Source organism: Mesorhizobium sp. M0189 (assembly GCF_040322135.1).
Lineage (GTDB): Bacteria > Pseudomonadota > Alphaproteobacteria > Rhizobiales > Rhizobiaceae > Mesorhizobium.
Window position 1 is genome coordinate 1 of record NZ_JAMYSW010000018.1, and the last position, 57,671, is coordinate 57,671.

The following is a 57,671-nucleotide window of genomic DNA, read 5'->3' on the forward strand; positions in this document are numbered from 1 at the left end:
GCGAATGGTTCGAGGCCAAGACCCAGTTCGCCGTCGTCTTCGGCGAAAGGTTCGTCAGCCAATGACGAAACCGGCCTCGCGCACAGAATTCCTGACAGTTCCGGGTTACAAGGCGCTGGCCGAACGCAACGCCGTGAGCTTGGCCTTTTGCTGGTCGCACGTGCGTCGCCGCTTCTATGAGCTCGCGCAGTCCGGCCCCGCGCCGATCGCGACGGAGGCGCTCGCCCGCATCGCCCAACTCTACCACGTTGAGAGCGATATCCGCGGTCGTTCCGCCGACGAACGCCGCGCCGTCCGGCAGGAGAGAAGCCGTCCCGTAATCAATGCCCTTGAGCCGTGGCTTAGGCAGCAACTCACCCTTATCAGCCAGAAGACCAAGCTGGCGGAAGCCATCCGCTACGCGCTCTCGCGCTGGCAAGGTCTGACAAGATTCCTCGACAACGGTACGATCGAGATCGACTCCAACGTCGTCGAGCGCGCCATCCGTCCCATTGCGCTGAACCGCAAGAATGCGCTCTTCGCCGGCTCCGACGGCGGCGCCGAGCATTGGGCAACGATCGCTTCGCTGATCGAGACATGCAAGCTCAACGGCGTCGAGCCTCACACCTACCTCGCTGACGTGATCGCCCGGATCGTCGCCGGCCATCCACAAAGCCAGATCGACGATCTGCTGCCTTGGGCCTACAGACCTATGCCGCTCAAGGCCGTGGCCTGAGAACAGCGGTTACGCTCGACGGCGACCTCAAGTGCCACCTACCTTCCGAACGTCGTCGAGACGAGCCGATATCGGCCACATGGCCAAGCGCCTTGCTTCGGGAATTGATCGCGAGGCCCGCCAACCCACCGTCGGCGGCGGCAAGAGTGGATGTCCAGGACGAAAACGCAATTCGTAGCCCGCACGCCCGCGCCTAGCTGACTCTCATCTGGCCATTCGAGCGATGCTGCCGTAAGTGACCAGACTCGTAGGACGACGCTTCGACAGGGACAAACAGTTTGGCACCATTGTGCTCGATCTCAATCGTCTCACTCTTAGGGCTCAAACGTTCAGCAAATCCTTTGTGAAAGATGATTGCATTCAGATAGGCAAAGGTCATCGCCAGTGCCTCGGTTCGCAGGGGATAGTCGACCATCGAATGAATGAGAAGAAAAGATAACGAGAGGAATGCTGCTTTCTGGAGCGGGTCTCGGCGAATCTTAGCCAATGTAGCGAAAAGCAATACAAAATAACCTGCCACAAGCAGGATCGCAGGAACTCCGCCCTCGAAGGCTATTTCAAGGTAGTCATTGTGGGCATGGTTTACGTATTGCGCGAAAATCATGCTCTCCCGCTCGTATATCTGATAGGCCTTTTGAAAATTCCCGAATCCAACACCCGTCGCCCAATTGTCCTTGATCCCCTCGATGGTGGTTCGGGTAAATTCTCCTCGCCCGAAGGCCGGATCGAGCACCTGTGTATCTATCTTGGTCCAGGCGCCTATCGTGTAAATCGAGAGCCCAACAAAAGCCAGGAGCACGCTAAATCCACTCGCCCTTGAGCGGGCTGAAAGGAAGATGACGGACAACACCGTGATCGCCAGTCCGATCAGAGCACCGGCTCGAGAACCGGCTGCCAAAAGCAGCAGCAAAAGCGCGACAAGGCCGGTGGATCCGGACACAAGATGCCCGCGGAACAGGCCGTAGTAGACGACGAAGGGAATCGAAACAAAAAGCAAAGCAGAAAAGTGATTCGCGTTGGCAAAAAGCCCAGCGTTAATCGTAAAGGGCAAGAGTCCGACAATGGCGATGTCGTTGGAAAGCGAATATTGAATCGCTCCTGCCAGGCCATTGCAGATAACACCCATGAAGAAAAAGGGAAGAAGCGCGCCGACCTGCTCGGCACGCAAACGCAATACGGCTAAAAAAAATGCCGCTGCGGCGACAAGATAAAGCAGACATTCGACTGTGCGGCCGACCCCAACGCTAACGAAGCGAAAACGACTTTCTCCAATCCAAGGATTTCCAAGCAGCAGTTCCGGCCGCAACCCGTTGAATGCGGCCGCCGGCAGTGGCACGATTTGCAAAACGATCAACGCCACCGCGAAGATCAACAGCCACAAAGCAGACTGGGAGATTCTTTGGCCGGAGGTCTGGGTGAAAACGGCCGCTGCCGAGACAACCGCGGCGACTTCGATCAAGGTGTCCGTATAAAGGCCGCTCGCGGTACCGCCGCCGATCAGCAGCGATACAGCCAAGACCAACCCCAGGAGATACTTATCCCATTCCGATGATCGGTCGCTCAAGATGGAAGTCTCTCGATGCTCAATTTGTGCATTACCAACGTACCCACATATCGAAACCGCCAGCTCTCGGCAATGGCGGCAGTCTGTAGCCTTAGCAACTGCAGAGGACATGCAGTCGGCCCAACTGAAACTTCCTGGCTAAGAGTCTGACGATTATAGGTGCCTTCCGGGATGTTGAATCGTGCTATTTCTCCCGCTGGATCAACACATCTGATCGACCAGAACAAATCCTTTGGAAGCTTCAAGTTTCGTGCAGAGGCAATCAGGGAAATCTTGTACGAGCCTGGAGGGAGAGCAATATATTGCTGGAGAGCCGTGTTCTTGACCGGTGTGTTCAAGAACCGGACAGTCGCGCCGCCCTCGCCCTCCACCGCATCATGGGATGTTGCGAAAGTGACTTCCAAGCCTGATTGATCCTGTAACTGCCAATCGAAGGGCTTGCCACCGGACGTAGGTTCGAAGGTGCTGTTGAAAATGTACCCACCCAACTTTCGTTCTTCGTCGGTAAGGCTAAAAAGAAACAGCCGATATGCCGGCTCGTATTCTTTCTGACGGATATAGCCGGCAATCACAGCAGCCAGTTCGCTCGACGTCGGTGGTGCGCTTGATCCAGTCAAATCTAGAAGCAGCCGATTTGCTAAGTCGAGCCCTTCGGGAGTCTTGTTAAGAGAGAGAAATAGACTGCCTCTCCAGGGCGCCTCTGCTGCAATGGCCGCCCGCACGGCCTGGTATCCCTCGGGATTTGAGAGAATCGCTGGTATGCCATCAGTAATCGCGGAAAATTGGTCCGGCCATCGCCGCAGCAATATGTCCATTTCAGAAACGGCCTTCGACAACTCACCAGCTTCTATCTTGCGGCCAATCGACCGCTGCAGCGCATGGATCTCTGTCTTGGACAATTTTCGGGCTTGATCGAAAAGCTGGTAGGCCTCGTTTTTTTCGCCTTGCCTGTATTTGATCTCGCCGATCAGGCTATAGAGGCGTGCGTCGGCTAAATCGAAGGTGAGCGCGCGCTTGGCCTTGTCGAGCAAGGCATCAAGATCGGTAGCATTATTCGTGTCGTTCAGGTCACTGCTGATTTCAGCTATCAATGCGTCGATGTTGAGCGGATCCAGCGCAAGAGAAACAGCCGGTGTTTCTGTTTCAAGAAATCGACTTAGCCCGATCGAGGAAGCCACCAACACTAGAACGGACGCGACGAACCAAACGACTGAATGTCGGAGACTTTGCATAAGCGGGCTGGCTTGCTCCATCATCAACTTTGCCCTCAATCTTCGGAGTACTGGTGTCCGTTCCGTAGTTGTAATACTGATAGTTCATGTATTTGTAGGCGTAATTATAGTCGAACTTGTTCACCGCAAACTTTGACATCGCCGCTCCGACCACGTTCGCGCCGGCAGACCGCAGGCGCTTCAACGCGGTCTTGGCCGACTTGCGCGTCACCTGATTGGTCGAGATGACCATTAATGTGCCCTCAGCGAGCCGGCTGAGAATAGGAGCATCTGAAAGGCCAACGATCGGCGGCGCATCGATAATGACAAGATCGAAGCGCTTGCCGAGATTGGTTATGATCAAAGCCATCTTCGGTGAGGAGAGCAGATCCGCAGGATTTGGAGGGATCGTTCCAGAAGTTAGAACGGTCACGTTGGGATATTTGGTTGCCCTGAAGATGCTCGCCAGATCTTCCTTGCGAACGGTGTTTGTCAGCAGATTGCTTAGCCCGATCGTGTTGTCGAGACCAAACAGGCGATGAAGGTTCGGTTTGCGGAGATCGCCGTCGACAATGAGAACCCTTGCGCCGAGTGCTGCAAAATCCTGACCGAGTTTGAACGATGTGGTCGACTTGCCTTCCGAAGGCTCCGAACTCGTGACGACCAGCGATCGGGGCGCCCCCTCCGCACCTGAGAATTGTAGCGATGTGCGAAGCGAACGGTAGGCCTCCGACAGCCCTGACTTCTGATCGGTGATGCTGGCTGCGAGTTCCCGGTCGTCCACATACGGCAAGATGCCGAGCATTGCCAACCCCAACTCTCTCTCAATCTGCTCGGGACTGGTGAAGGTGTTGTTCAACAACTCGATGACATAAATAACCGTAGCACATAATGCCATAAACAGAGCAAAAGCTATTGCAAGGTTTAAACTGAGACGCGGAGAATAAGGCCGCTCAGGAAGCGCTGCAAAATCAACAATTGCAGCGCTCTGTGTCTTAAGCTCAGAACTCACCCCAACTTCGTTCAGTTTAGCGATGAGACTGTCATATTGCGATCGGTTGGAATCGACTTCGCGTTTTAGAATGGTATATTTGATATTCTTGTCATTGAAGATAGCCTGCTGCTTCTCCATTTCCGCAAGCTTGCTCTTGAGGTCCGCCTCCTTGCTTTGTGCCTCTTGGTACTTTAAGCGCAGCGAATCGGTGATCGCCAAGACACCATTGTTGTAGAGTCTTTGCAATTCCTTGATCTGCGACTGAAGCTGCTGCATTTCGGGGAAACCAGGCTTCAGAATGCCCAACTTCTGCTGGTATTGGCTGGTCAGATCCGCCAACTTTTCGCTGAGCTTCTGCAGACCTTCGCTTTCCAGGACGGGGGCGAGGCTTGATCCGCGCCCTTTATCGATCTGGTCCACGATTCGCCCGGCATCGAGACGGTCCTGAATCGCAGTCGCGAGAGCAGTGTTCAGGGCCTCGATATTCGAGCCTATCAATGACTTGTCGTCACCGGTTACGGTAATGCCAGCATCCTTCGCATAGGCGACCAGCTCCTCTTCCGATTTCTGAAGCCTTTGCTTCACTTGCAAGACCTGTTCCTGGATGAACTGCCGGGCCAGGTCAGAGGTTTCGCCGGTCTGATCGAGACGCTGATCGATGAAGCTTTGCGCAACCTGATTGGCCACATCGCTTGCGTACTTCGGTTTCTGATCGATGAAGGTAAGGGACAATAGACTGGTGTTAGGGACCAGGTTGACTGTGAGGCCATTAAGAACGCGATCAATCGCAATCGCCTCACGTTGTTCTGGCGTCTTCCCCTCCATGGAAGGCGCCTTGGAAATTCCGAAGGCGCGGTAGAAGATGTTAACGGGCGAGAAATCGGGTGTCGGAAATAAGAAGTCTGGTTTTTCACTAAGGCCCAATTGAAACACAACGCGCTGGGCCAACGCACGGCTTCTCAGCTTTTCTCGGGCCGTGAGAAAGGCGCGCACGTCGCTGTTTTCGGAAACCACCTCGATGTCCTGGAACACCTTGGCCGAAGGCACCAGCACCTCCAATTGCGTTGTTGCCTGATACTTTGGCGTCTGCATCATGGTAATAATGACGCCGGCGACAAGCCCAGCTACCGCCATGATGACGATCAGCCAGCGATACTGGACAGCGTAAAAGAGCAGCTTTAGCGGGCTGAAACGCTGATCGGACTCCAAGGAATCACGGCCGTACGGGCTATAGTTTTGCGCACCGTCGTAATAGAGGTCTGCCGACAACGCCTGGCTATGTCCTGGGCCTGCAATTTGATGCTGTCTGTTACGATCGAGCATGGTGCGAGGTTATCCTAGGTTTGTCTGTATTCTTATTCGACCGCCGCGACTTATAGCCCCGGGATCACCGCTATTCGGGCCGCACTTGAGGCGACACCGAGGGCGTCCTTGAGATTGTTCATCGCAATTTTCGATTTTGAGGGGAAGACCACGATCTTGTCGCCACCATAAATGCGTGGGTTGCGGGTTTTGCCACCACGGATTTCCTCCACGTTGTAGTTGGCAACCAACGTATTTGGGCCGATATTGCGATAGACAAACACCTTTTTTGCATCCCCAACGACATTGAACCCTCCAGCAAGGGCAATCGCATCGATGAGAGAAGAATTGCTGGATACCGGATAAATACCAGCCTTGTTGACTTCGCCATCGACGGTTATTCGCTGTCCGATGGACTCCTTGACGAAAATCGAAACATCAGGGGACTGCAGGTATTTGGCGCCGTAAGCGGTCTCTATCTCCTGCTCCAACTCACGAACGGTTTTCCCCGCCGCGGCAATGGTTCCGATAAGCGGAAGCGAAATCTGGCCACTAGAATCGACTTGAACCGTTCTGTTCAAATTGTCGACCTGAAACACATTCACCTCGAGCACATCGTTTGGTGACAAAGGTTGCTCACTGCCATTCTGCGTGTTTTGCGGCGCAGGCAGTTCCTTTACCACCTTTAGAGCCCCGCCGCCCGAAAGCGGGGTCGATGACGATGATGATGTCAGTTGCAGCGCATCGACCGAACTCGACGAAGACGTCGTCCCCGAGGAGGTACTCGTGCAGGCCGACGCCGCGAGCGATGCAAGCACTACGAACACCGCGCCTACCGGTCTTTCTGCCAAACGAAAAATGCCCATCATACTGTCCCACCCTTGAACAAGCGGCCGAACCCTCCAAAGCGGCTGCCATTGCCGGTGCTTGGCCTTTTAGTACTTACTTTTCCAACCGGCTCGATAGGTCGGTTCGCCAATATTTCGCCTGGGCGTTTCAACACCATATTGCGGGCCTCGTCTTCGCCACATCGCTTGGCGGCAGCAGCAACAGCCTGCGAAAGCCCAGGACGTCGGCGCGTAGCGCTATGAGTGTCCGATGCGATAATATCCACCCTGCCCTCGTCAATCAGCTTTTCCGAATAATAGAGCGCCGTGCGTCCGAAAGCACCAACAATCGAATCTGCCGTAAGCTGAATAAGGCAGCCCACCGCATTCAGTCTCTCGACAACGTCGTAATTCGTTTTGATCCAGGTCAAGCGCTCAGGATGAGTAAGAATAGGAATAAAACCGGCGTTTGTGAGGCGCACTGCAAGCTCCTCCATCCGCGGAGGTAATACATGATGTGGTGGCTCAAACAAAAAATACCGAGATCCGTTTAAGGTCGGCACACTGCCGGCTGCCAATCGGTCCGGAAGATCCGGCGCTATGTGGACATCGGCACCGACGTAAAGAGCAAGCGGTATGCCGGCGCGGCGCAGCGCCTGGTCCAAGCCTTGAACGGCTCGAACAATATTTGACGTTCCGTTTTCATATATGCCCGGTGTGACGTGCGGCGTGCACGCCATGTGGGTCGTTCCGTCGGCTACCGCCAGTCGAGCCATTTCCAACGATTCGGCAAGACTGGGTGAGCCATCGTCGAGGCCAGGCAAAATATGGGAATGCAGATCGATCATGGGCGCTTGTGATCGCAACGAAACAGCGTAGCGACGTCATCCCCAAAAAACACAAATGCGCGAATGACGGGTTTGTTGGGTTCATGCAATACGATGAATGCCAGGTCGCAGCTAATGGCTGACGGCATCGTCATCATGCAGGCCGATGACCAGCGCCGCACCCCCGACAACGGCGCCATCCAACCGAATTGGCGCGAGGCCAACTGGTGTGTCCAGAATCTCGAAATCGCTACTCACACCCACACGCAGCGAAGCCGAAGATTGCCATCCGGTCATGATACGAGCGCCGGGACGGACAGGCGCTCCGCTCTTCACCCCGATATACCGGCCAGCCTCAGACATCCGCGCGTCGCCTTAGGCTTGAGCGATCCAACCGAAATACCGGTCATAACATCAGATATAGACCAAAGAATTCCGTCCCCAACAACAGGCACGCAACAGGAGCGCCACGCGCCTCTGCTGCCGAACCTTGTTACGGCCAACTTAGTCGCTAACGCCGTGGTGCTCATCCGCCGTTGCGGCCAAAATACCAGCCCCAAGAGCCATGCCGCCAAAAATGAAGAGCGGCGTGTTGTTGTTGCTACCGTTGGCATTGCCCGTCTGGGCGGTCTTCTCAGAACCTAGGACGTTGAGGCAAATCTTATTCTCGACGCGGGAGATATCGAGCGTCGAATTCGCGGGGACGCTCAGGTTACAACCGCCGACCCGAACCGAAGCCGAGCCCTTGCCGCCAACCACGACACGGCTACCGAAATCCAGCGCGCCGCCCGCTTGCGCCGGACCGTAGCCAGCCACCTGCGAGACCATTACGTCGCCATTGACCTTGCCGATCGATCCAATCGGATTGGCACCCTGATAGGCAGTTGCACAGGTGCACGACGCATCCTGCGCGAAAGACGACACCGGGGCGAAGCCGGCCAACACAACGAGTCCGGCCAACGCGCTTCTAAACATTTGGTACATCCGCATCTATCCTTCTGTCCTACGTTACCTGAGGCCCACCCAACCACCAAGCTATCGGGTCAGCGCGTAACAGCTTTTCGCGCCAATTCCAACTCATATCGCAAATGCGAGATAATTTTTGGTTTCGGTGTGGTCGATTGGGCACACCATGGGAAGGTTTAAATGTACCATTTTCCGCGTCGACTGCAAGGACCGACCATCTCTGAACAGTAGTCGGCGGTCTCTTTCCATGCGATCCGGCACCGCAGGGGACTCTGGGTCACCGACGATGACCACGCAGGCTACGATGCTGGCGGACAACGTTTGTAGGTTGCGCCCGCTTGGGCCATCTGTCCGCACATAACGCCGCTCTCAACCAGTTTCGCGGCCAGGTCCGAGCCATCCGGCGTGAAACATTGCACAACCAATGCATCGCCAAACTTGGGCGCAGCATTGCCATCGCAAGGCGTTCCCGTGCCGACGGGCTTACAGGTCACAGCGAGCCCCTGATAGTCCCGGCGCGCCGCATCCGTTACCATTCCGCGCATGGATGGGGGTCTGCTGAATGCGACGCCGCACAGCAATATCTTATGGCCTCCGACACGGAGATCATCAATCGTCTGAATGAAAAGTGTGCCTTCAAGCCGCTCAGGTGTTATTGACGGCTTAGGCAGCGCTCTCGAGCTATCTCTCTGAACCGTCACGAGGCCAAGAAAGCCGGCAGCGAACACCAGCGTGATCAGACCAAGCAGCCCTACCTTTTTGATCGACACAGCTTCCTCCGATCACTTTTTTGATTCTACCCACTCGATCCCGCGCTGTCCTTAGTGGGAAACAAGTAAGGGTGGCTGTCAACGTGCCGCTTCTAGCTTATGAACAAGAGCACCGCCAATCCTTGCGCACCAGGTCGACCAACGGGTTCGGCCGATCTCGCACGGCCCTGTGGGTCCGTTCACCCGTTTACAGCAGCGCTGCAATTTCGCTAGAAGCTAGTGATTCTTCTCGGAATAGAAATCAACCTTGGACCACGGTTGACGACAGCTGAATGGCTTCTGGGCATCTCAGGCAACCGTCCAACAAAAGTCGATTTTTGCTCTGATTGGACCGGTCGAAAGCGGTCCCGGGGATTCAATATGGCAAATGATGCATTGGCGATTCAGCTAGAGCTCGACATGGCGCTTGGAGGCGTTTCCTTGCCAGCTGGGGTTTACCAAATGGTCCCTGGATCTGATTCGCCGTTTACGCTCAGCAATCTTCCAAACCGGATCTACAGAGCGGTCGCGTTAACCCAGAGCAATTTTACGATTTCCGGCAACGGAGTGGTTTTCCACGGCGTCAACAGGCCCGAAGTAGCAGTCTCCGATGTTCAGCCAGTTTTCGCTACGGACAAGAACTTGAAAGTTGGAACAATCAAGAATGTGACTTTCAAAGACATCGCGTTCGACTCGGCAAACACCGCTTCCCCAGCTAATTCAAACCAACGCTTCCTATATGGCGTTGGCATCGACGGTTTGCGGTTTTTGGACACGATCGGACATTCTAGCGGGAATCGGAGCGGGTATTTCGCTCATATTCAGAACAGCCGGAACATTCAGGTAACTGGTCATCGCCATGACAGAATGACAGGAGGGTTCAACCTTCGGTACTGCGAAAACATCGTAATCACGGACTTCGTATTTAACGATTTTTCCGAAGCTATTGACTTGGATGGAACTTCAAAACGGGCAGTCATTCGCAATGGCGTCTTTCAAGGAACAAAGCGCAAGCAGCAGTGTATAGACGTGAACGATCAGGTTGACGCATCGATTGGCGATTTTTCGGTTAACAACGTCGGCAACATCATTACCATCAACTATAAGACGACGACACCAGATACATACAGTGAATATCTCGCTAATTCGCCGGTACGAAATTTTCAGATTGGAAAGCGCATAGTTGTGAGCAACATCACGGGAAGCCAGATCGGTGATGGAGTTAACAGCCCTTCTATATACATCGGATGGGATTGGGCGGCCGGAAACCATGCGGGGTCTGATCCGGTCAGCGATATAACTCTTGAGAATATCTACTTGGAAGATACTGGGTTTGTCTTCGTTCGCGAAGGATCAGGTCTCGTTTTCAAGAACATCACTTTACGATCAGTAATTTCCGCACCTGGATTTTCAGCCGTCGACATGCGCTCAGCTGGGGCCAGCGCAGATCAGATTGGCTTTTCCGACCTCGATGTCCAAATTGACAAAATGAGGATCGAAAGTGCCCAACGGGGAGCCCTGAAGATATCGGCCCCGTCTCGTGCTGTCGTGGACGGCCTCATCACTGGCGGCAACAACACGCTGGGCGGCACCGATCCCGATTTGATTCTCACATCTCTGCACACGCGAGCAGCCCACTGTAGCATAGACAATTGCGACATCGAAGGGGACGTATTGATCGCCGGCGACAGTACGAGCGTTGCACCTTGGAAGGCGCAGACCTTGTACAAAAGGAACTCTCTAGTCATCAATGATGGTCGATTCTATCGTTCGACCGTCGACGGTATGTCGGGATGGTCTGGCGGTCCGTCTGGGATAGGCACAGCCATTCCTGATGATGGCAGCGAATCCATTCCTGCATGGGGCGGCGGCGGCAAATACTTGGTCGACGACCTCTGCAGGAATCAGGATCGTTGTTACGTCTGCATGACAGCTGGCGTTTCGGGATTCTCCGGCGGCCCCACTGGAACCGACGAAAGAATCCTCGACGGGACCGCTGTGTGGCGACCAATCAACGGGTCTGTAGTATGGCGTTATCTCGACAGCCCCTACTCTGTCCTGTGGGGTAAAACAAACAGAGTTGGAGGAACCGTCATCCTGGAGGGCGACACCCAAAACTACATCCATGGTGAGCACGCAGACGCCGAGGTCGGCGATGTGTCCGCCAAAGGTACTGTGAGAAAGGGCGTGTTCGTCGCGCGGCGTCGGACGTTGATCACTCGCGGCAGATTTTTGGTTTCGTTGGACGCGGCACCCGATGAAACGAATTATCGAAGTATCTCGCTAAAGCGGTATCGGAATGGAGCATCAATTAACATCGCCACGACTGACACGGCTACAGAAGGATTTAATGCGTTCGTTTGTCGCGATGCTGGTGTCCGAGCAAACCAGGCGGGCTGCTATTTGGATCCAGGTGACATAGTAACCATGGATTCAAACCATAAAGGTGCAGGTCTGATGCTCGAAGGTCTCAGGGTTATACTGGACTTCATCGAATATTGAAGCTTGATCAAAGACGAAGGTCGGCGAGAATTTGGCAACCGCTGTTCCAAGGCCGCGGCCTTGAGGTCTAGCTGTGCAGTGAGCCCATGGCAGGAATCCTCGTCGATCCGGCTGGCTGTGGGACGACCGTCAACGATCCAGGTGAGGATGTTCGATACCATTGCGCTTGCAAGTTTTGACTCGATCACGGCTGAGTGCATGGAGCCTGTGCCGCGGCACTGCACTGAAGCCGTTGCATGCGCAGATCGAGGATCGAGGCGCATGTGCTCGCGCTGCTCGCCTGCATGGTGATGAGACCACCGTTCTTGGCGAAGGGCAAAACCGCTACGGGCCGCATTTGGACCTACGTCAGGGGAAGACCGACCATTCGGCGGGCAATCGCCGCCGGCGGCACTCTATTTTGCCTCGCGCGATTGGCGACAGGACATCCCTGGTTGGCGGCATCTGAAGACCTTTAGCGGCGTTCTGCACGCCGACGCCTAGGTCGGCTACAGTCCGCGGTTCAAGGTGGATCGCGATCCCGGTCCGCTGACCCAAGCTCTGTGCTAGGCGCATGCGCGTCGTAAATTCTTCGTGCTTGCCGACAGCGCCACCAATGCCAAGCGGCAAGAACACCGCGCCGATCTCGCCGATCGCGTTCGAGGCGGTCAAACGCATCGACGCGAGTCGGGTGCGACATCAACGGACGAACGTCTGCAACGACGCCGGTAGGAGAGCCGTCTTCTCGTCACCGAACTTGAGGCCTGGATGGGGACCGAATGGAGCAAGATATTCCGCAGTTCTCCGGTTGTCGAGCCTATCGACTATATGCTGAAGCGTTGGGACGGGTTCACGTCCTTTCTCAGTGACGGAAGGATTTGTCCAATTCGTTCACTCGGCGCAATGCACGATGACAACAGTTGGACCGCAGCCTGGTCGAAGGAATCCCTGCTCGAGGCCGGCCGGCCGGTAGTGGAGGCTCGAGCATTAGGCGCCCCTGGCAGCCAACCGCGAAACTCTTGGCGCCATAAGCTCTGAAAGTTATGACCTAGCGTAGAACTGCTGGCCGAGTAAATTGCGTCGCGGCCGGGGCAGCCCCAATTCTTTGGATCGACGCCCCACATGTTCCATGGCATAGGGTGTCGCGAGATTCCGCGTTCAGGAGCAGCTTCCTACAATGTTTGCAGATACAAGTCCCATCCTAAGTTTCTGTATCGCGACGTTCAATCGACGCGAGATGGCAACCGCCTTGGTCCGTGATATTTTGGCGAGCGACCAACCGATCGAAGTTTGCATCCATGTGGACGGATCAACCGATGGAACTTTGGAGGAACTGCTTTCGATCAAAGATTCTCGTTTGACTGTTACTTCAGGTATGAATTCCGGAAGTGCGGGGTCAAGGCGAGCAGCCGTTGCCCGAGCTAAAGGCAAATTCATCGCAATCTATGATGACGACGATCAGATCATCGTCCAAAATATTCCCACCATAATTAACCATTTGATGGGCTGCACGGACAATGGCCTGTGCGGGATTGTCGTTCATTACCAGGAGCCGGACGGGCGCCTCCATGGAAGCCAGTTTGTAAGAAAACGGACCAACTTCCTTCAAATGAGGTTCGACGACCACGTACAAGGCGATAAACGTGAAATAATACGTTCGGAAATTCTAAAGTCAGTGGTCGATAAATACTACAGGGGTGCCCGGCGGGTACCCACTTCGCTCCTCTGGTATAGATTGGCGCTTAATTATGACGTCATGTGTGTCGATGAGGCGATTGGTGTTAAGTGCTACTTCCCAGGGGGACTCACGTCGGTCATCAGCAATGTAAAAAGGGGTAGCCCCAGGCCAATGTTAAAGCACAAAATAACGATCGTCCGAGGGTTTCTTTTTGGTCGACATAGATCGGTCACAGCCGCGGCACGGTCTCTATTGTCCAGTGCGTACTATTCCGTTTTCATACTCCGGCAGGCCTTGACGGGAAGACAATAGTGCAAGTATCTCTCACCTTCCTTCAGACTCGGACCGAGCTTCAAGCTTATTAGCCGAGCGCACCGCCATCGTTTACGAGTCCGAGAGTTCGGCGGCGTTGTGCGGTCCTGGGTCACTGCTGGGTAAGCGCTATTCTCAGGCCGCGGCCTTAAGCTCGGGGATCCGGGTGTAGACCCAAGGCAGCAGGTCGTCGATGCGGCTGTTGGGCGGCCGTTGACGATCCTGTTGAAAGACCCGCAAGATAGCCCAGTTGCTCGACACCGTTGAGTTTGCAGGTTCGATCAGTGAGGCGATGACGGCCCAGTGTTCAGCACCGCCGCCGGTGTCTGCAAAGAGGACGTTCTTGCGGTAGAGCGCGATCGGACGGATTGAGCGCTCGACCACTTTGCTGTCGATCTCTATGCGCCGTCGCGAGAAAGCGCGAGAGGCCTTCCCAGCGCGAGAGCGTGTAGCGGATCGCCTCTGCGAGCTTGGTCTTTCTGACTGATCAGGCCGAGCTTTTCACGCAGCCATGGGTCGAGTGCCGCGATGATTGGAGTACTCTTTTCCTGGCGAATGCCGAGGCGTTCATCAGCCGATCGGCCACGGATGGCGTCTCCATCTTGTAGAGCTCGGCGATCCTTCTCACCGCCTCGCTGGCAACCGGCGCGGAACCGGCTGCCGGCCAGGTCATAGAAGCGCTGGCGCACATGTGCCCAGCAGGAGGCGAGCGTTACGCCGCTTTTGTCGCCAGCACGCGATAGCCGCCATAACCGTCGACCTGCAAGATTCCGCCAAAGCCCGCGAGACTGGCGATCGGACGCTCGGCCTTCCGGTCCGGCGCATAGTGCACCAGAAGTCAGCTCTACAGTTGATTTAGACCCTACATAGGGCCTTGTGCCGGTCCGATGGCTCAGCGCACCGGTCCGCAACCTTTCGGAGCGACTGCCGAAGCGCCCCCGCTCCAGCATCTTTACCATCGCCGTCAGGAGTGCGATCCGCTCATCGGCGCTCTTGTTGACCAGCTCGAGATGGAGGTTGCGCCCTCCAGAAGGGCGGCCTTTCGGCCATGGCAATAACCATCGCCTTGAGCGCGTCAACGTCGTCCGGGAGCGCGAGTTCGGATGCCGACATGGCCAAAATCGGAGCATATTCGGGGCAATTTTCCCGCGTTTTCAGATCCCTGATTCATCATGCCGCAAGGTTTACCAACCGATTGCGGCCGCCTGACGGTCTCCGTCCGAACCCGTTTCCAGTCCATTCCGTCAACCAGAGCCATCAGCTGAGCATGATTGAGTTGGACCCGGTGGTGGCCGATCCGCGGCCAGCAGAACTTCGCGTCGTCCAATCGCTTGGCATAAAGACACACGCCGCTGCCGTCCCACCAGACGATCTTGATCCTGTCCGCTCTTGTGGCGCGGAGATACCCTCCGGCGAAGGCCGCCTTGCGAGAAGATGGCACGGTAGCGAGGCTGCGCTCTTAAGGTCGTCCTTACGAGCGTAGTTAGCAGCACAGCATGAGCCATGTGACGTTATTGACCGGGCCGGAGCGGCGGCGGCATTGGAGTGAAGCGGATCAGTGCCGGATACTGGCCGCGACATTCGCGCCCGGGGCCACAGTGGCGGCGGTGGCGCGTCAGTACGATGTCGCGACCAGCCTGATCTACAAGTAGCGCCGCACGATTTGCCGAAGTTGTCGTGGCTCCCGATGAGCCTGTCGCCGTTTCGCGGCCGGCGGCGCCACCAGCGGTGATCGAGCTGGAGGTCGCCGGCAAGGTGCGGCTGCGGATTCCGCTGACCACCCCGCCAACACCGGCGGCGGCGATGGTGAAGGCGCTGGGTGTTTCATGATCCCGGTTCCGAGCCAGGTGCGGATCTGGTTGGCGGTCGGCCGGACCGATATGCGTCGCGGAATGCATAAGCGCGGACATAGAAATTGACACTGCAAGCTCCTCGGCTGCGTCGTCATTTCATACGGCCCTTATGCTTCCATCTCGAACGCGTGCTAAAATCACGTCGGCACTCCTGGAGAGCATCGATGTAGCGACGAACCACAATTTTCTCGTCAAACTGCTGCTCTACTTTCGACCGACCCGCCGCTCCCATGGCCATTCTCTGGTCATCGCCGAGAGCAATAAACCTCATGAGTTGCTCTGCCAGGTGCGCATGATCCTTAACTTTGCAGAGATACCCATTTATACCATCGTCCACCACGTCCCGACATCCTACCCAATCCGTGGTGATTATAGGTCTGCTGAGGGCGGCAGCCTCAAGCAAACTCCGGGGTGTTCCTTCTCTGTAAAATGACGGGAGCACAACACAATCTGCGTTTTGAATGAACGGCCTAACGTCATCAGAAGATCCGAGGTATTCAACAATCCCCTCATCTTGCCAGGCTGCCAGCTCCAATTCTGTTATTGCGTTGCTGCCCTCTGCGATAAATCCCAGTATCTGAAACTGCGAAGCCGGTCGCAAGCTCTTCACAACCCGCGCAGCCTCGACAAATTCTAAGACCCCTTTCTCGCGAAGCAGCCTCCCAACGAAAATGAATGTCAATCCCTCGGCTGAGCTGTCATTGGTCAGCCTCCCCGAGCCTTGAAAATGCGAAAGATCTATTCCGGAGCCTGGAACAACCAGCGTCTTCGATGGCTCCACCAATCGCCTTTCCGAAAAGAGCTCGCGGTCCTGATCGTTCTGAAATATGACCTTAAACGCTCTGCGGAAGGATATTCGATATAGCCCCTCCACTACAAACTTGATCAACCTCTTACCTGAGAAGGCGGCGCCAAGTCCTGGAACGTTGTTAATGACCGGAATAGACAACCAGTTAGCAGCCAAACTACCAAATATGTTCGGCTTTATGGTGAAGCTTAGTATTGCATCCGGCCGCTTCACCGCGAATATCTTATAGTATCGAAACATCAGCTTGATGTCTTCCAACGGCGATGTTCCATGTTCCGCCATTTTCACCGGTATGAAATCACAACCTAGTTCGACGACCCGATTCTCATAACCATCGGCAACAGCGACGACGGTGACCTTATATCCCGCCGCGATCAGCGTACGAACTAACCCCGCACGGAAATTAACGATGTTCCAAGCCAAGTTTACAATAATGATCAGGTGTTGGCCTTTCATTCGGCCCACCCCTTCTTACATCTCAATAGGTCTCTCTTAAACGCAAGGAACGCGCCGCAGCCCTTCAGAAGCGCCGAGTTCAAATTCGTTGCGCCCATGCATAAGCACGGCTATCAGAAATCACTAGGCGTTTGACACTGTACAGCCCAGAGTTCTCAATTCTATCAACTGCCCTAACGACGCCAGGAAATAGCTTGCTGGTCACGTCGTCAAAAACGATCATGTCGCCTTTCTTCTGGCGCGCCGAAACCAGCTCAAATTCTTGCATAACGCTGCTTTCGATATGCTGGGCATCAAGGAACGCAAAATTAATGCGATCCAAGCCCACTTTGGGCAAGAGGTCCAAAGTGTCCCCCTGTAAAAACAGAACGTTTCGAGTCAAGTCCGCCCACGGCTGCAGGATCTCGGCGCGAGATTTGGGTCCGTCATGGTCGTCAATGCAATTCCAGATCTGCCGTTTCAGGTGAGGCAAGACGTCCAGCGTAACGATCCGGCCAGCAACCCCTTGGTCCGCCATCGCCTTGCTCATGCAAAGTGCCGAAAATCCCCGAGCTGTACCTGTCTCGAGCACCGTTGTGAAATCTAGACCCGAATTGCTGAGCATATTGCGCATCAAAGTGTACAGCAGCCTCCCGTGAGGATAGGCTAGGTCGGATTTCTTTTTTACGATTTGCGTATGAAGCGCAAGCTCATCAAGCCATTGCCGATCAATCGTGTAACCCAAGTCCTTCTCGAGCCGATCAATCTCATCGTACTCGTGCTTTTGTGCTTGCCGGTGCCACCCAAGGTATTGCTCCCTAGTGGCATGTGGCGCGGTTCCGAAAGGGGCGTTGTTCCACCGTGCGTCAACCGCTCTGTTCACTCTAGCGCGAATTCCGAGCACAGCCTCTTGTATGTACGGCGCGAGCTTCATCCACAAATCCTTCCTGTTGCCCAGCTCTGGTTTCTAACCAGGAGCAAGGTCATTAGAGTTGATGCGCAGTATGCGAACAAGTATGACAATTCAAAAGCCAGAGAAATTCCAGAGCCGGTCAAACCCGCGCAAGACGCAATCATTACGGGGATCCCAAGCAAATATCCGAGGGCTATAACGAGGGGACGTCTGTTGTTTATGGCAATTGGATCGACTGCCATTTTCTTAGTCCGGTTTAACATGATTGCTATTGACACTATAATGAAGGAGAGAGGGCGAAAAAGTTCGTTAGAAAGGGCGGAAAAATATCCAGTTTCATAAGAAGCCATAATTCCAGCAAGAGTGACAAAAGAGCACAAGGCGGCTAACGCCGCTCCTCCCATTAACGTTCGTCGAAACTCTGAAGTATCTCCTGTCGACGCGTGCTTAAACGCGTTCGGGACCGTTATAAAGGACGACGCATTTATTATGAACCCCACAACCCTCTGTGCCAGGTCAACCGAAAACGAAAACACTCCAAGGTGCTGCGGAGTACCAAACCACAATAGAAGATAGCGCATGCCTAAATATAGGCATTGTTCTGTTATAGTGCTCAACGTGTAAGTTCCTCCGACTCTTAGCGTCTCCCTGACAACAGAGAATCTCGGCAGTAATAAGATCGTCGGCCGGGAAAGCAAAAGAGAAATTCCCGCTGCAACTGCGTAGCTTGCTGAAAAGGCGATAAGAGCCATTGATGGCGTCGGATTTGGTCTGACGATCACCCAAGCCAGTAGGATGTAAGCTATAGACTGAGCGAGAGATGCTGTACCATAAAGCCAAAGAGAGAGGCGCGCGTGTAATATTTCCTGAACGGTTGTATAGAATCCAAACGCTACGAATGGCGCTATAAACGCCCACGGCACCAATCCAAAATATGCCGGCACAGATACAACTACAGCCAGAACTAGAGAGACAAGTGCACTTAGTGAAACAAGCGACGACTCGTATTCCTTGATCTTACCTTCGGCGGCGATCTTGGCATGCTGAGAGACTATGGCGAACGCGAATGGACCGAACGCCACGCTGGATACCAGGCCCGAGGTGGCGACTACGGTACTATAAGCTCCATAGTCCGCGGCCGGCATCCATTTACCTATCAGCAAGAGCGTGATCAGGTTAAGTACGCCGGGAGCAGATCTTATCACAATTGCCTCGACAAGTCGAAGCATCGTTTTCAACACTTACTTCTCCAATTCTACAATGAAGTGAAATTGCTTGGCTTTGTCGGAGGATTTAGCTTGGAACCGCTTCGCTAATTTGTTTCACCACTGGGCTTTCGCCTTGGACTACATATGAAAGATATAGCTTCACGGAGCGCTTTGATATCGCCGCGTGATAGCCCTCCAATGTTTTCAGTGCGTCGTGGTCCTCAAGGAGAGCTTTTGCAAGAGATTCCTTGGAGGATTCCGCGACCACTACTCCGGCCAACGTGTCAAGATCTCCAGAACAAGGGGTGGTTACGATTCGTTTTACCCCACATGCCATCATTTCGATTAGAACGTTGGGAAACCCCTCGTGCGAAGAGGTCAGCAGGCCGTAACGGGCGCCCTTCATTATAGGAAACGGGTTCTGAAGCTGCCCAGCAAAGATCACCTGATCCGAGAGCTCTAGTGAAGCGGCGTACCCTTCAGCCTCGGCCTGGAGAGGACCAGATCCAATCATTACGAGCACTACTTTTTTTCCGGTCGTTCTTACGATCTCGTGCAGCGTATCTATTGCTAAAAGCGGCCTCTTTACTTCGACCATCCTTCCACACCATACTATGTAGGGCGTGTTGGCAGTTCTTTCTTCAAAATCCGTGGCGATCGCCTGCTCGGCCATCGAAGCCACTTCTACAGCGTCAATCGGATTCCCAAGCACGCTGACACGATCAAATGCTCTGCAAGGCGTCACGTTCTCTAGCGCCGCCTTCATTTCCCCAGTCTGGGCGATGATCAAATCTTGACTGCCGTAGACAGAGTAGAGAGCTCGATATGCCATCAATCTAAGACCTCCGTACCGTTTGGCGAAGATTGTGGATTCTCGCGTGACAAACCGTTTACAGCGAAGCCAACCAACCCGGTGGCAGGCCGCCAAAAACGCATTCATCCGTATGTGTGACGAAAACACCAGGTCGTAGCGAGATCTACGGAGCCTCGCGAGCAGCCGCCACTCACTCCCAAGATGACCTCCCCCTACACCATAGCTCACCCGCGCTGTTCCAACGCGCCCTCCAAAGAACGACGGCGTTGGTCCAGCCAAAACCGCAATCTCCACGTCCCAATCTTCCGCCAAGGACAGTTCTTTTGCCAGTAGCGAAATAACCCTCTCCGCGCCACCCGCTCGATCGATAGGGACGACGAACAGGGCCCTTCGCATCACCCAATTCTCTCTGGCACTAAATCCAAGTATCCTAAACCGACCCTTGCCGCGCACCAGCTCCACCGCCCAGATTTCTCCTCAGAACATAAGCAAACGTCTCACCGGCATCCTTGCCGAGCAGCGCAAATGCAACCAGCTGCCATCCCCTCCACAGTATGTAAAATGGCACGAAAAAGCTGAAATACGAACTAATCCAGAAGACCTTACGCTCCTCGACACTCAGGCCATTCTGCAACGCTAATTTTTCTATAAGGCTGGGGACGCATTTATCATAGTAAGCCCTGAACCCATCGTGCCCTTCTCCTTTTTTGGGGAAAATTGCAAAGAGTATCCTCTTCTTTATCGACTCCGGAAGAACTAAATTAATTCTGGCAAAGAGCGCGTTCCGACAGGGTGCAAAGATAAACACTCTGCCTCCTGGCCTGACGACACTTGCAATACCTCTAATGGCCTTCGCGGTGTCGTACACGTGTTCGAGTGTGGCCTGACAAACAACCGAGTCGGCATCTCCTCTCCCAGTGTATTGGCATAAGTCGGCGGCTATCGTTTCATCGTATATTCCGCTTGGAGCCGCGGCTAGTTCGTCAGCACTTATATCGATGCCCACAATTTTCAAATTCATCCGCATCTTATCTTCCAAACGGATGCACGGTTCAGAGCCGCCCCCAAGGTCATAGATCAGCGAACCGTCTGAAAATGCTCCCGGCAAAACCTGGGAAAGGAAATACTCGTTTCCATCGCGCCGCAACGCAATAGGTAAGAACCCGTCTATCCATCGGCAGATTTTGACGTTGAAGTTTATGAACCGCCTAGCAATTCCCATTCGTCTCCCTCTCCAGCCAAGTATTACGTGTCAAAGGGACTCGTTCATTATATGGAGTAGTATTCTCTATACCACGCGACAAACATTGCTACGCCATCCTTCACGCTAGTCGTTGGTTTGTAGCCAAGCGTTCTAGTTATCTCTGAGACATCGGCGAAAGTGTCCGGAACGTCACCAGGCTGCAACGGATGGAGTTCTGTAATCGCCCTAATTTGTAAGGCATCTTCCAACGCGCGAACATACTCAGACAGCGGCACGGGTGTGCTGTTTCCGATATTAAGAATCCGCCAGGGTGCACTGCTGGTTGCAGCGTCCGGATCAGCTGAGTTCCAGTCCGGATTCGGAGCTGCAGGCTGGTCGCTTGCACGAATAACGCCCTCAGCAATGTCCTCGACGTAAGTGAAGTCGCGTGTATGGTTGCCGTTGTTAAACAATTTGATGGGCTCCCCGGCCAGGATACTTTTGGTGAACAGGAAAAGCGCCATATCCGGGCGGCCCCAAGGACCATAGACGGTGAAGAAGCGAAGCCCGGTGGTGGGCAAGTCGAACAGGTGGCTATAGCTGTGCGCCATCAGTTCGTTCGCACGCTTTGTCGCCGCATAGAACTGCAGCGGATGGTCGGCAGGGCGATGCTCGGAAAAAGGCATGTTGGTATTCGCCCCATAGACGCTTGAGGTACTTGCATATGTCAGATGGGCCACACGACTGGCGCGGCACGCCTCAAGTATGTTGGTGTAGGCGATGATGTTGCTTTCCACGTAGGCATGTGGGTTTTCCAGGCTGTAGCGCACTCCAGCCTGGGCGGCGAGATGGATCACGCGATCAAATGCATGAGCAGCAAAGCAGGCATCCACCACGCCCTTTTCAGCCAGATTGCCGCGGATAAAATGAAAGCCAGAATTACTTCTGCGGTTCGCTTCGTCCAGCAAGCGCAGTCTCGCTTCTTTAATTTCGGGATCGTAGTAGCTGTTGACGTTGTCTATTCCGACCACCTCATCACCGCGCTCCAGCAAACGCTTCGATACGTGATAGCCAATAAACCCAGCAGCGCCGGTCACCAAAATTTTCATCAGAAACGTCCATCCGTAATTTCCTTGGGAAACAGGCCCTTGATGTCGTAAATGACACCTGGGGTCTTGCGAAGCGCTTGAAGACCTGCACCCCCCAGCGCATGAAATTGCCTGTGCCCCACCGCCACTATCACACCGTCATAGGCCCCCGCGGGATTGTCCTTCACACTAAGCACGCCGAGTTCTCGAGCACATTCCTGCGGATCGACCCAGGGGTCCCAGAGGTCAACATGGGCATTATATTCCTTCAATTGTGCGACCAGGTCGGCGACCTTGGAATTTCGCAAATCCGGGCAATTTTCCTTGAAGGCTGCGCCCATCACAAGAACTCGGCTGCCAACGACGGATATTCCTTTGCGCATCATCAGGCGGGCTGTCTGGTCCGCTGCATGTTTTCCCATGCCGTCGTTGATTCGACGCCCTGCGAGTATGACTTCCGGATGGTAGCCGAGTTCTTGCGCCTTGTGGGTGAGATAGTAGGGATCTACGCCGATGCAGTGACCGCCAACAAGGCCCGGGGTGAACCTTAAGAAGTTCCACTTGGTGGCTGCGGCATCCAACACCTCCAAGGTATCAATTCCGAGCTTGCCGAAAATCAACGAAAGCTCATTCATCAACGCAATGTTCAAGTCGCGTTGCGTGTTCTCGATCACTTTGGCAGCTTCAGCCACGGCAATGCTGCTTACAAGATGCGTTCCTGCTGGTACGATTGAGGCGTACAACTCATCAATGGCCTTTCCTGCTTCAGGAGTGGACCCACTAGTCACCTTGACAATCGTCTGTAGCCGGTGCTCTCGGTCGCCTGGATTAATTCGTTCAGGGCTGTATCCCATGAAGAAGTCCCGGTTGAATCGGAGACCCGATGCATGTTCGATCAATGGGGCGCAAACCTCTTCGGTGCAACCCGGATAGACGGTCGACTCAAAAATGACAACAGCTCCAGGCGATAGCGCCTCTCCAACGGTCTTTGAAGCCAAAATCAATGGCTTCAAGTCAGGCCTGTTGGCCTTATCAATCGGCGTAGGGACAGTGACAATGAATATGCCACAGCTCTTAAGATCGGCCACAGAAGTGGTGAACGTCAAGCCGGAGGCAAGTCTAATTTCCTCCTTATCTGCCTCCAATGTGGCGTCCTCGCCTCTCTTCAACGAAGCAACTCTAGCTTCGTTGATGTCAAAGCCGACGACCTCGCGGGTCCTCCCGAATGCAACAGCGAGTGGCAATCCGACGTAGCCCAATCCTATAATAGCTATTTTCTTCGAATCTAGATTCAACGGAAACACTCTTTCTTGGGGTTTCTATTCCACACGGGGTTAATGGTTAGAACACCCTCGCTCAACGCGCACCAAATCCTGTCAGCATGGTTCGGACGGTACGAAACACAATCAGCACGTCGAGCCAAGGGGAGAAATTCTTGATGTAGTAGAAGTCGTAGTGAAGTTTTTCCAGCACATCATCGACGGCCGCAACGTGGCCCTGGTTGACTTGCGCCCATCCGGTAATGCCCGGACGAACGATGTGCCGGTATCGATAGAACGGCAGCTCCGCTTCGTACCACTGCGACAGTACGAGTGCTTCCGGCCGCGGTCCGATCCAGCTCATCTCACCGCGCAGGATGTTGAAGGCCTGCGGCAACTCGTCGATCCTGGATTTTCTCAAGAACCGCCCCATGCGGGTGATGCGTGAATCGCCGGCCTTCGTGATGGCCGCTTCCTTCTCGTCGACAACTGTGTCGCTGAGCTTCATCGTTCGAAATTTGTAGACTTCGTACGAATGGCCCCTATAGCCCATTCGCTTTTGTCTAAATAGTGCCGGTCCAGGCGAATCGATCTTTACGGCAATCGCCACGAACAACAGCAATGGCGAGAAAACGACAAGCACAAACAATGCAGAAGCCAAGTCTATTGCCTGCTTTACCTTTAGGTAAGCCTGGTTTGGATTCAAGGATCCCAATGTGTTTTCAGACAGATGCTCGATCTCTACCCTGCCCGTGAGAGACTCACTGATTTGCTTGACGTGATAGACTGGTATTCCCGAAAGCGCCCGGTCGGCAATATACCGCTCCCATTCACCTGAAAGGTCCGCTCGAAGATCGGCCACCACGCCGGTCGCGTGCTCGACGACCGTGTCAGGCGAATGAATCCTGTGCCAGTAAACGCCCGGTATGCTCTCCAGCCTGTTGACGTCTCCGCCAGGAATTATCGCCAATCGGTGTGCATCGAGCCGCCGGGTGGCCAAGCTCAAACCAAAATACCAAAGCGTCGATTGAATGAAGCTCGCCGCGGCCTGGAACCGGCTGTAGTCGAATCTAAAGAAGAAAATCGTCGCGAACACCAGGCCGTAGGTCAGCGCGAAGGTTGGCAGGATGTAGCCAGCCGCTGCCACGCCCGGGAAATTGCCGATGCGTTTATAAAGGAAATAACCTGTCGTATGCGCGACAAACGCTGCAAAGATCGTAACCTGCAGGTTCGGTGACCGGATTACCTCGTGATCGAACGACAAGCGGATCAGCGCCGGCAGCAGAATCGCGAATGTCAATCCGCCGAGCAGCTGAATGCGCATCCGAAGCAGGAGATGCCGTTTGTTGGGTAGATGGATGGTGGTGGCGATCAATTTGAATCCTGCGAATCGGTTCCCATGAAAACCTTGACGTTCACCTGACAGGATGCCGCTCTCGGCCAATACTGGAATAGGCTATGCCTTCCTTCATGACGTCCTCGCCGCGGTAGACGTTTCGCAGGTCGACCATCACCGGCGTCGCCATGAGCGCACGGAGCCGCTTGAGGTCCAGCGACCGAAACGCGTTCCACTCGGTGACGATGACGATAGCATGCGCGCCGTCAGCTACCGCGTAGGCGCTTTCCCCGAATTCAATGCCCTCGATCATCTTGCGCGCCTGCTCCATGCCCACTGGATCATAGGCCTTGATCGAAGCGCCTGCGTCCTGGAGTGCCTGAATGATGGCCAACGATGGGGCATCGCGCATGTCGTCGGTGTTCGGCTTGAACGTAAGGCCGAGAATACCGATGGTCTTGCCGCGAACCGAACCGCCGCAGGCCTCGACCACCTTGCGCGCCATCGCCCGTTTGCGCTGGTCATTTATCGAGACTGTCGTTTCAATAAGCCGTACGGGGCTTGCCGCGTCCTGCGCGGTCTTGACCAGCGCCAGCGTATCTTTCGGGAAACAGGAACCGCCATAGCCCGGCCCGGCATGAAGAAACTTGGCGCCGATGCGATTGTCCATGCCGATGCCGCGTGCGACGTCCTGAACATCGGCTCCCAACCGCTCGCAGAGATCGGCAATTTCGTTGATGAAGGTGATCTTCATGGCCAGGAACGCGTTGCCAGCATATTTGGTAAGCTCCGCCGTACGCCGGCTCGTATAGAATATCGGCGCGACATTCAGCGACAGCGGCCGGTAGATCTCGCCCATGACGGCTTTGGCCCGTTCGGCATCGGTCCCAACTATGATGCGGTCGGGCCGCTTGAAGTCCTCGATCGCAGATCCTTCGCGAAGAAATTCCGGATTAGAAACCACCGCAAAATCGGCGGCCGGATTTTGCTCGCGAATGATGCGTTCCACCTCATCGCCGGTACCGACAGGGACGGTCGATTTCGTCACCACGACCGTAAATCCTTTGAGCGCGCGGCCGACTTCGGCGGCCGCGTCGTAGACGAAAGACAGATCGGCATGACCGTCGCCACGCCGCGATGGCGTGCCTACGGCAATGAAGACGACATCCGACTGGGAAACGGCATCCGCCAGATCGTCGTCGAAACGCAAGCGGCCTTGCGCAGTGTTGGTGGTTACGAGGTCGTCGAGTCCTGGCTCGTAGATCGGTATCTTGCCGAGTTTTAGCATGGCAAGCTTTTCCGCATCGCGGTCGACGCAGCAGACCTGATGGCCAAAGTCGGCGAAACAGGCACCCGAGACGAGCCCCACATAGCCGGCACCAATCATTGTTACTTGCATCGTGTACTCTCAATCTGCGCCGACGAGACGATCTCGTCGGACAGCCATATTCCTACCAAACAATAGCTACCGCACTCCCGGGTGAAAACCTGGGAGTCGATCCAACACCAATTTACATCGCATCGCCGCGCTTGACGCTAGGCGATGGCTACGAGATCCCTGGCATCCAATTCGACAGGGATCTCGCCATTCATGATGGCCACTAGAACCCGCGCTCTTCCAGCCGGATCGAGCCGGTCAAGGCGGCCGATCATTTCCGCGAAAGGGCCGGAAAGGATCCGAACCGAAGCACCGGCTGCGAGGCTGCCGCTGAAATCGAGCAGGCCGTGCCTGCCGGTTAACGCAATGAAGCGCTCTACCAGACCCGAGGGGACCGGCAAAGGGCGGTCGCCTTGCATGACGAGGGAACGCACACCGAACGTTCCGTTGACGGAGCGCCAACGTTGCAGCGCAAGATCAAGGGCGATGAACATATAACCCGGAAAATAAGCTGCGGACCGTGTCTCGAGCCGCCGGGCATGACGCACGGTTTTCTCGTAGCGAGGCACAAACGGCTGGAATCCCTGGATCCGGAGATGCCGCTCGGCGACATGTTCCTTTCCTGGAAAGACGCTGGCCGCGTACCAGCGGATTGCCGGCGCGGCGGTCCGCTTCGCCAACAGCGTGTTCACCTCGTTCGTGGTTTTTTCCGCGCTAGTCACGTATCTCTCTCTCAGGGTCGGCGGGCATGTCGGCGCCAAGGGTTACGACAGTGTGCCGATGCCAGCAAGCAACTATGCCGCGAGAATGGGAACGGTTCATCAAAATTGCTCGCGAATTGTTCATTAAATTAGCCGTGCCTAAATAAGCATCGGCCCGCTTTCTTTTTCAGCCGTCTGACAGGCGATATCGGGCAATTCGCTGTGACGCGTAGCACGGCGATCCCGGTTGTTCTGGTGCTTAGTCGACCGACTTGAAGCTAATGTGACGGGTCGTCAGCATGTCGTTGCGCCCGAGAGCAAGATACCTGCAGAGCCATCCCGGTTTGCGATAAAAAGCTGTTTCGACAGGCCGTCACTGAGATACAACTGCCAGTAAGCCGTGAGACCGAGGTCATGGCACAGCGATGCCGATTCTGATCGGCCTCACGAACGCTTCAGCAATGACCAGATAGCCGGCACCAGGCTGGCGGCCAGCGCAACCTTGATCAGATCACCGACGATAAAGGGCAACACGCCGAACTGCCAGGACTTTTCCGGGCCGATCAACAGCGCCAGCCAGGCAAATCCCATCGCCATCATGACGATCTCGGCCACCAGCATGGCATTGAACAGCTTGATGGGATGGCGATCCCAGCCACGGTCGGCAGCCCAGCCAACGATCGCTGCCATGACGACGAAGCCGGCTAGATAGCCGCCGGTCGAACCGAGCATGTAGGCGATGCCGATGCCCTTTTCCGGCGTGCTCTGGAAGACAGGCAAGCCCATCGCGCCTTCAGCCATGTAGAGAAGCAGCGTCGCGACGCCAAGGCGCATGCCGAAGGCAGCGGCAATCAGCAAGACGGCAAGCGTCTGCATCGAGATATCGACCGGTCCGAGCATAACCTTCGTCTTGGCCGACAAGATCAGCAGCAGCGTTCCGGCGATCGCTAGCAAAAGCTGTCCCGCCAGCCGGGCCGCGCCCTTTTCAGGTAGAGCGAGAGAAATAAGCGGACGCATCGTCGTTGCAATTGCCATGGTCTTCCCCGTTCCGGATTGCCGCCGAACGCGGCCTTGCGTTTTCCTATATTGGCTTCCGTGCTATGCGGCAATCGGTTTTGCCCTCCCCCCAAAAAAGGTCGCGACGTTCGCCATGGCGCTGAGATTCGATACCAGCTTCGACCCGGCCTACGGCCAGGGCGTGGCCGTTGCGGCAGACGTGCTTCGGATCACGGCCCCGAATCCAGGCCCGTTCACCTTTCACGGAACCAACAGTTATATCGTCGGACGCGAGACGCTCGCGGTTATCGATCCGGGTCCGGATGACGAGGCGCATCTTCGAACGCTGCTCGAAGCGATCGGGACCAGGCCGGTCAGCCATATCTTCGTCAGCCACACGCATCGCGACCATTCGCCGCTGGCGGCGCGGCTGAAGCAGCATACCGGTGCGGTGGTTCTGGCGGAAGGCCGGCATCGCCCAGCGCGGCCGCTGCGCACCGGCGAGGTCAATCCGCTCGATGCCAGTGCCGATATCGAGTTCGTTCCAGACATCGCGCTGCTGGACGATATGGTGATCGACGGTGACGGCTGGGCGATCCGGACGGTGCTGACGCCCGGCCATACCGCCAATCACGCGGCCTTCGCGCTGGAGGGGACCGGCATTCTTTTCTCGGCCGATCACGTCATGGCGTGGTCAACGACGGTCGTCGCGCCGCCGGACGGCGCCATGGCCGACTACATGACATCGCTCGATCGGCTGATCGAGCGCGACGACCGGCTGCTGCTGCCCGGTCATGGCGGGCCGGTGACTGAGCCGCGCAACTTCATGCGCGGATTGAAAACGCATCGCAAGATGCGCGAACGGGCGATTCTGAAGCGGATCAACAGCGGCGACCGCACGATCAGGACGATGGTGGAGGCGATCTATCGCGATACCGATCCGCGCCTGCAGGGCGCCGCCGGCCTGTCGGTGCTTGCCCATCTGGAAGATCTGGTGGCGCGCGGCCTAGTCCACACCGATGGCGCGCCGGTTATCGACGGCGTTTTTGCGCCGGCAAAGTAACACGATCAAATATCATTCCGCCGGCGCCACACCCACCTGGCCGGCGACTTCCTGGTCGAGTTCGGCAAGGAAATCGGTGATGCGCGCTGCATTGTCGCCAAGGTCATAGCGGCCGTAACGCGAGGCCGAGCGCATATCGACGATGACCGCGTCGCCATCGTCGGTCACGCGGATGGCGACATCGGCGGGAAGGCCAAGCAGGAAGCTCTTGGCCAGCGCATTGACCGTCACGTCGCTTTGCCCTGCTGCGTCTGGAAACGGCGCCGTGAGCTGCCAGCCGCGCCGATCGAGCACAGTTTTGACCGCCTCCAGAACGCGATCGAAAGGCAAGGTGTAGCTGCGTCCGGTAACAAGCGGATAAGCTTCGGTTTGCAGGCGCTGCTCGCCGGGCGTCAGCGGCAAAAGCTCGTTCATATCCATTGTCCGGGTAGAAATATCGAGCGCCGGCGGGTCGTCGAAATCCGTCGAGATGTCGCGCAGCGGCGGATAGGTCGCTGCCCAATAGGCCGCGACAGCGTAAGGGATGAGCACCAGAAGCGCCAGCAAGGCGCCGGCGGTCAGGTCGTGGCCGCCGCGATCACCGAAATTCCACAATCGCGCAAAGGCAAACCCGGCGAACAGAAGCGCAAACGCCGCCAGCAACGCGACAATGCCGAGCACCCACAGGAATGTCGGCGTCTCGACGAGGTCATATCGGTAGCCGATGAGCACCGTCAGCAGCAGGACCGCCGAAAAAGCGCCGGTGCGCCGCGACCAACCGGCAGCCCTCGATGTCTGTCGCTCGGCAATTACCGTCATTGCTTTCCGCGCTGCCCCAACCCGAACAAAGGCATAGTGCCTTTCAGCGGCGGCTTGAAGGCACAAAGACGCCGCATCTCCAGTCAATCCGTCGGCAGATGATAATCCCGGAACTGCTGACGCAAGGTAATCTTCTGGATCTTGCCGGCAGCGGTGTGTGGGATTTCGCCGACAAAGGCGACGTCGTCCGGCATCCACCACTTCGCCACCTTGCCGTCCATGAAGGCGAGGATGTCCGTCTTGGTCGGCTCCCTGCCCGGCTTGCGGACGACCACGAGCAAAGGCCGCTCGCCCCATTTGGAATGCGGAATGCCGATGGCGGCGGCCTCCGCGACGTCCGGATGGCCGACCGCGAGGTTCTCGATCTCGATGGTCGAGATCCATTCGCCGCCAGACTTGATCACGTCCTTGGCGCGATCGGTGATCTGCATGTAGCCGCCGGGGTCGATATGCGCGATATCACCGGTATCAAACCAGCCTTGTTCATCGAACTGTTCGGATCCGATGCCGCCATAATAGGCGCGCGCGACGGTCGGCCCGCGGACCTTGAGTCGGCCGAAGGTCTTGCCGTCCCATGGCAGTTCGTTATCGTCGTCGTCCGTTACCTTCATTTCGATGCCGAACGGCGTAAAGCCCTGCTTCTGCTGGACGGCGAGGCGGGCGTCACCCTTCAGCCCGGCATAGTCCGGCTTCAGGGTGCACAGCGTGCCGACCGGCGACATCTCGGTCATGCCCCAGGCGTGGACGACCTGGACATCGTAATTGTCCTGGAACTTCGTCGTGATCGCGCGTGGACAGGACGCGCCGCCGATGACGACTTTCTGCAGATAAGGTAGTTTCTTGCCGGTCTCTTCCAGATGCTGGAGAAGCATCATCCACACCGTCGGCACGGCGGCGCTGAAGGTCACCTTCTCGGTGTCGAGCAGCTCGTAGATCGAAGCGCCATCCATCTTGCAGCCGGGCATGACCAGCTTGGCGCCAATCATCGGCGCGCTCTGGGCAAGGCCCCAGGCATTGGCGTGAAACATCGGCACGACCGGCAATATGGTATCGCGCGACGACAGGCCCATGGCGTCGGGCATGGCTTGGATCATGGCGTGCAGCACGTTCGAACGATGGCTGTAGAGCACGCCCTTCGGGTCGCCCGTCGTGCCCGAGGTGTAGCACATGCCGGCGGCGGTGTTTTCATCGACTGTCTTCCAGGCGAAGTTGCCGTCGGCTTGAGCAAGCCATTCTTCATAGGCAACGACATTGGGCAGCGCAGTCTCGGGCAAATGCACCTTGTCGGTCAGCACGATAACCTGCTTCAGCGACTTGACCGCGCCGGCGATCTTTTCAAGCAGCGGCAGGAAGGTCAGGTCGACGAAGATCGCCTTATCCTCGGCATTGCTCATGATCCAGGTGATCTGCTCGGGAAAGAGCCGCGGGTTGAGCGTGTGATAGATCGCGCCGACACCCATGATGCCGTACCACGCCTCGATGTGGCGCGCGGTGTTCCAGGCCAGGGTCGCGATGCGGTCGTCAAGCCCGAAACCGTCACGCTCTAGCCGCTCGGCGACCTTCAGGGCACGATCATGGATTTCGGCGTATGTGCTGCGCACGATCGGCCCCTCGATCGAACGCGACACGATCTCGCGTCGGCCGTGCTGCCTCTCGGCGTTGTCGATCAGCTTGTGGCAAAGCAGCGGCCATTCCTGCATCAGCCCGAGCATCTTGTTCCTCCCGTTGTTTTTTGCGCCCCCGTTATTTTTGCTTCATTGTGGGACGAACCGGCGGATTGTCCAGCCAGAACCGGGCTGAAGCGGTGCATAGAGCCAAACGAGGCCGAATTCGCCACAATCCGGCCATGCTCGGCGTTAACGTTAATTAACAGGCGGGGCGCGATTGGCGAATGAAAGAGGTTCGCATGGACGCGCAGCTCGACGACAAAGCCCTCGAAAATACGCTTGCCGAAAGTCTGACCGATCTGGTGGCGGCCGATGGCGCGCAGGCCGATCTGGTGCCCGACGCCAAAACCATTTCCGAAGATGAATTCGTCGAGGTCGTCGGTGGCGCTCTCGAAGCGGTCGGCGGCACGCTCTTGTTCAAGATGTGCGTCGAGAACGAGGGCGAAAGCCAGCACGTCGCTGCCGCCTGCGTCGGCGATGGCGGCAATCGCCAGTTCCTGCTGCTCACCTTGCCTGCCAGCGGTGGTGCGCTGAAGGTCGAGACCACCTCGAAAAGCACCAATCCGGTGGCCGGCATTGCCGCCGCCTATGCCGGGCTGATGGACGCATTCCAGGCTGCCGCCTGAGTTTTCGGCGAAGCGGAAGAAAGAGGTGAGACTTGCCCCAGCGGTCGACGCTTTGGCGTCGCGGCAGGCAGGTCTTGCACAACGCGCTTGCCAGACACATTTGGGGTTGAGGCACGGAGATCCGACATGGACCAGATCGCAAACCCGTCACCCGGCTTTCAGCGCAATCCGGGCAAGATTATGCCCGTCGAGCCTTACAAGGGCACAGTGACGGTGCGCGCCGGCGATGTCGTCATCGCCTCGTCCAGAATGGTCAAGGTGCTGACCGAATCGCCCTATCCCCCCGTTTTCTACATTCCGTTCGACGACATCGACTTCAACAAGCTTGGCAAGACCGAGCACTCGACCCATTGCCCCTACAAGGGCGATGCCAGCTATTGGAGCGTGCTGCCCGCCGGCGATGCAGGCAAGGATGCGATGTGGGCCTATGAGCAGCCTTTCGACGAGATGGCGGATATCCGCGATCACGGCGCGTTCTATCCAAGCAAGGTGACCATCGAGGCCACGCCCGACTGATCAGTCGGTGGTGCCCTCATCGCCGACACCGTCGGCATCGTCGAGCCGCACGAAGGTGAGGCCCTTGTCCTTCAGCTCCAGAAGCCCCTGCACTACGCCTTCGCCGGCCGCATGGGTCGGCTGGTTGATGTGAGCGATGATGACGTCGCCGTCCTTTGCCGCGGCGATGCGCCTGGCGGTTTCCTTTGCGCCAAGTAATGAGCCGCCGTCGCCGTTGACCGAGAATCCGGCGATCTTGAAGCCAAGCTTGCGTATCATCGCGATTGCCGACGGGCTGTATTCGGCGGTTGCGCCGCGAAACCATTTCGGCACCGGCTCGCCGGTCACGGCAAGAGCGGCGGCGCCGGATTCGACCTCGGCCAGCACGGCCTCCGGGCTGCCGGCACTGCGAATGCCGTAGATCTTTTGCGGCGTGTCGACGGCCGGGATGTGGCGGCCGCCATGGTTTTCCAATTCAAACAGTTCGGGATGCGCCCGCATGATCTCGATGGCGGCGGCGTTGTGCTTCAGCCAGATGCCGGTGACGAAAATGGTGGCGGGAATCTCGTTTTCCACCAGCGCCGAGAGAATCCGTGTGTCGGTCTTTCCGCCGCAGGCATCGAGCGTCAGCGCGACGCGGCCGCTACCTGCCTCGGACTTGATGTGCAGCGTCGGTTCGACGAGCAACTGGGCGTTGCCAGGCGAGATAGCCGACAGCGATATCGCAACCACGCAAAAATGCTTTTGGAACAGGCGCATTGATTGTTTCCGGGTCGGCCAGATCAAGAGTGAAGCGGCGACCCCAGGACCCGCATCAAGGCGGAAATCGGGACGATGCCCCTGCAAAAGCGTCTGCAGCGGCAATTTGACCGCCGGCCTGACCTTTGGCAAGCGCGAGGTCACAATGCGTGCTCCACGTCCTTAACCGTACGTGAAAGGATCGCGCGCACCGCGCCGGCAACCGCTTTGACCTCAAGTCGCCAGACGCTGCAAGCCTTGCTCGCATCGGTCCGGCGGCACAGGCTCCTGGCTATGGACTCCCAAGTATCGAGGGCCGCGGCGTAACCCTGGCCACGGCGACAGGACCTCAGACGGCCGGGTCGGTCAGGCCGAAGAGACCGACAACCGGCGTTCCCGCGGCGGCGGCCATGTGCTTGGGCCACTCTCGTGCCCCAGAAACAGGCGTGCTTGGCCGGGGACAGCCAGCAGCGTTGCCAGTGACAGAGCCCCGACCACGTTGACGACCGGCGAACCGGCCTTGGCGGCGATGCGCTCGGCAGATGCCCGTTCATCGAGGCCGCCGACAAGCAGGAAGTCCAACCCGGTCTGTCGCGAGATCTCGTCGATCGCCAGCGCAAAACGTTCCGGTTGCCATTGCCTCCCCGGAAGCTCGCTCCCGCATGAACGGCTATGAAGGCGTTACGCCGATTATGATCCCGGTCGAGAAGCGCCAATGCCCTGGCGGTCTCCAACGGCAGCGGCTCAATCGTTGGGACCTGCGCACGCAACTCCACGCCAAGCACCTCAAGCGGCGAAAGATATCGGTAGAGATAATACTGGCCACCAAAGCCAAACGGCTTGGCTGCGACGTTGGCGGGCTGGCGTTCCAGCCAGCGCAACGGCTTTCGGGAGGATCGTATCCGACGCGGGTCTTGGCATTGACGAGCCTGACCGATGGTGCGTGAGATTTTGGAATCGGCCACGTCGATGGTCAGATCGAACTGTAACCGGCGCGGAGCGCGCGCCAACGTGTAAGGCTCGCGACCACGCTGCACAGGAGTGCAACGCATCCGTGCGCGCCGGAACGCCACCACGTCCGAGGCGACGCCATGAGCCATCAGGCACCGGCAAAAGTCCGCCTCGCAAAGGAACACGATCCTGGCCCTTGGATATTGGAGGCGCAGGTTACTGGCGAGCGCGGAGGCGAGGACAAGATCGCCGATGAATTCGTCTGGAGGAATCGAGCGGACGTGCGTGGGCGGGTACTGCAACACCCTGTTTCTGGCACCGGGACGGGTTTGGGGCCTGGAAACTGGGCAGAAATGATGTCGGGATTTGGAGCCGTCACGCGAACGTTCGCGTGAATTTGGTTACGAATTGGTAAGGACAGAAGCTGGTGGATTCCAACGCTGATCCGCAGCCGTTCTTTGCAGCCTGCGCCGCCGATTGCGCGGCGCATCTGTTCCAGATCGAGCAGATCAAAGTCGAGGCAGCGATCCCAAAAGCGCCATCACGGCGCCAGGTCACAGTGCGTGCTGCAAGTCAGTAACCGTGCGTTAAAGGCTCTCGTCACGGCGCTAACATCCGATCGATCCCAAGTCGTCAGACGCAGGTTTTGTTCTCACTGCCAGTTCCTTGGTCACGCATACTATAAAATGGATCAAACCTGCTCCACGACAGACTATTGCCATCCGAAGCGCCGGCTCAAACCTGCCGTCGTATGAGCCGGCACTGATGCTGATCCTGTTGCAGACTTGCTAGTTTACCGAGGGTTGTCCTGTGGCTTTTCTTGGCCTTGAGACTTCGACCACCAGACAAAATACAGCGAGCCCATCTTCATCACAGGCACGCGGCGGTCGCGTTCCCTGGCTCGCAACTCACGATAGGTCTTCATCTTCAGAGTGCCGCCCGGCAACCTGATACGCACTGCCATCGGTCCAACTCCCGTTGTGCAACGCAGCAATTTTATGCAATGCGGTGAATAGAGACCTTCCGTTACGGAAGAGTCAACAGCATCATCATCAACTTATTTTGCGAGCTGGCCCGCGCAGGCGGGCGGGCAGGCGCATGCCAGGCCGAAAGAATTGGGGCGTCACCCTGGCGACCGATCGTCAATCAGGCGCTGGCGGTTCGACCACCAAGTAAAATAAACCCGGCCGATCTTGACGACGGGTATGCGGCGGGCGCGCTCGCGATCGCGCAATTCGCGATACACCTTCACCTTCAGCGTGCCGCCAGGCATCCTGATACGCACCGCCATCGATTCCGTCGCCCCATTGTGCAATGCAGCACAAGAGACCTTCCGTCTCGGAAGAGTCAACGCCTGTCCGCGGACTATTTCTGGGGTTAGTCGAGCGGTCTCGGACGTTTTGGCGCGCACGGCGGTTCCTGATCCTGCACCGGGGCGTCATGCCCAGCCGGGATCGTCGGGTGCGGGGGCTATTTCCTGGGCGAGGACTTGTTGAGCGAGGATGGGCGATCGGACATGCCGCTCGGCCACCAGATGACGAAATAATTGCCGACCTGCCAAACCGGCACCTCGCGCTTCTGCTCGCGACGCCGCAGCTCGTCCCTCTTCTTGATCTTCAAAGTCCCGCCCGGAAGCCTGATTCTTATCGTCACGTGTCCTCCCCCTACCCCCCAAGGTACGAACGATAGACGGGAACGGTTTCATCCCGGCTAAGTAATTTCGTCCAGGTCGAGCAATTTCGGGGCCGGTAGACGCAGCGCGCCGGACCACAGCGAGATCGCCGGAACCGGCTTCATTTGAAGAAATCCGCAATGCCGTTGATGGCCAGCACCACATAGACGATCGGACCGGCGACAAATGCGCAATAGAGGCAGAGGATCGCCGCCAGCACCAGCAGCAGCGGCTTGTCGCGGCCGACCGCGCGGAGTTCGGCCTTCACCGTCCAGCGGGCCGCAGCGGTTTGTTCATCATCAGACATGTTCACCATCCCGCGCCCCATTTCACACGGCGGGTCGAAAACATCAACCTTGCTTGCTGCGCGGAGGGATCCACTATGCAGTGCAATATTCTTGCTGTGCATCCAAAGGGTCGCGATGCCCCAAGCTCGGCGCCAGGCAGCAAGAATTTCCGTGGTCACCGTGCTTATCTGTCCGAATCCCTTCGATCAGATTTGGCTTTCGCAGCCAGTACCGCCGCCTGCGCGGCAGCCAACCTGGCAATTGGCACCCGGTAAGGCGAGCATGACACATAGTCGAGGCCGACCTTCTCACAGAAATGGATCGATGCCGGATCGCCTCCATGCTCGCCGCAAATGCCGAGCTTGATGTCGGGCCGCGTCGCCCTGCCCTTCTCTGCCGCCATCCGCACCAGCTCGCCGACGCCGTCTATGTCAAGCGACACAAACGGATCCTGCTCGATGATGCCTTTTTTCCGGTAAGTCTCGAGAAACGAAGCCGCATCGTCGCGCGAGATGCCAAACGTGGTCTGGGTCAGATCGTTGGTGCCGAACGAGAAGAATTCGGCCGCCTCGGCGATGACATGGGCACGGATCGCGGCACGCGGCAGTTCGATCATCGTGCCTGTCAGATAATCGATCCTGACGCCGGTCTCCTGCATCACGCTTTTGGCGACGGCGTCGATGCGAGCCTTGACGAAGTCGAGTTCCTTCACCAGCCCGACCAGCGGTACCATGATCTCCGGGACCACCAGCGCGCCGGCCTTCCTGCCGGCCTCGGTGGCCGCCTCGAAAATGGCGCGCGCCTGCATCTCGGCGATCTCGGGATAGGAGACGGCAAGCCGGCAACCGCGATGGCCGAGCATCGGATTGAACTCGTGCAGCGCCTCGGTGCGCCGCCGGAGCTTGTCCGGCGACACGTTCATGGCAGCGGCGACCTCGGCCACCTCCTCTTCGGATTTTGGCAGGAATTCGTGCAGCGGCGGATCGAGCAGGCGGATCGTCACCGGCAGCCCGGCCATGATCTCGAACAGTTCGAGGAAATCCGAGCGCTGCATCGGCAACAGCTTGGCCAGCGCGGCTCGTCGGTCCTTTTCCGTATCGGCCAGGATCATCTCGCGCATCGCAACGATGCGGTCGCCGTCGAAGAACATGTGCTCGGTGCGGCAAAGGCCGATGCCTTCGGCGCCGAAGGACCGCGCCATGCGGGCATCGAGCGGCGTCTCGGCGTTGGTGCGCACCTTCATGCGGCGCGCGCCGTCGGCCCATTCCATGATGGCGGCGAAATCGCCCGAGAGTTCCGGCTGCAGCATCGGTACGGCGCCTTTCAGCACCTGGCCGTTGCCGCCGTCGATCGTGACGATGTCGCCCTTGCGGAAGGTCGCGCCCATCGCAAGCAGCGTGCCGGCCTTGTAGTCGACGCGCAGTGAGCCGGCGCCCGAAACGCAAGGCTTGCCCATGCCCCGCGCCACCACGGCGGCGTGGCTGGTCATGCCGCCGCGCGTCGTCAGGATGCCTTCGGCCGCGTGCATGCCATGGATGTCTTCGGGGCTGGTCTCGATGCGCACCAGGATCGCCTTGCGGCCTTGCGTCTTGGCCTCCTCGGCATCGTTCGATGAAAACACGATCTCGCCGGTCGCAGCGCCCGGCGAGGCAGGCAGGCCGACGCCGATAATGTCGCGCGCCGCTTTTGGATCGATTGTCGGATGCAGCAACTGGTCGAGCGAGGCCGGATCGATTCGGGCGACCGCCTCTTCCTTCGAAATCAGTCCATCCCTGGCCATGTCGACGGCAATCTTCAGCGCCGCCTTGGCGGTGCGCTTGCCGGACCTGGTCTGCAGCATCCATAATTTGCCGCGTTCGATGGTGAATTCGAGATCCTGCATGTCGCGGTAGTGCTTTTCCAGGCGGTCGGAGATGCTGACGAATGCCTGGAAGGCATCCGGCATCAGCTTCTGCAGCGACGGCTTGTCGGAGCCGGCGGCAATGCGCGCAGCCTCGGTGATGTTCTGCGGCGTGCGGATGCCGGCAACGACATCCTCGCCTTGGGCGTTGACCAGGAACTCGCCATAGAGCTGCTTTTCGCCGGTCGAAGGATTGCGGGTGAAGGCGACGCCGGTGGCCGAAGTGTCGCCCATATTGCCGAAGACCATGGCCTGAATGTTGACCGCCGTGCCCCAGCTTTCGGGAATGTCGTGCAGGCGCCGATAGGTGATGGCGCGGTTATTCATCCAACTGGAAAAGACCGCGCCAATGGCGCCCCAGAGCTGTTCGTGCGGATCCTGCGGAAACGGCTTGCCGAGCTCCTCCTCGACCTTGGCCTTGTAGAGCGCGATCACGCCTTGCCATTCGATGGCCGTCAGCTCGGTGTCGAGCTCATGGCCGAGGCCGCCCTTCTGGTCTTCGAGGATTTCCTCGAACACCTCATGGTCGAGGCCCATGACGACATCGGAATACATCTGGATGAAACGGCGGTAGCTGTCATAGGCAAAGCGCGGATCGCCTGAATCGACGGCCAAGGCTTCGACCGTCTCGTCATTCAGGCCGAGATTGAGCACGGTGTCCATCATGCCTGGCATCGAGGCGCGCGCACCTGAGCGAACCGACACCAAAAGCAGTTTCGAGGGATCGCCGAAACGGCGCCCGGTCAGCCGACCGACATGGTCGAGCGCGACCGCAACGTCCGCTTCGAGCGAAGCCGGGTACGTGTGGCCGTTGGCGTAATAGGCGTTGCAGACCTCGGACGTGATGGTGAAGCCCGGCGGCACCGGCAGGCCCAGGCTGCACATTTCGGCAAGATTGGCGCCCTTGCCGCCGAGCAAATTGCGGTCGCCGGCACGGCCTTCCGCGGCGCCGTCGCCAAAGGTGTAGACCCACTTGGTCATGCTTGCTCCTCGGTTGCAGGAGATTGGAAATGTTGGCAAATCGAGCGATATGATGGTGCAGTGCGAAAGGCAAGGCATCGACCAGACAAGTAGCACCCTACAATCGATTAAGCGAAAGCGATGCCAAACGACTGGTTTCCTCGGGCGCACTTGCTACTGCACATAACGAGAACAAAGGAGCGCAATCACGAGACCCGCTGGAAAGCTCGATTATCTGGAAAGGCGGGAGCGGGTGGAACGCTTGATAGGGTAAAAACAATCTCCGACGCGGCCTTCTCATCGTCGATTGCCAATTACGGGCGACCTATTCAGCCTTTGCCGAACGCTGGGCGGCGGTTTCCAAGCGATGCCAGCTCCGTCGGCCGAGCAGCTGCCCATGCTCTGTTCTGAAAGACGTGAGAAACATTGGGGGCCTCGAGAACGCCGGCGGCACCGTTGTCGAGCCGATCTTTTCGTTTCCCGGCGGCAAGCAGGCGGCACCGTTTCGCTCAACGCGACGAATTGCGGAACCGATGCCCAGGGACCATGGATCAAATGGGGTAGTTGGTGTTCGCGGCTGGTATCTTCGCCATTGAGCTTTCCTCCTGCCCGTCTTATAAGGCCGCGCGCAGCGGGCATGTTCCCGGCTGCTGGGGCGTCGCCAAGTGGTAAGGCATCGGTTTTTGGTACCGACATTCCCAGGTTCGAATCCTGGCGCCCCAGCCATTTCTGATTGTCCAGCCCGGAGACATGGGTAACAGTTTGTACCTAAGACATGGTGTAGGGCACCCCTGAACTGAGACACAAAAAAGGTTGACAGTTCTCCGCAAGGAGGACTGATGAGGAAAGAGGATTGGGGGCGACGGTTCAGTCGCGAGTTGAAGCTTGCCGCGGTGCAGCGCATGGCGATGGGCGCAAACGTGAGCAAGCTATCGCGGGAACTCGGCGTCTCGCGCAAGGGTCTCTATCAGTGGCAGAAGCAGTTTCGCGTTGGCGAGTCTTCGGCGCTGCGTGGTGCTGGGCGTCCGCAGCGCGTCGAAGCGGTGCGGCGGAAGCGAAGTCGCGGCTGATCGAGACGACACTGAAGCCGGGCGCGAATGTATCGGCCATCGCCAAAGAAGCGGGGATGGCGCCAGCCCAGCCTGTTCGGCTGGCAGAGCAAGGCGATCAAGAGCGGTGCGGTCACGCCGCAGCGAGATGCGGATCGGCTCGGCTTTGTCGAGGTCACTCAAGCGGCGTCTTCGACAGTGGAGATCTGTTTGGGCGATGTGGTCATTGGGTCCGCCGCCGAGGTCGGCCAGGATCATTCGGCCAGGATTATCCGGGCGGTTCGCCAGGCTTGATCCCGTCCGGCGTGAAGGTGTTGGTCGCCAGTCATCCCGTCGATTTGGGTGCACTATGCGCACCGCGTGGAATGTCGGACACCGTTGGTGCTTCTTCTAGATACCGCACAGGAAGCAGAGCGACTCGATGGCTTTGGAATCCTACAGCCGCCGTCAGGGGTTTCGTAGTAATACATTACCTAGACTGCGAGGACATGATGTACATCGCGCTCAGTGTTCCTAGTCGGCCAAGGGCCACCCTCCGTGACTGTGGGCATAACACAGAAGAACTGGCTAAGTAGCTCTTTGCGCCTTCACGGATGGCTCGACGGTGCGGACGCAGGTTCCCCTAACTGCGAGTCGCCAAACGGCGACGCTGCCTAGGCCGTCGCATACATCATCAGGCGGTGCGAACCGCAGGAACGAAGCGCATGCGATAGAGCGACATAATCGCTTTTTGGCCTGGCCCCTCGACAAAGCGGTAAGAGAACCACGCGAGGACGACGCAGACCACAACCGCAGTTCCGAGGGCGGCGAAGTCGTTCGCACCGGCAGCCTTCAAGGTTCGAATGATAGTGATTCCGAAGGCTTGGTGGATCAGGTACAGCGAATAGGAAATACGCCCGACCCACGCCAGTGGCGCCATTCGTAACGTCGGTGCAAAGATCAGAAGTAAGATCATCGTTGCAGACACCAGAATGATGTATAGGTGAACGGCGAGCTGTGGTGCGTGATCGGTCTCGAAGAATCGGGCATTTAGCAGATAGAGCGGAAAGGCAACTGCGGCCACGATCCATGCATCGCGAACGCGATCCTCGAACCTGCCGAGCCAAACAGCCATCCCGGCCAGGAAAAGCGGCAGGTAGGGCGCGATCAGCACGTACGTGCCGACCCTGAATGAGACCAAGCTGACCAGCCAGGCAAGTATGGAGATCGCGAGAAGCCCGGCCCAAAAGCGTTGCCCAAGCACCAAGAAGCACAGGAACACCAGGGCATAGAACTTCACCTCGACGGCCAGACTCCAGAAGACGCCATCTACGTACTCAAAGCCGAGCTCGCGCCCCATCATCGAAAAATTGGCGGCATAGTCTGCAATCGAGATTGTCGGCCCGATCGGCCCTGCACACTGGATCAGAATGAAAATCAACGTGCTTGCCACTATGAAAGCCGGGTAGAGCCGGGCCAGCCGCCTCACCCCAAATTCGAAAGCATTGGCGGAGCGCAATACCGTCATCGTGATCACCAGGCCGGAAATCACGAAGAAAACTTCGACGCCGAATTTTCCTAGCGAAACCCAGCCAGGAACGTCCATCTCCAAACCAGTGCCGATCTTCCATCTCAGCAGGAAGTGATAGGTCATCACCGACAGAATGGCGATGCCACGGAAGCCGTCAATGACCTCGTTACGCTCACGCATGGCGGGGCATCCGTCTGGCCGGCGACATCGCAGGCATCATGCCGCGATAGGCCGCGCGCAAAGGAACGATGTACATGGCAACCCAAACCGCCGCGTAGGAGAGGACGATTGGCCTCATCAGAGCGAGGATGTTTTCTGGACTGTTCCGATGAGCATAGACGCCCAGCGTTGCCGCGAGCATCATGAACAAGAAGAAGCTCATGCCCCGGCTGCGTAGGATCCAGTTGTTCAATACGATCAGCGAGAACCCATAGACCATCCCGCCGGCCACAACGCCAAGCAGACCGAACATCGACCACCAATGCGCCCAAAAGTTCGATGCCAGTCCGTAAGTCGCATAGCTGATGATTTGGGTCTGAATCAGTTCGTTGTAGCCGGTGCTGCCGAAACCAAAGGCAGACGGCATCACCAGGAATTGGGCCAGACAATCACGGAGAGTGTCCCATGCCGAATAGGGAACCCCCAACGCAAGAACGCGCTCAAGCAGTTCGTGCGTTCCGAACGCCTCCCACCCCATCTGGAAGGACATACTTGACATCCCGCCGAACACTTGGCTGAACGAAGAGCCGGTTTTCAACGCCACGTAGAACGGTTTGGCTAAGAAGATGATGGCGAGGACCAGACCACCGCCGAACCAGGCCGCGGGCGACGTCACGGCTCGAAAAACAGGCATCCCCCAACTCAGTGAGACAATGACGCCGACCATGGCGATCACTGGGGTGGTTCGATCGCCAGCGATCATGTTGATCAAAATCATCGCCCCGAAGTAAAGCGCGTAGAGTTTGCAAAGCGGTGACCAGCTGAAAAAATAGATAGCGACTATCAGGCCTAAGGCATTGCTCCATTTCCAGATCAGCCAGTCGATGCCGACGGCGGCACTCACCTCGGTGCGCGTTTGCAGGAACCATCCCGTCCCCTGCCGCAAAACGAACCATGCAAAAATTCCAGCGCTGAGAACGAAGGTCAGCATGAGAAATCGCGAGATATAGCGGGGGTGCGCCAGTACTCCAACGGTGTCGCGCTCGATCGCCCGAACCCCATTGGCAATTAGCATCGAAGCGCCAAATGCGACCCATACGATCGCCATAACCATCGTGGCATATGTGGAAGTCGGGGCGAAATAACCTTGCATTCCAGGTGCGACAACCGGGCTGGTGAGCCCAACGATCGCCGGAATGGTGTAGGAAAATAGCCCGGCAACTCCGATCCATGGCACCGAAACTGTCGGAAAGCTAAAAAGGCAGACGATGATGGTACTCACCACAGCGGCCCAAAGGATGAATATCAAGCGCAATCCTCGTTGGATGTTATCGACGACAGCCAGCCTTTACCTACGCGTTTCGGCATTGTTCGTCTAGAGACGCGCCGCGACTTAGAACTGCTCGGTCGCTGCGGGCGCCACACCAGAAACAACCATAGAATAGTATTCGGTATAATATCTGCGGCAAAATAGCATTTCACGGTGACCGCGCTCAATTGCAGGGCGGCGGCCACCCAGACTGAGCAGTTCCATTCTGCCTTACCTGGCAACTTGTGAATTTCAGGTGGGTTGGATATTAGTTGATCGAAGGAGGCTAGGGGAAGATATCATGGTAAGATCAGCCGTCAATCGGTTGAAAACGGCTATTCGGGGGGTTGGGCAGAAGCGCGCGCTCTACAAATTGCCGCATTTTGGAAAGGCTGCCACCGAATACCTGAAATCAGCATCCGACATAAACCTCGCCAGCATCATGCGAGCGGAGAAGAGTAACGACGGCTGGCTCGAAGCGTCCAAACGCATCGAAATGGTAATGCCGATCCCGGACATGACTACTGGCGGCGTGAACCCAGGTGACAGACGCGCCTTATATTATCTCGTTCGGGCTTTGGGCCCGCGCTCGGTCCTTGAGATCGGAACCTGTGTCGGAGCATCTACGTTTGCGATAGCTATGGCCATGAACGACGCAGCACCAAAGGACGACAAGAGGCTAGAAACCGTCGATATTATCGACGTGAACGATCTCGCCAAAGCACCATGGAAATCGGGCGGGCTCCTGCGCACTCCGCGTGAGGCCGGTAAGCTGCTTGAACTTGAGTTCGTGCAGTTCACCACCAGCGACTCTGAGCACCTTCTGTCCACGACGGAACGCAGTTTCGATCTGATATTTCTGGACGGATTACATCTCGCCACCCAAGTCTACAAGGAAGTGCCCCTAGCTTTAAAGCGGCTGTCGCCCGGCGGCATCGTCGTGCTGCACGACTATTTTCCGAACGGTGTTCCCTTATGGCCGGCATCGGCTGTGAATGTTGGGCCGTGGCTGGCGATTGAGCGGCTAAAAAACGAGATTGCCGGTATCACGGTCTTGCCCTTGGGGGCGCTTCCGTGGCCTACAAAGTTGAATTCGAACGTAACCTCTCTGGCCGTTGTTGCGAAACTTTGATCAACACGCGCAGTTGTCTCGTGGCCTGGCACGAAAGTTTGGCGGGAGGGCTTTTGCGGACCTTCTACAACCGACAATCCAAAAATGCCGACCGCCCCAGAATCGTCGCAATTTCTGTCGGTACTCAAGCTCGTCCGAGAGGTTGGCTGGGCGGGCGTAATCGGTCTTTATCTCAAGTTTCGATGCGAAGAATGAGAACAAAGGCCAGAGCCGCAAGGCGAATTGCGTGGAGAGCCAAGCTCTTCTGGGCGCTGATCTCAAATTCTTGATTCCTGATTATGGGATCCACAACACATCAGTTGATTTCCGAGACATCGGATGCGATGGTGGCGGAAGGCGCCGCTTCGGATGTTAGATTGACGATTCCTGTGGATCAATTTTGCCTACTGGTCCAGCTCTTCAGATATCATGTTGAATAGAATGAAATTCGATTCAGTCACCGAGAGGATAACTTTTTTCGTCGCGCTGCTTGGCATTCATGTGCTTGCGCTGCTTCCCGTTTCTCGCCTTAAGGACTTCGGACTCGATATAGGCCTGCACTACGACAAGCTGAATCATGGCATCGCGTTCGCGGTGTTGATGTTTGTTGGAAGCCTTGGTTGGTCGGACCGCAAAGCGACTTTGATAGTCTCCCTCGCTTTGCTTGGTGCCGTGATCGAACTCCTTCAAGGTTCACCGGTGATAAGACGCGATATTGATGGCCTTGATTGGGCGGCCGACTGCATTGGCATCGCGGGCGGTCTGGTGGTCGTCAGTTGCACCAGTTTGCTTGCGCGACGAGAAGCCTGACCGGCCATTATCGCTTCAGGAGTTGGTGGCGCGCGGCGGCAAGATCATCCTGACCACCGACAGCAAGGGCGCGGCACACGCTACGGTGAAGACGATGGAGACGATCATTTTCCCGGACGTGCCGGAAATCATCTCACCGATCATCTACGCGCTGCCGACCCACATGCTTCCCTATTTCACCGCCGTGTTCATGGGCACAGACGTCGACCAGCCTCGCAACCTGGCGAAATCGGTGACGGTGGAGTAAGTTTCTGGTCGCGAGTGTTTGTTGCCGCCGAGAAACGAAGATCAACCGGAAGCTCGATCAGGAAGGCGATCCGCGGATCGCGCTCTCTGTGCGGTGCACGTCCGACCCAACGAGGGGCATTCTGTGTATGTACCGAATTGTGCTGCTCGACATGGGTCACCCGACTTTCCGGTGGGTCGGTGCTGATGATTTGGTCGTGCTCTGGCGCCTGCCAGGTGATTGTCCACAACAAATTGGTGTCGCCGGCAGAGAACATGGTTGGGCCTATCACCTTAGCTAAACGTCGGCTCGATTAGCCGTCGGAAAATGCATTTTGTAGGGGATAACCCGATTGTCTCGCATGGTTCAGTATTCTATTCTATGACTTCGGATATCTTGGTATAACTGGGAATTTTGCGTAGGCGTATGATTTTCGCTACGAAAAAGTCTGCTCTAAAACGATTAAAATGTCTTTAGTTTATTTTTAACATATGAATTAAATATAGTAAGATCATAGTTTAGTCCCTCACATATATAATACTTCGTCTAAAGTAGTCAAATCACAATCATATGTTCGCAATATCAATCTAATATCACTGCGATAAACTCTTGCGCCACGCTGTGGGTTTTTTTCACCACTCATCGGCTGCTCGGAGGGTAACTTTCACGACATTGCGGCAATCCTGCCACCGATCAACCATTCTATCAGGGCGTGCAGGTATGTGATTTGGCGCTAATATACACCTTCTAGTAGGCAGACCTTCGCGGGGCGCTATCGAATCAAAATGAGGGATTATGGATGGCGACTCTCCATTACACGTCGGGCGGATCCGGCACGGACATTGCAAAAGCCGGATTCAATCTGGCTAGCGTGCAATATGTTGACCAGGTCAACGAGCTGCCAGAGGGCATGAAAGGCTTGGTCTACCTCGACGAGGCCAACGGCGTAACCCAATCCTTTATCGACAAGGTTACTCCTTTCCTCGGCAATCCGAACGTATTTGGGTTCTTCCTGGTTGACGAGCCGGATCCCACCGGCCAATGGGGTACCTACGCCTCTGCCGCGAATCTGAAGGCAGAATCCGACTGGATCCATGAGCATTTTCCAGGCGCCAAGACCTACATCACAATGATGAGCTTGGGGACGTCGGCGAATCCGGATTTTAGGGGCACGTACAATCCCGCCAATACGGGTATCGATTACTACGGCATAGATGTCTATCCCGTCCGCACGGATGGCCCGGTCGACTACAACATGATCGATAAATTCGTTGCCGCCGCTCAGGCATCGGGCATCCCGACGAGCCAGATCATTCCAGGCTACCAGGCGTTTGGAGGTGGCGAGTATAACACCGACATGGGTGGCAAATATGTGGTGCCCACCGCCGCCCAGATGGAAATCATGATGGAGCACTGGGCCAAGCTGGTTCCGTCACCCGCCTTCGACTACGCATACGCCTGGGGTTCGCAGCGAGGCGACACAGCGCTTGAGAGCTCTTCGGAACTGCAGGCCGTTTTCCGGCAACACAACCTTGCAACGACGGGGACCACTCCGCCTCCCGTCGACACAAGCGACACCTTGTATGGCACCAGCGGCGACGATGTGTTTCACGGGGCCGGCGGCCACACAATGATCGGCTATGGCGGCAATGACACTTATTATGTCGATGACATCCGCGATAAGGAGATCGAGGCGGCCGGCGGCGGTACCGACAAAGCTTTCGCCTCCGTAAGTCATGCGCTTCCGGCCGGGTCGGAAATCGAGCTTCTCGCTACCAGCAATCCGTCCGGCACCACGGCGATCAATCTCACCGGCAATGCGTTCGCCCAGACTATCCAGGGCAATGCCGGCGCCAATGTCATCAACGGCCTCGGCGGCTCCGACAAAATGGCCGGCTATGCCGGCAACGACACCTACTATGTCGAGAATGCCGGCGATAAGGTGATCGAGGCGGTGGGCGGCGGAACCGACAAGGTGCTCGCTTCGCTGAGTTATGGTCTGCTGGCCGGCTCGGAAATCGAACTTCTCGCCACCAGCAATCCGTCCGGCACGACGGCAATCAACCTCAATGGCAACGAGTTTGGCCAGACCATCCAGGGCAACGCCGGCGCCAATATCATCAACGGCGGCCGTGGCTCAGACATGATGGTCGGCTATGGCGGCAACGACGCCTATGGCGTCGACAATGCTGGCGACAAGGTGGTTGAGGTAGCGGGCGGCGGCACCGACAGGGTGCTCGCCTCGGTGAGTTATGCCCTTTCGGCCGGCTCGGAGATCGAGACCCTCGCGACCAACAATGAATCCGGCACGAAGGCCATCAATCTCACCGGCAACGAGTTCACTCAAACGATCGTGGGCAATGCCGGCATAAATGTCATCACTGGCGGCAGCGGTGCCAACGTGATCTATGGCGGTGGCGGCGCCGACTCGATGGTCGGCCATGGTGGCAACGACACCTACTATGTCGACAATGCCGGCGACAAGGTCGTTGAGGCGGTGGGAGGCGGCGCCGACAAGATATTCACTGCAGTGAGCCATGCCCTTTCAGCAGGCTCGGAGATCGAGATTCTCGCCACAACGAGGCTGTCTGGGACGACGGCAATCAATCTCACCGGCAACGAGTTCGCGCAGACAATCCAGGGCAATGCCGGTGTCAATGTCATCAATGGCGGCAGCGGTGCCGACACCATGGTCGGCTATCTTGGCAATGATACCTACTATGTCGACAACGCCGGCGACAAAGTGGTTGAAGTGGCCGGCGGCGGAACCGACCGGGTGCTCGTCTCGGTGAGTCATGCGCTTTCTGCAAGTTCACAGATCGAGCTTCTCGCCACCACCAACCCGTCCGGTACGGCTGCAATAAACCTAACCGGCAACGCCTTTGCCCAGACCATCCAGGGAAATGCCGGCGCAAACATCGTCAACGGAGGCGGCGGTGCCGACATCTTGACCGGCAACGGAGGCAATGATGCTTTCGTGTTCAACAGCGCTCTTGGAGCCGGCAATATCGACAGGATCACCGACTTCGACAAGCTCCAGGACAAGATCCAGCTCGACGACGCCGTTTTTGCTGGGCTTAAATTGGGTGGCCTTTCATCCGATGCTTTCTTTGCTGGCACGGCCGCGCATGACAGCTCCGACCATATCATCTACAACAGCTCAACCGGAGCGCTCTCTTTCGACAGCGACGGGATCGGCGGCGCATCTCAAATACAGTTCGCCACTCTCTCTCCAGGTCAGTCGTTTGCAGCAGGTTCGTTTCTTGTGATCTGAACGCCCCGGAGCGGCGGACCTTCTGCTCAAGCCGGTCCGCCGCTCTCACTCTCTCTGCACCGGATTTTCCGCTCACAGGATGCCCACTCCGGGCCGATGCTTTTACCCCCGGGAACACTGGGATTCCCGCTCAGCCGACCCCAGACGTGTCGGCAATGCCGAGAAAGCTGGGACGCTGCTCCCCGCGATGGGCATTGTCTGCTGGGCGATGCGCACCAGGTCGCTGAGGGCTGAGCGGATTTGCGGCCACGGGTACTCGGAACATTCCTCCCAGGTTTCGCCCTCCCGCAACACAGCATCGAGCTTGCCCGCCACGCCCGCAAGAGTCGTAGCGGGGGTGGTCGAGAGGGCTTCCAGCAGATCCTTCGCCCGGTCGCCAGTCTCGCGCTCGGCCTTGAGCGCGGCGGTATAGCCGATTTCCTCGGCATGCGCATCCCAGCGCGCCTGATGCGCCGCGAAATCAGCTTTGGCTTTCTGACGCAGAGCTGCCGTATCCGGCCCTCTACCCAGCACGTCATTGAGCGCCCTGATCGAGTGGATCGTTACGTCCTCGCCCCTGGGAAGGCGGACGGTCGCGCAAGGAAAGCCGACGCCCTCGACAAGCCTCGTCTCCAGGCGCTGCTGCCTACGGCAAAGCTTCTCCGTTAGCTTGTGGGCTGTCCGCCACTCCCGCCAAAGCGCCAGCGCTGGATCGGCGGGGGGAAAACTCATCACCGCGTCATTACCGGCCAGCGCATCTTTCTCAAACGCGAACGCGATTGACGTAACTAGCCCTCCCGCAAGCATTTGCCTGCGGGTGACGAAAGACAGAGTCATGGTATGGTCGGAATCAGCCATGATCCGAGCTCCTCAGCAGCTTGGGGTTGTGGTTAGGCCGGACGGGATGGTGCAAACATCCTGTTCGGCCGCGAACATTGTCGCAGCGTAAAGCCTTTGACAATTTGACCAACAAATTGCGAAATGTCAATCCACGAGATAAGCATTTGACTTACGGTAAAATTTCTGCCGCACAATGTCGAGGAGCTCGCGCGATGTTAGGAATGAGTCAGGGCGAGCTGGCGAACGCCGCTAGGGTATCACGGCCTACCGTAGTTGATTTTGAGCGAGGCGCCCGAGTGCCACATGCGAACAATGTTGCGGCGATCCGCCATGCATTGGAGGCGGCCGGTATCGAATTCATCCCAGAGAATGGCGGTGGGGCGGGCGTAAGGCTCGCAGTGCGATCTGATGGCAATTGATCTTAGACAACTTACCTTTACTTGGGACGAACCTCCCATTGTCGCAAAAGTCCGTCACATAGATAGATCCATATCTTCGAGCAGAAATCAGCCGAAGGTCTGGCTGGTAGCTGATTGCAAATTTCAGGCGCCCTGCCCGATCCTCGACCGCCAAGCCAAACGCTGGCCATCATCCTATTGTCGACCAGCAACCTGAGCGCATGCCACTACATCTCGCTCCCGACTTCTACTCCGCCGCTCCGCGCCAAGCGCGATTGTTCAGGGCGATGAGGTTTTTTGCTCGGGCTAGACTAGGCAGTCGGGCTGCTCATTGCGATAGCGGGGTCCGATTTCCATGATGAGGACGGTCCCAGGCAAGAAGATCAAGTCGTTGAAGATGCCATCCCATTCGATGTCGCCCTAGCCGAGAGGCATGTGCAGGTCGCCTATCCCTAGCGCTTCTTCCTGCGGCAGGTAGGTTCGATGCCGACCCTGCGGCCGCCCGAAGGAATCGTCGACATGCAGGTGCACTGCGACCGACGCCATCGCTCGCAGCTGCTTGAGGCTATCCGCGTGTTTGAAGGCCCTTACCGTAAGGCTGCTCTGAGTAAGGTTGATTGCCAGGCCGCGAAGGCCAAGGACCCAGATAGTTACCGGTAGATGTCTGCCTTGGGGCCAATCCATATGGCGGGAATTATTATGGCCGTAGCCAAGAAGGGCCAGGAGCGCGCAACGAACTTGCCGAAGTTTTTGCCTTGGTGCAGACAGTCATGAAATCGCCCTCGAAGGAGCTCGTGCTCCACATCCTTCTGTGCAACCAGTCGCAGATCTTAACCCGCCATAGCGTCGATAGCTGGTGGAACTGGCAAGATGCGCCGGACGAGGCAAATCAATCGAACGCCGGAGGCCTCTGCAGAATTTCCGGGTTTGCGTTTCATCGGTGCGGCTTGCTCGCAGGAGGCCAGGAAAAGATCGGTGAAGTTCGCAACACGTTGAATTCTCGGCGACACGCAGAGGTTACAGCCCGCCTGTATGCACCCCGCAGTGGCTCAGATTTGTGTGGGTACGGTCTACTCGGCGCCTGGAGAAGGCGAAGATTCCCGGATCGAGTCGCTTGGGCACTGCGCCAGGGCAGAGCGATCAGATTCGTGTCATACCATCAGAGGCAAGACACTCGCAATTTGGGGGAACAGATGAAGGAAGAGAACGACGTTCAGAAGCTGGTGCGCACGCTGCGTGCTCGAGCACCTGATGACGCGGCTGAATTGCTTGCCCGTGAGTCTCCCGAGCTCATCCAGGACGCACTAAAGTTGTTGCCGGACAGGCACGCCCGGAAGGTGGTGGAGCATTTGCCGCCGCATATGAGACCTATCAAGGCTCATAGCGATGGCAAGGGCCTCGCGATCCCGGAGTCGCTCGTCGAGCTGATGGACCCGATCCCCGGCAGCGTTCCTGTCGGTACGGCGGTCGCCGCCGCAGTGGAGGCCGTCAGACGCACTCAGGTGCCGACCGAGCTCACTTATCTCTACGTCACGGACGAGGGCGACAAACTGGTTGGCCTCGTAGTCCTGCGCGATCTGATGCTGAGCGAACCCGACGCAAGCGTGGATCAGATCATGCTGCCGAAACCGTTCGCCCTTCCCGTCAGTATGTCTTTGAGCGAAGCCTGCAAGGCGGCGGTACGCCGCCATTATCCGGTGTATCCCGTGGTGGACGCGGAGAACCGGCTGCTCGGGCAGGTTCGCGGCTGGCGGCTGTTCGAGCAGCAAATCATCGAGATTTCCGCCCAGTCTGGCCAGATGGTGGGCGTGCAGAAGGAGGAGCGTTCTTTTACGCCGCTGATTTCAGCCTTCTTGAAGCGTCATCCGTGGCTGCAGCTGAACCTGCTGACGGCTTTCATGGCCGCTTTCGTGGTCAGTTCGTTCACAGGCACGATCGAGAAGATCGTCGCCTTGGCAGCGTTCCTCCCGGTCTTGGCCGGGCAGAGCGGAAATACCGGCTGCCAGGCACTGGCTATGACGCTGCGTGGCCTTGCCTTGGGCGATGTGGACAAACGACCGAAGCTGCACCTGGTGATGAGAGAGGGCGCGCTCGGGATCGCCAACGGCGTGCTCGTCGGTCTTGTGGCGGCTGCGGCGATGTGGTTCTACGCCTCGCGGCAACCGGAGTCGGCGGCCCAGGCGCCCATGCTGGCACTTGTGATCCTGCTCGCCATGTCCGGATCGTGCCTCATGTCCGGAATCTCCGGCGTGTTGATCCCGCTGGGCCTGCGCCGGGTCGGCGCCGATCCGGCAGTCGCCTCGGCGATCTTCCTCACCACCGTGACCGATATCGTAGGCATGGGCCTGATGCTGGGGCTGGCCACCATGCTCGTGCTGTAGCAAGGCGCGTCCGGTGACGCGTCCCCGGGCAGATGAGGTTCCTATAAGCTGGCCTCTTGGCGCTCAACGAAATGGCAAAGGCCAAGCCGCATCGCGCACACGTCGTGAGAAGCACCTTCCGGCAGCTCTCCGACCCCTTGCGCAACGCGACGGAAGACCTTTGGATGAGCCGTGGGTGACCTTGAAACCTCATTCGGTGACCAGATACGCGCAGAATCGCGCAAACAATATTAATCTTGTCGACTGTGCGATCCGCCACTGATGATGATTTGAGTTAGTTGCCACTGGTGACGAATACTTCAATTACGTACAGCAACGCTGAGAAGATGTTTTGACAACCAGCGCAGCCGAAATAGGAATAAACCCGATAATTTGTTGCGCAGCTGCAACAGCTGCTGAGACTCGCATGGTCTGGTGACAGTTCAGTCGCCTTTTTCTTGTAGTCGTGCTAAATCCTTCGCACTAGTCGGGTTTGGGGTGGGTTCTCGGCATGCAATCTTCGTTTCCAGCTATCTTCGGCTTCGCCGCGGCGCTGCTTTGTACCGGCGTATTGCCGGCCGGCGCGCAGGGTCTCTTTCCGGCCTATGACGATGCGTTTTCGGCCCGCATAGCCAGTCCGGCCGACAATGGAACGCTCGCCCAATTCGTCACAGTTGCCGTCAACGCGGGACAATACGATCAGGCGATCTCCTCGATCGAGCAGTATCTGATCAAATATCCCCGCGATGCGCGCGCTCGGCTGGCGGCCAGCCGGTTGTATTATCATGTCGGCTCCTATGAATTGGCCCGGCGGCAGGTGCAGTACGGCATCGAAGTCGGTGGCTTGTCCGCAAGTGAGCAGCAGGAAGCTGCTCGCCTGCTCGCCCGCATCGATCGCGCGTTGCGCGGCGTCACCTGGGAACTCGCCCTGACCGGCGGCGTGTTCAGCGCATTTACCGATTTTGAGCCGGGCGGGGCGCAAGACGACGACAGCTTCGTCTCGCCCTATGGGCGGGCGGAAGGCTTTGTCCGGTGGGACCTCGGCACGCCAAGCGCCGACGCTCTCGTCCTTTCGGGGTCATTGACGGCGACACAGCGTTTTTTCACGGAAGACCTGTCGGTTCCGGGTAGCAAGGAGACCTTCATCCACGGCAACGCCGCGATCACCTGGGACAAGGGGCTGCCCAACAGTGGGATCGATTCGCTGCGCCTGCTGCTTTCCGCCTTCACAGTTACGGATCGCTTCGACAGCGATATCCAGGAAACCGGCATCGGCGTCAGTGGGCGCTTTCTTGTACGCCCGACGGTCGAGACGACGCTCTTCGCCGGTGGCGGCTACATCGATCTAAGCGCCTCGCAAGGCATTTTCGTCGATAGCAGGGTTTTCTATGAGGCAGGCGGCAGCTACCGCTTCCGCAATGGCCAGGCGCTCGGACTGCGCTTTGTCGGCTCTAATGACTTCGCCTCCGGATCTGAAATCGGCCGCAGCTACACAGGCGAGGTCCGCTATGGCGGCCTGTTGATGAATGTACCGGATCTTTTCGCATGGTCGCACCAGGTCGCCTTCTCGGCCGGACATAGCGACGCTCCCGATCTGTCCGTCGGCATCGGCACAAGTATCAAGAGCGACTTCTGGCGCATTGCCTCGGAAAGCGATTTTCAGCTGACGGAGTCGCAGAAGATCAGCGTCGATCTCGCCTATCGCGAAACCAACTTCGACATCGCCAACCGCAACCGAAAATCGTTCGAAATGCTCATGAGCTATACGTTGACGCTCAATTGAAAGAGGCCGCGATGAGGACCCCGTACCGTCAGATCGCCATTTTTATCGCCTGCCTTGCCTTCGCGGCACCATCCGCCGCTGACACGGTCGGGTCGATGACGGCCTATCAGACCAACATCGTCCGCAACAACGGCGGGACAATGAACGTTGGTGCCGGCGTCGAACTCGGCGACCAGCTGCGCAGCAATCCCACCGGTCTTGGAATGCTGGTGTTCCGGGATGAATCGAGCGCCAAGATTGGTCCGAACACCAGCCTGACGATCGATGAATTCGTCTACAATCCGGGCTCCGGATCGGGAAAGATCGACATCGGGATGAACAGCGGCCTGGCCCGGTTCTATGGCGGCCAGGTTTCGAAAGGCGGCGTCATGCAGGTTGCGACGCCGCATATGGTGCTCGGAGCCAGAGGCGGCATCATCGAAGTGCTGGTGGCAGCCGGCCAGACCGTCGGCATTCTGCGCGCCGGCCGCATGACCTGCACGATCAATGGGAAACGGCTGGTCATCACAAACCCGGGCTACGCCTGCACATCGGAAGATGGCAAGCTGCTGACCGGCTACGGCGGAATCGACACCTTCCCGATATTGGACAGCATCGACCGGATTGCCGGCACCGGCCTGCCAGGCGCACCGGGTCCGGGACTGGATGTAAGCGCGCTTTGTGCGTCGGCACTCGGCGGCTCGCTCAAAGTCTGCGACTCCACCGATGGCGCATTGCCAGGAGTGGTCATGGAGTTCCCCGACACCCCAACGCCACCTGTGGGCGGCGGCGTGAATAAGGGCGAGTGTGAGGGTGAGGGTTGCTGCTACTACTGCGATTAGGCCTGGCCGCACGACATGAGCCTCTTGGTCGGTTGGCGCTGGGCTGATTGGCGGCAAGCTGGCATGCGCAAAGTATCCGGCCTTGTGGTCGTGCTCCTGCTGCTCGCTTGCCATTTGGCTTTTGACGGGCCGTTGTCGCGCCTGCGCGAACGCACGTACGACTTCTACCAGTTTCTCGCCCCGCGCCAGGCGACGAGCAATCCTGTCGTGATCGTCTCGATAGACGACGCCAGCCTCAAGGCACATGGGCGATGGCCTTGGAACCGTGGCCTTTTGGCCGATCTGGTCGATGGTGTCACCGAGTCCGGCGCCGCGGTGATCGGGCTTGCGCTGGTGCTGCCCGAGGCCGACACCTCGCCTGAGGGCATCGCCGGAGACAAGCGCCTGGCAGCGGCACTGGCGAAAAATCGAACGGCGCTTGCCGTCAGCCTGGGCAACGAGGCGACGGTTTCAGAAGCAGAGCCCAAAGCCGGCTGGTCGATCGTCGGGCAAGTACCCGACACACTTCCCGGCTTCACCGGCCTGACCGGCTCGCTTGCCGAATTCTCGAACGCCGCCGCGGGCCTCGGCGTAATTCGCACCTTGCCCGACCCCGACGGCGTACTGCGCCATGTGCCGCTGCTGTGGCTTCGCAACACCGCTCAAGGCGTGCAGCTGTGGCCGTCCTTCGCGCTCGAACTCCTGCGCCTTTATGCCGGACAGGACGGCTACATAGCCCGCCTGAATGCCGCGGGGTTTAATGCACTCAGGATGGCTGGCGCCATTGTGCCGCTCGAGCCCGAGGGGAGCATCCGGCTATGGGAAACCGCCACCGACACGCCGCGCCTATCTGCCGGCACTATCCTTTCGGGCCATGGCGATCCGCGGCTGCGGGACGCCATCGCCATTGTCGATTTGTCGGCCGTGGGACTGACGCAGTACCTGCCCACCCCGACGCGTCCAGCGCGACCAGGCGCGGACATCCACGCCGATGCAATCGGCCAGATGCTTGCCGGGCGCTACCTGGCAGAGCCAACGCACGCGCGTATGCTCGAGCGGCTCTGGTTTGTCCTCAGTGCCGTCGTTTTCATCGGACTTTCCGGAGTGCTCGCCTGGCGTGTCGTGCTTGGTGCCCTGGCTCTCGTGCTGCTGGCCGTCACGCCGTTCGTGTTCGGCGCTCTCGAATACAGCCTGCAGGGTGCACTCTATGACCCGCTGCAGCCGGCGCTTGCGACGATCCTGGTAGCCGGCTTCGAAGGCTATGTTCTCTACAGGCGCAGCGAGCAGCGCCGGTCCACCCTGGCACGGCAGTTCTCCCAGTATCTGTCGCCCTCCGTGGTGCAGCGCCTCGCAAGCTCGGACACCGAAGCGATCCTGTCCGGCGAGAAGCGCGAGATTACGATCCTGCTCAGCGACATACGCGGCTTCACGACGATGAGCGAACAACTCGATACCCAGGAAATCGCCAAGGTGGTCAATCACTTCCTCGGCATTGCGACCGATGAGATCCTCAAGCGCGACGGCACCATCGACAAGTTCATGGGCGATGCGGTGCTCGCCTTCTGGAACGCGCCGCTTGATCAGCCGGACCATCGCGAGCGCGCGCTCGACGCGGGCCTTGCCCTGATCGAACGGGTGAAGCGTGAAGACGCCGCCTTCACCGCGGACGGCCACCCCTCCATCGCAATCGGCGTCGCCATCGAGACCGGCATCTGCTCGGTAGGCAATTTCGGCTCCGAACGGCGCTTCGATTACACCGCGATCGGCTCCCCGGTGAACCGCACGGCACGGCTCGAGTCGACGACCAAGAAGCTGGGCATCCCCCTGGTGCTTGGTCCCGGCTTTGCGGCAGGAGCATCGATGCCGGTCGTCCAGGCAGGCGCCTTTGAGCTCCAGGGTTTCAAGGGCGAGGTGCCGGTTTTCACCGTTCCGGAGATGCAAGCTGCTCACCAAGGTATGAGCCGCGAAGTAGAGAGCCAACGTGGTGAGCAATCTGGCGCCCCTGCCGTGGCGGTTGGTTCGCCGCCATCCGTGCAAATGGCACCGCCTGATCTTGCACCCCGAACCCGAAGCACACGCTGACCGGATCCAGCGGATGGCAGGGGTGCCGACCTGCTTTGTGAATTAATACTGCTGGGGAGGCCTAGGTGTCATCAAACGGCCCTTTAATTGCGGGTGGCTGTCAATCCGGATCAGCGCGACAGCCGATGAGACGCGGATAGACGGCGAAGGGATCCGTCGAGGTAACCCCGGCAATGATTGTCGAGGCCGCCGAATTTTCGAGCGAGAAGATAGGCCGTGTTATCCAGTTCACCACGAATGCAGCACGGCTTCGTTGAGTTCGCCGGCGCCATCATGTGGAGGCAGCGCGTGGTTCAGATTGTTTATCCTCGCCGCCGGATCATGCGCTCGGGATGTTCCCAAGAGCATCCAGCCGTAGCACTCCCCGAGCTGCCCTAACGAGAGAGTTCGCTGGGCCGGGATTATGGCCGTTATGAACCTGACGCAATCGATGCAGCTGGCGCTGGCCTCGTCGGGCGCGTGGGCGGTCTATCGACCTCAATCGGTCGCCGCGGATGTTGGGATGCGCAGGCGTCGGCGTACGTAGCGCCGATGCGCCTTGGGCATGTGGGCGTTGACAGTAACATGGCCGCAGCGACGTGTTTCAGACGCCGAGCAATTCCAAGGACTGAGCACCAGAACCGAACCTTCCGACGGATTTTCGCGAGCTGCATTCCTCCCTCCCCTCCTTATCAAAACCGCCGCTCGCGAATTCGCTGGCCAGTATATCTGCGATATGATATACATATATCACTCAGAGGATATACAAATGCCGCTCTTCATTCGCGATCCCGACGTCGATGCCATGGCCGTCGAGCTGCAGCAGATTACCAACGCGCGCAGCAAGACCGAGGCCGTCAGAACCGCCTTGCGCCATGAGATCGAGCGCAACCGCGGCAGCGTCCCGCTGCGCGAGAGACTTGCCAAAGTCAAGGAAATGGCGCGGCGGATCGGGCCGGCCAACCCTGATTTCGATATGAAGAAATTCACCGACCAAATGTGGAGCGACGACTGATGTTCGTCGATGCCTCGGTGATCGTTGCCATCCTGAACGAGGAACCTGGCGCGGAAGAACTGGAAAAGCGGCTCGCGGCCGCGACCAAGCCGCTGTATATCTCCCCGCTCGTCCGGTTCGAGGCAGTCCAGGGTCTCGCGCGAGCATCGGCCGAAGCCATCAAAAAGAACGCCAAGCCCACGGCCGACATGCTGGCGCAAGCCCGTGATACCGTCGACGCCTTTTTGATCGA

55 protein-coding genes, 1 tRNA gene and 4 pseudogenes (1 of these 60 running past the window's edge) are annotated in these 57,671 nt (G+C 57.6%); 25 read left to right on the forward strand and 35 right to left on the reverse strand.

The window, feature by feature from the left end:
- A partial coding sequence (gene tnpC, locus NKJ09_RS26010; protein ID WP_502901814.1) for an IS66 family transposase occupies positions 1-715 on the forward strand: 715 nt, incomplete at its 5' end.
- A gap of 193 nt (positions 716-908) precedes the next feature.
- Here the strand turns inward: tnpC and NKJ09_RS26015 are convergent.
- The 8 genes from NKJ09_RS26015 to NKJ09_RS26050 all read right to left on the reverse strand — a co-directional run bounded on the left by NKJ09_RS26015 (position 909) and on the right by NKJ09_RS26050 (position 9,176).
- Positions 909-2,231 (reverse strand): O-antigen ligase family protein, encoded by a 1,323-nt coding sequence (locus NKJ09_RS26015; RefSeq protein ID WP_352516219.1) that lies wholly within the window; start codon positions 2,229-2,231, stop codon positions 909-911.
- A 44-nt stretch (positions 2,232-2,275) separates the two neighbouring features.
- On the reverse strand, positions 2,276-3,457 hold the full coding sequence (locus NKJ09_RS26020) for a tetratricopeptide repeat protein (RefSeq protein WP_352494245.1): 1,182 nt from the start codon (positions 3,455-3,457) through the stop codon (positions 2,276-2,278).
- Positions 3,423-5,807, reverse strand: coding sequence for a GumC family protein (locus tag NKJ09_RS26025; protein ID WP_352494246.1), 2,385 nt, complete (start codon positions 5,805-5,807; stop codon positions 3,423-3,425). The genes NKJ09_RS26020 and NKJ09_RS26025 overlap by 35 nt, the downstream gene beginning before the upstream one ends.
- 50 nt (positions 5,808-5,857) lie before the next feature.
- Positions 5,858-6,652, reverse strand: a complete 795-nt coding sequence (locus NKJ09_RS26030) for a polysaccharide biosynthesis/export family protein (RefSeq protein ID WP_352494247.1) — start codon at positions 6,650-6,652, stop codon at positions 5,858-5,860.
- Complete coding sequence (locus NKJ09_RS26035; RefSeq protein WP_352494248.1) at positions 6,652-7,461, reverse strand: tyrosine-protein phosphatase; 810 nt, start codon at positions 7,459-7,461, stop codon at positions 6,652-6,654. The genes NKJ09_RS26030 and NKJ09_RS26035 overlap by 1 nt, the downstream gene beginning before the upstream one ends.
- 111 nt (positions 7,462-7,572) lie before the next feature.
- Complete coding sequence (locus NKJ09_RS26040; protein WP_352494249.1) at positions 7,573-7,737, reverse strand: hypothetical protein; 165 nt, start codon at positions 7,735-7,737, stop codon at positions 7,573-7,575.
- Positions 7,738-7,944: 207 nt separating this feature from the next.
- Positions 7,945-8,424, reverse strand: a complete 480-nt coding sequence (locus NKJ09_RS26045) for a hypothetical protein (protein WP_352494250.1) — start codon at positions 8,422-8,424, stop codon at positions 7,945-7,947.
- 281 nt (positions 8,425-8,705) lie between these two features.
- Positions 8,706-9,176 (reverse strand): hypothetical protein, encoded by a 471-nt coding sequence (locus tag NKJ09_RS26050; protein ID WP_352494251.1) that lies wholly within the window; start codon positions 9,174-9,176, stop codon positions 8,706-8,708.
- 360 nt (positions 9,177-9,536) lie between these two features.
- Between NKJ09_RS26050 and NKJ09_RS26055 the strand changes: the two genes are divergently transcribed.
- The 3 genes and pseudogenes from NKJ09_RS26055 to NKJ09_RS26065 all read left to right on the forward strand — a co-directional run bounded on the left by NKJ09_RS26055 (position 9,537) and on the right by NKJ09_RS26065 (position 13,626).
- Entirely contained in the window at positions 9,537-11,657 is a 2,121-nt protein-coding gene (locus tag NKJ09_RS26055; RefSeq protein WP_352494252.1) for a hypothetical protein, read from the forward strand.
- 208 nt (positions 11,658-11,865) lie between these two features.
- Positions 11,866-12,518, forward strand: a pseudogene (locus NKJ09_RS26060) (IS66 family transposase); the annotation flags it as partial.
- Between the two features lie 355 nt (positions 12,519-12,873).
- Positions 12,874-13,626 carry a glycosyltransferase family 2 protein gene (locus tag NKJ09_RS26065; RefSeq protein WP_352494390.1) on the forward strand — a complete coding sequence of 251 codons (753 nt, stop codon included), beginning with the start codon at positions 12,874-12,876 and terminating at the stop codon, positions 13,624-13,626.
- A gap of 135 nt (positions 13,627-13,761) precedes the next feature.
- On the opposite strand, the gene NKJ09_RS26070 is transcribed toward NKJ09_RS26065, so the two are convergent.
- From NKJ09_RS26070 to tnpB, 3 genes and pseudogenes are all read right to left on the reverse strand, one after another.
- Positions 13,762-14,010 (reverse strand): transposase, encoded by a 249-nt coding sequence (locus NKJ09_RS26070; RefSeq protein ID WP_352764072.1) that lies wholly within the window; start codon positions 14,008-14,010, stop codon positions 13,762-13,764.
- Positions 14,011-14,024: 14 nt separating this feature from the next.
- A pseudogene (locus NKJ09_RS26075) lies at positions 14,025-14,458 on the reverse strand (IS66 family transposase).
- Positions 14,459-14,701: 243 nt separating this feature from the next.
- Positions 14,702-15,067 (reverse strand): IS66 family insertion sequence element accessory protein TnpB, encoded by a 366-nt coding sequence (gene tnpB, locus NKJ09_RS26085; RefSeq protein WP_352494256.1) that lies wholly within the window; start codon positions 15,065-15,067, stop codon positions 14,702-14,704.
- A 55-nt stretch (positions 15,068-15,122) separates the two neighbouring features.
- Here tnpB and NKJ09_RS26090 point away from each other — a divergent pair, with 55 nt between their 5' ends.
- Together NKJ09_RS26090 and NKJ09_RS26095 are read left to right on the forward strand one after the other, a co-directional pair.
- On the forward strand, positions 15,123-15,278 hold the full coding sequence (locus NKJ09_RS26090) for a transposase (RefSeq protein WP_352494257.1): 156 nt from the start codon (positions 15,123-15,125) through the stop codon (positions 15,276-15,278).
- A gap of 25 nt (positions 15,279-15,303) precedes the next feature.
- Positions 15,304-15,456 carry a hypothetical protein gene (locus tag NKJ09_RS26095; RefSeq protein WP_352494258.1) on the forward strand — a complete coding sequence of 51 codons (153 nt, stop codon included), beginning with the start codon at positions 15,304-15,306 and terminating at the stop codon, positions 15,454-15,456.
- Positions 15,457-15,570: 114 nt separating this feature from the next.
- Here NKJ09_RS26095 and NKJ09_RS26100 read toward each other — a convergent pair whose 3' ends face one another.
- The 11 genes from NKJ09_RS26100 to NKJ09_RS26150 all read right to left on the reverse strand — a co-directional run bounded on the left by NKJ09_RS26100 (position 15,571) and on the right by NKJ09_RS26150 (position 27,637).
- Complete coding sequence (locus tag NKJ09_RS26100; protein ID WP_352764077.1) at positions 15,571-16,743, reverse strand: glycosyltransferase family 4 protein; 1,173 nt, start codon at positions 16,741-16,743, stop codon at positions 15,571-15,573.
- A 79-nt stretch (positions 16,744-16,822) separates the two neighbouring features.
- A complete protein-coding gene (locus tag NKJ09_RS26105) occupies positions 16,823-17,467 on the reverse strand; it encodes an O-methyltransferase (protein WP_352494260.1) in 645 nt (214 codons plus the stop codon).
- 185 nt (positions 17,468-17,652) lie between these two features.
- Complete coding sequence (locus NKJ09_RS26110) at positions 17,653-18,873, reverse strand: polysaccharide biosynthesis protein (RefSeq protein ID WP_352494261.1); 1,221 nt, start codon at positions 18,871-18,873, stop codon at positions 17,653-17,655.
- 55 nt (positions 18,874-18,928) lie between these two features.
- The gene (locus tag NKJ09_RS26115) at positions 18,929-20,119 is read right to left on the reverse strand and encodes a glycosyltransferase (protein WP_352494262.1); all 1,191 of its coding nucleotides are present in this window, start codon (positions 20,117-20,119) and stop codon (positions 18,929-18,931) included.
- Entirely contained in the window at positions 20,088-20,879 is a 792-nt protein-coding gene (locus NKJ09_RS26120) for a class I SAM-dependent methyltransferase (protein ID WP_352494263.1), read from the reverse strand. Before NKJ09_RS26120 ends, NKJ09_RS26115 begins: the two co-directional genes overlap by 32 nt.
- Before the next feature lie 47 nt (positions 20,880-20,926).
- Complete coding sequence (locus NKJ09_RS26125; RefSeq protein ID WP_352494264.1) at positions 20,927-21,949, reverse strand: NAD-dependent epimerase; 1,023 nt, start codon at positions 21,947-21,949, stop codon at positions 20,927-20,929.
- On the reverse strand, positions 21,949-23,223 hold the full coding sequence (locus NKJ09_RS26130; RefSeq protein WP_352494265.1) for a nucleotide sugar dehydrogenase: 1,275 nt from the start codon (positions 23,221-23,223) through the stop codon (positions 21,949-21,951). Before NKJ09_RS26130 ends, NKJ09_RS26125 begins: the two co-directional genes overlap by 1 nt.
- Before the next feature lie 61 nt (positions 23,224-23,284).
- A complete protein-coding gene (locus NKJ09_RS26135) occupies positions 23,285-24,562 on the reverse strand; it encodes a sugar transferase (protein WP_352494266.1) in 1,278 nt (425 codons plus the stop codon).
- A 40-nt stretch (positions 24,563-24,602) separates the two neighbouring features.
- Positions 24,603-25,922, reverse strand: coding sequence for a UDP-glucose dehydrogenase family protein (locus NKJ09_RS26140; protein ID WP_352494267.1), 1,320 nt, complete (start codon positions 25,920-25,922; stop codon positions 24,603-24,605).
- Between the two features lie 137 nt (positions 25,923-26,059).
- On the reverse strand, positions 26,060-26,623 hold the full coding sequence (nusG, locus tag NKJ09_RS26145; RefSeq protein WP_352494268.1) for a transcription termination/antitermination protein NusG: 564 nt from the start codon (positions 26,621-26,623) through the stop codon (positions 26,060-26,062).
- 423 nt (positions 26,624-27,046) lie between these two features.
- Complete coding sequence (locus NKJ09_RS26150) at positions 27,047-27,637, reverse strand: biotin transporter BioY (RefSeq protein ID WP_352494269.1); 591 nt, start codon at positions 27,635-27,637, stop codon at positions 27,047-27,049.
- Positions 27,638-27,752: 115 nt separating this feature from the next.
- Between NKJ09_RS26150 and NKJ09_RS26155 the strand changes: the two genes are divergently transcribed.
- Complete coding sequence (locus tag NKJ09_RS26155; RefSeq protein ID WP_352494270.1) at positions 27,753-28,661, forward strand: MBL fold metallo-hydrolase; 909 nt, start codon at positions 27,753-27,755, stop codon at positions 28,659-28,661.
- 12 nt (positions 28,662-28,673) lie between these two features.
- Here the strand turns inward: NKJ09_RS26155 and NKJ09_RS26160 are convergent, their stop codons facing one another.
- A complete protein-coding gene (locus tag NKJ09_RS26160) occupies positions 28,674-29,459 on the reverse strand; it encodes a DUF1499 domain-containing protein (protein WP_352494271.1) in 786 nt (261 codons plus the stop codon).
- A gap of 83 nt (positions 29,460-29,542) precedes the next feature.
- Positions 29,543-31,171 (reverse strand): fatty-acid--CoA ligase, encoded by a 1,629-nt coding sequence (locus tag NKJ09_RS26165; protein WP_352494272.1) that lies wholly within the window; start codon positions 31,169-31,171, stop codon positions 29,543-29,545.
- Positions 31,172-31,365: 194 nt separating this feature from the next.
- On the opposite strand from NKJ09_RS26165, the gene NKJ09_RS26170 reads away from it, so the two are divergent.
- On the forward strand, positions 31,366-31,752 hold the full coding sequence (locus tag NKJ09_RS26170; protein WP_352484425.1) for a hypothetical protein: 387 nt from the start codon (positions 31,366-31,368) through the stop codon (positions 31,750-31,752).
- Positions 31,753-31,878: 126 nt separating this feature from the next.
- A complete protein-coding gene (locus NKJ09_RS26175; RefSeq protein WP_352494273.1) occupies positions 31,879-32,268 on the forward strand; it encodes a DUF427 domain-containing protein in 390 nt (129 codons plus the stop codon).
- Here the strand turns inward: NKJ09_RS26175 and NKJ09_RS26180 are convergent, their stop codons facing one another.
- Complete coding sequence (locus NKJ09_RS26180) at positions 32,269-33,006, reverse strand: polysaccharide deacetylase family protein (protein ID WP_352494274.1); 738 nt, start codon at positions 33,004-33,006, stop codon at positions 32,269-32,271. It lies immediately after the preceding gene.
- Positions 33,007-33,351: 345 nt separating this feature from the next.
- On the reverse strand, positions 33,352-33,600 hold the full coding sequence (locus NKJ09_RS26185; RefSeq protein WP_352494391.1) for a glycosyltransferase family 9 protein: 249 nt from the start codon (positions 33,598-33,600) through the stop codon (positions 33,352-33,354).
- Between the two features lie 47 nt (positions 33,601-33,647).
- Here NKJ09_RS26185 and NKJ09_RS26190 point away from each other — a divergent pair, with 47 nt between their 5' ends.
- Both NKJ09_RS26190 and NKJ09_RS26195 read left to right on the forward strand, forming a co-directional pair.
- Complete coding sequence (locus tag NKJ09_RS26190; RefSeq protein WP_352494275.1) at positions 33,648-33,932, forward strand: hypothetical protein; 285 nt, start codon at positions 33,648-33,650, stop codon at positions 33,930-33,932.
- A gap of 431 nt (positions 33,933-34,363) precedes the next feature.
- Positions 34,364-34,516, forward strand: coding sequence for a hypothetical protein (locus NKJ09_RS26195; protein WP_352494276.1), 153 nt, complete (start codon positions 34,364-34,366; stop codon positions 34,514-34,516).
- Between the two features lie 213 nt (positions 34,517-34,729).
- Here the strand turns inward: NKJ09_RS26195 and NKJ09_RS26200 are convergent, their stop codons facing one another.
- The 5 genes from NKJ09_RS26200 to ppdK all read right to left on the reverse strand — a co-directional run bounded on the left by NKJ09_RS26200 (position 34,730) and on the right by ppdK (position 38,776).
- Positions 34,730-34,900 (reverse strand): hypothetical protein, encoded by a 171-nt coding sequence (locus tag NKJ09_RS26200; RefSeq protein ID WP_023721752.1) that lies wholly within the window; start codon positions 34,898-34,900, stop codon positions 34,730-34,732.
- A gap of 159 nt (positions 34,901-35,059) precedes the next feature.
- Positions 35,060-35,227 (reverse strand): hypothetical protein, encoded by a 168-nt coding sequence (locus NKJ09_RS26205; RefSeq protein ID WP_023721751.1) that lies wholly within the window; start codon positions 35,225-35,227, stop codon positions 35,060-35,062.
- 179 nt (positions 35,228-35,406) lie between these two features.
- Positions 35,407-35,589 (reverse strand): hypothetical protein, encoded by a 183-nt coding sequence (locus NKJ09_RS26210; RefSeq protein ID WP_352494277.1) that lies wholly within the window; start codon positions 35,587-35,589, stop codon positions 35,407-35,409.
- Between the two features lie 140 nt (positions 35,590-35,729).
- The gene (locus NKJ09_RS26215) at positions 35,730-36,074 is read right to left on the reverse strand and encodes a hypothetical protein (RefSeq protein ID WP_352494278.1); all 345 of its coding nucleotides are present in this window, start codon (positions 36,072-36,074) and stop codon (positions 35,730-35,732) included.
- A 5-nt stretch (positions 36,075-36,079) separates the two neighbouring features.
- Entirely contained in the window at positions 36,080-38,776 is a 2,697-nt protein-coding gene (gene ppdK / locus NKJ09_RS26220; RefSeq protein ID WP_352494279.1) for a pyruvate, phosphate dikinase, read from the reverse strand.
- 630 nt (positions 38,777-39,406) lie between these two features.
- Here ppdK and NKJ09_RS26225 point away from each other — a divergent pair.
- From NKJ09_RS26225 to NKJ09_RS26235, 3 genes are all read left to right on the forward strand, one after another.
- Positions 39,407-39,481 (forward strand) — tRNA-Gln (locus NKJ09_RS26225).
- A gap of 113 nt (positions 39,482-39,594) precedes the next feature.
- The gene (locus NKJ09_RS26230) at positions 39,595-39,825 is read left to right on the forward strand and encodes a transposase (RefSeq protein WP_352494280.1); all 231 of its coding nucleotides are present in this window, start codon (positions 39,595-39,597) and stop codon (positions 39,823-39,825) included.
- A 27-nt stretch (positions 39,826-39,852) separates the two neighbouring features.
- Entirely contained in the window at positions 39,853-40,098 is a 246-nt protein-coding gene (locus NKJ09_RS26235) for a hypothetical protein (RefSeq protein WP_352494281.1), read from the forward strand.
- Between the two features lie 379 nt (positions 40,099-40,477).
- On the opposite strand, the gene NKJ09_RS26240 is transcribed toward NKJ09_RS26235, so the two are convergent.
- Together NKJ09_RS26240 and NKJ09_RS26245 are read right to left on the reverse strand one after the other, a co-directional pair.
- Positions 40,478-41,494 carry an acyltransferase family protein gene (locus tag NKJ09_RS26240; protein WP_352494282.1) on the reverse strand — a complete coding sequence of 339 codons (1,017 nt, stop codon included), beginning with the start codon at positions 41,492-41,494 and terminating at the stop codon, positions 40,478-40,480.
- Positions 41,487-42,782 carry a hypothetical protein gene (locus tag NKJ09_RS26245; RefSeq protein ID WP_352494283.1) on the reverse strand — a complete coding sequence of 432 codons (1,296 nt, stop codon included), beginning with the start codon at positions 42,780-42,782 and terminating at the stop codon, positions 41,487-41,489. Before NKJ09_RS26245 ends, NKJ09_RS26240 begins: the two co-directional genes overlap by 8 nt.
- Before the next feature lie 301 nt (positions 42,783-43,083).
- Here NKJ09_RS26245 and NKJ09_RS26250 point away from each other — a divergent pair, with 301 nt between their 5' ends.
- The 4 genes and pseudogenes from NKJ09_RS26250 (at position 43,084) to NKJ09_RS26265 (ending at position 48,203) form a co-directional block, all read left to right on the forward strand.
- Entirely contained in the window at positions 43,084-43,914 is an 831-nt protein-coding gene (locus tag NKJ09_RS26250) for an O-methyltransferase (RefSeq protein WP_352494284.1), read from the forward strand.
- Positions 43,915-44,334: 420 nt separating this feature from the next.
- A complete protein-coding gene (locus NKJ09_RS26255; RefSeq protein ID WP_352494285.1) occupies positions 44,335-44,703 on the forward strand; it encodes a VanZ family protein in 369 nt (122 codons plus the stop codon).
- A gap of 10 nt (positions 44,704-44,713) precedes the next feature.
- A pseudogene (locus tag NKJ09_RS26260) lies at positions 44,714-44,950 on the forward strand (glutamine--fructose-6-phosphate transaminase (isomerizing)); the annotation flags it as partial.
- Positions 44,951-45,728: 778 nt separating this feature from the next.
- Entirely contained in the window at positions 45,729-48,203 is a 2,475-nt protein-coding gene (locus tag NKJ09_RS26265) for a calcium-binding protein (protein WP_352494286.1), read from the forward strand.
- 102 nt (positions 48,204-48,305) lie between these two features.
- Here NKJ09_RS26265 and NKJ09_RS26270 read toward each other — a convergent pair whose 3' ends face one another.
- Positions 48,306-49,040 (reverse strand): hypothetical protein, encoded by a 735-nt coding sequence (locus NKJ09_RS26270; RefSeq protein ID WP_352494287.1) that lies wholly within the window; start codon positions 49,038-49,040, stop codon positions 48,306-48,308.
- A 146-nt stretch (positions 49,041-49,186) separates the two neighbouring features.
- On the opposite strand from NKJ09_RS26270, the gene NKJ09_RS26275 reads away from it, so the two are divergent.
- Complete coding sequence (locus tag NKJ09_RS26275; RefSeq protein WP_352494392.1) at positions 49,187-49,441, forward strand: helix-turn-helix transcriptional regulator; 255 nt, start codon at positions 49,187-49,189, stop codon at positions 49,439-49,441.
- A 285-nt stretch (positions 49,442-49,726) separates the two neighbouring features.
- Here NKJ09_RS26275 and NKJ09_RS26280 read toward each other — a convergent pair.
- Positions 49,727-49,981, reverse strand: a pseudogene (locus NKJ09_RS26280) (sugar phosphate isomerase/epimerase); the annotation flags it as partial.
- A 632-nt stretch (positions 49,982-50,613) separates the two neighbouring features.
- Here NKJ09_RS26280 and NKJ09_RS26285 point away from each other — a divergent pair.
- The 6 genes from NKJ09_RS26285 to NKJ09_RS26310 all read left to right on the forward strand — a co-directional run.
- Positions 50,614-51,801, forward strand: coding sequence for a magnesium transporter (locus tag NKJ09_RS26285; protein ID WP_352494288.1), 1,188 nt, complete (start codon positions 50,614-50,616; stop codon positions 51,799-51,801).
- 490 nt (positions 51,802-52,291) lie between these two features.
- Entirely contained in the window at positions 52,292-53,563 is a 1,272-nt protein-coding gene (locus NKJ09_RS26290; RefSeq protein ID WP_352494289.1) for a tetratricopeptide repeat protein, read from the forward strand.
- Complete coding sequence (locus NKJ09_RS26295; protein ID WP_352494290.1) at positions 53,560-54,384, forward strand: FecR family protein; 825 nt, start codon at positions 53,560-53,562, stop codon at positions 54,382-54,384. Before NKJ09_RS26290 ends, NKJ09_RS26295 begins: the two co-directional genes overlap by 4 nt.
- 63 nt (positions 54,385-54,447) lie before the next feature.
- On the forward strand, positions 54,448-56,445 hold the full coding sequence (locus NKJ09_RS26300; RefSeq protein WP_352494291.1) for a CHASE2 domain-containing protein: 1,998 nt from the start codon (positions 54,448-54,450) through the stop codon (positions 56,443-56,445).
- Positions 56,446-57,193: 748 nt separating this feature from the next.
- Positions 57,194-57,439 (forward strand): type II toxin-antitoxin system VapB family antitoxin, encoded by a 246-nt coding sequence (locus tag NKJ09_RS26305; RefSeq protein WP_023722247.1) that lies wholly within the window; start codon positions 57,194-57,196, stop codon positions 57,437-57,439.
- Positions 57,439-57,671 carry the 5' portion of a type II toxin-antitoxin system VapC family toxin gene (locus NKJ09_RS26310; RefSeq protein ID WP_352494292.1) on the forward strand. It continues 196 nt past the right edge of the window, so the window shows 233 of its 429 coding nt (coding positions 1-233); it begins with the start codon at positions 57,439-57,441; its stop codon lies off the right edge, out of view. The genes NKJ09_RS26305 and NKJ09_RS26310 overlap by 1 nt, the downstream gene beginning before the upstream one ends.

Excerpts from the sequence above, each read along its gene's own strand:
- NKJ09_RS26125 (WP_352494264.1), bottom strand. The coding sequence starts at position 21,949 with ATGAAAATTTTGGTGACCGGCGCTGCTGGGTTTATTGGCTATCACGTA.
- NKJ09_RS26120 (WP_352494263.1), bottom strand. The coding sequence starts at position 20,879 with ATGGGAATTGCTAGGCGGTTCATAAACTTCAACGTCAAAATCTGCCGA.
- NKJ09_RS26300 (WP_352494291.1), top strand. The coding sequence starts at position 54,448 with ATGCGCAAAGTATCCGGCCTTGTGGTCGTGCTCCTGCTGCTCGCTTGC.
- NKJ09_RS26270 (WP_352494287.1), bottom strand. The coding sequence starts at position 49,040 with ATGGCTGATTCCGACCATACCATGACTCTGTCTTTCGTCACCCGCAGG.
- NKJ09_RS26240 (WP_352494282.1), bottom strand. The coding sequence starts at position 41,494 with ATGCGTGAGCGTAACGAGGTCATTGACGGCTTCCGTGGCATCGCCATT.
- NKJ09_RS26100 (WP_352764077.1), bottom strand. The coding sequence starts at position 16,743 with ATGAAAGGCCAACACCTGATCATTATTGTAAACTTGGCTTGGAACATC.
- NKJ09_RS26180 (WP_352494274.1), bottom strand. The coding sequence starts at position 33,006 with ATGCGCCTGTTCCAAAAGCATTTTTGCGTGGTTGCGATATCGCTGTCG.
- NKJ09_RS26305 (WP_023722247.1), top strand. The coding sequence starts at position 57,194 with ATGCCGCTCTTCATTCGCGATCCCGACGTCGATGCCATGGCCGTCGAG.
- NKJ09_RS26045 (WP_352494250.1), bottom strand. The coding sequence starts at position 8,424 with ATGTACCAAATGTTTAGAAGCGCGTTGGCCGGACTCGTTGTGTTGGCC.
- NKJ09_RS26035 (WP_352494248.1), bottom strand. The coding sequence starts at position 7,461 with ATGATCGATCTGCATTCCCATATTTTGCCTGGCCTCGACGATGGCTCA.
- NKJ09_RS26155 (WP_352494270.1), top strand. The coding sequence starts at position 27,753 with ATGGCGCTGAGATTCGATACCAGCTTCGACCCGGCCTACGGCCAGGGC.
- NKJ09_RS26235 (WP_352494281.1), top strand. The coding sequence starts at position 39,853 with ATGTATCGGCCATCGCCAAAGAAGCGGGGATGGCGCCAGCCCAGCCTG.
- NKJ09_RS26150 (WP_352494269.1), bottom strand. The coding sequence starts at position 27,637 with ATGGCAATTGCAACGACGATGCGTCCGCTTATTTCTCTCGCTCTACCT.
- NKJ09_RS26230 (WP_352494280.1), top strand. The coding sequence starts at position 39,595 with ATGAGGAAAGAGGATTGGGGGCGACGGTTCAGTCGCGAGTTGAAGCTT.
- NKJ09_RS26055 (WP_352494252.1), top strand. The coding sequence starts at position 9,537 with ATGGCAAATGATGCATTGGCGATTCAGCTAGAGCTCGACATGGCGCTT.
- NKJ09_RS26190 (WP_352494275.1), top strand. The coding sequence starts at position 33,648 with ATGAACGGCTATGAAGGCGTTACGCCGATTATGATCCCGGTCGAGAAG.
- NKJ09_RS26205 (WP_023721751.1), bottom strand. The coding sequence starts at position 35,227 with ATGGCGGTGCGTATCAGGATGCCTGGCGGCACGCTGAAGGTGAAGGTG.
- NKJ09_RS26285 (WP_352494288.1), top strand. The coding sequence starts at position 50,614 with ATGAAGGAAGAGAACGACGTTCAGAAGCTGGTGCGCACGCTGCGTGCT.
- NKJ09_RS26255 (WP_352494285.1), top strand. The coding sequence starts at position 44,335 with ATGAAATTCGATTCAGTCACCGAGAGGATAACTTTTTTCGTCGCGCTG.
- NKJ09_RS26165 (WP_352494272.1), bottom strand. The coding sequence starts at position 31,171 with ATGCTCGGGCTGATGCAGGAATGGCCGCTGCTTTGCCACAAGCTGATC.
- NKJ09_RS26170 (WP_352484425.1), top strand. The coding sequence starts at position 31,366 with ATGGACGCGCAGCTCGACGACAAAGCCCTCGAAAATACGCTTGCCGAA.
- NKJ09_RS26290 (WP_352494289.1), top strand. The coding sequence starts at position 52,292 with ATGCAATCTTCGTTTCCAGCTATCTTCGGCTTCGCCGCGGCGCTGCTT.
- NKJ09_RS26090 (WP_352494257.1), top strand. The coding sequence starts at position 15,123 with ATGAGCCATGTGACGTTATTGACCGGGCCGGAGCGGCGGCGGCATTGG.
- NKJ09_RS26140 (WP_352494267.1), bottom strand. The coding sequence starts at position 25,922 with ATGCAAGTAACAATGATTGGTGCCGGCTATGTGGGGCTCGTCTCGGGT.
- NKJ09_RS26030 (WP_352494247.1), bottom strand. The coding sequence starts at position 6,652 with ATGGGCATTTTTCGTTTGGCAGAAAGACCGGTAGGCGCGGTGTTCGTA.
- NKJ09_RS26175 (WP_352494273.1), top strand. The coding sequence starts at position 31,879 with ATGGACCAGATCGCAAACCCGTCACCCGGCTTTCAGCGCAATCCGGGC.
- NKJ09_RS26250 (WP_352494284.1), top strand. The coding sequence starts at position 43,084 with ATGGTAAGATCAGCCGTCAATCGGTTGAAAACGGCTATTCGGGGGGTT.
- ppdK (WP_352494279.1), bottom strand. The coding sequence starts at position 38,776 with ATGACCAAGTGGGTCTACACCTTTGGCGACGGCGCCGCGGAAGGCCGT.
- NKJ09_RS26040 (WP_352494249.1), bottom strand. The coding sequence starts at position 7,737 with ATGACCGGATGGCAATCTTCGGCTTCGCTGCGTGTGGGTGTGAGTAGC.
- NKJ09_RS26025 (WP_352494246.1), bottom strand. The coding sequence starts at position 5,807 with ATGCTCGATCGTAACAGACAGCATCAAATTGCAGGCCCAGGACATAGC.
- NKJ09_RS26160 (WP_352494271.1), bottom strand. The coding sequence starts at position 29,459 with ATGACGGTAATTGCCGAGCGACAGACATCGAGGGCTGCCGGTTGGTCG.
- NKJ09_RS26265 (WP_352494286.1), top strand. The coding sequence starts at position 45,729 with ATGGCGACTCTCCATTACACGTCGGGCGGATCCGGCACGGACATTGCA.
- NKJ09_RS26200 (WP_023721752.1), bottom strand. The coding sequence starts at position 34,900 with ATGGCAGTGCGTATCAGGTTGCCGGGCGGCACTCTGAAGATGAAGACC.
- NKJ09_RS26065 (WP_352494390.1), top strand. The coding sequence starts at position 12,874 with ATGGCAACCGCCTTGGTCCGTGATATTTTGGCGAGCGACCAACCGATC.